Source organism: Rothia gullae, from assembly GCF_024294905.1.
GTDB lineage: Bacteria > Actinomycetota > Actinomycetes > Actinomycetales > Micrococcaceae > Rothia.
This window is the reverse complement of record NZ_JANCOC010000013.1, coordinates 1-57,671: the sequence shown is the minus strand read 5'-3', so window position 1 is coordinate 57,671 and position 57,671 is coordinate 1. Positions and strand designations below refer to the sequence as shown.

At 59.5% G+C, this 57,671-nt stretch carries 43 protein-coding genes and 1 CRISPR repeat array; of the genes, 30 read left to right on the top strand and 13 right to left on the bottom strand.

Going from position 1 to position 57,671, the window contains the following annotated elements; genetic code table 11:
• Positions 1-266 precede the first annotated feature (266 nt).
• The 7 genes from NML54_RS07920 to NML54_RS07890 all read left to right on the top strand — a co-directional run bounded on the left by NML54_RS07920 (position 267) and on the right by NML54_RS07890 (position 14,345).
• Positions 267-2,369, top strand: coding sequence for a DNA gyrase/topoisomerase IV subunit B (locus tag NML54_RS07920; protein WP_254757297.1), 2,103 nt, complete (start codon positions 267-269; stop codon positions 2,367-2,369).
• A 488-nt stretch (positions 2,370-2,857) separates the two neighbouring features.
• A complete protein-coding gene (locus NML54_RS07915) occupies positions 2,858-4,429 on the top strand; it encodes a cytochrome ubiquinol oxidase subunit I (RefSeq protein WP_254757296.1) in 1,572 nt (523 codons plus the stop codon).
• A gap of 21 nt (positions 4,430-4,450) precedes the next feature.
• Positions 4,451-5,521, top strand: a complete 1,071-nt coding sequence (cydB, locus tag NML54_RS07910) for a cytochrome d ubiquinol oxidase subunit II (protein WP_254757294.1) — start codon at positions 4,451-4,453, stop codon at positions 5,519-5,521.
• Positions 5,522-5,752: 231 nt separating this feature from the next.
• Positions 5,753-6,679 (top strand): multidrug transporter, encoded by a 927-nt coding sequence (locus tag NML54_RS07905; RefSeq protein WP_254757292.1) that lies wholly within the window; start codon positions 5,753-5,755, stop codon positions 6,677-6,679.
• 97 nt (positions 6,680-6,776) lie between these two features.
• Positions 6,777-7,904 (top strand): efflux RND transporter periplasmic adaptor subunit, encoded by a 1,128-nt coding sequence (locus NML54_RS07900; RefSeq protein ID WP_254757290.1) that lies wholly within the window; start codon positions 6,777-6,779, stop codon positions 7,902-7,904.
• Positions 7,901-10,159: an ABC transporter ATP-binding protein/permease gene (locus NML54_RS07895; RefSeq protein WP_254757288.1), complete on the top strand. Its 2,259-nt coding sequence runs from the start codon at positions 7,901-7,903 to the stop codon at positions 10,157-10,159. Before NML54_RS07900 ends, NML54_RS07895 begins: the two co-directional genes overlap by 4 nt.
• 178 nt (positions 10,160-10,337) lie before the next feature.
• On the top strand, positions 10,338-14,345 hold the full coding sequence (locus NML54_RS07890; protein WP_254757286.1) for a thiol reductant ABC exporter subunit CydD/CydC: 4,008 nt from the start codon (positions 10,338-10,340) through the stop codon (positions 14,343-14,345).
• A 193-nt stretch (positions 14,346-14,538) separates the two neighbouring features.
• On the opposite strand, the gene NML54_RS07885 is transcribed toward NML54_RS07890, so the two are convergent.
• Positions 14,539-17,064 carry a DNA gyrase/topoisomerase IV subunit A gene (locus tag NML54_RS07885; RefSeq protein ID WP_254757284.1) on the bottom strand — a complete coding sequence of 842 codons (2,526 nt, stop codon included), beginning with the start codon at positions 17,062-17,064 and terminating at the stop codon, positions 14,539-14,541.
• A gap of 286 nt (positions 17,065-17,350) precedes the next feature.
• Here NML54_RS07885 and NML54_RS07880 point away from each other — a divergent pair, with 286 nt between their 5' ends.
• Both NML54_RS07880 and NML54_RS07875 read left to right on the top strand, forming a co-directional pair.
• On the top strand, positions 17,351-17,944 hold the full coding sequence (locus tag NML54_RS07880; protein ID WP_254757282.1) for a DUF5998 family protein: 594 nt from the start codon (positions 17,351-17,353) through the stop codon (positions 17,942-17,944).
• A 143-nt stretch (positions 17,945-18,087) separates the two neighbouring features.
• Positions 18,088-19,368, top strand: a complete 1,281-nt coding sequence (locus NML54_RS07875; RefSeq protein ID WP_254757280.1) for an alkaline phosphatase family protein — start codon at positions 18,088-18,090, stop codon at positions 19,366-19,368.
• Between the two features lie 127 nt (positions 19,369-19,495).
• On the opposite strand, the gene sepH is transcribed toward NML54_RS07875, so the two are convergent.
• The gene (gene sepH / locus NML54_RS07870) at positions 19,496-20,713 is read right to left on the bottom strand and encodes a septation protein SepH (protein ID WP_254757278.1); all 1,218 of its coding nucleotides are present in this window, start codon (positions 20,711-20,713) and stop codon (positions 19,496-19,498) included.
• Positions 20,714-21,039: 326 nt separating this feature from the next.
• On the opposite strand from sepH, the gene NML54_RS07865 reads away from it, so the two are divergent.
• From NML54_RS07865 to NML54_RS07845, 5 genes are all read left to right on the top strand, one after another.
• Positions 21,040-21,339 (top strand): DUF4193 domain-containing protein, encoded by a 300-nt coding sequence (locus NML54_RS07865; RefSeq protein ID WP_254757276.1) that lies wholly within the window; start codon positions 21,040-21,042, stop codon positions 21,337-21,339.
• Positions 21,340-21,580: 241 nt separating this feature from the next.
• Positions 21,581-22,027 (top strand): dUTP diphosphatase, encoded by a 447-nt coding sequence (dut, locus tag NML54_RS07860; RefSeq protein WP_044142235.1) that lies wholly within the window; start codon positions 21,581-21,583, stop codon positions 22,025-22,027.
• 76 nt (positions 22,028-22,103) lie between these two features.
• Positions 22,104-22,913: a DUF3710 domain-containing protein gene (locus NML54_RS07855; protein WP_254757275.1), complete on the top strand. Its 810-nt coding sequence runs from the start codon at positions 22,104-22,106 to the stop codon at positions 22,911-22,913.
• Positions 22,913-23,452, top strand: a complete 540-nt coding sequence (locus NML54_RS07850; RefSeq protein WP_254757273.1) for an asparaginase — start codon at positions 22,913-22,915, stop codon at positions 23,450-23,452. Before NML54_RS07855 ends, NML54_RS07850 begins: the two co-directional genes overlap by 1 nt.
• A complete protein-coding gene (locus tag NML54_RS07845) occupies positions 23,442-24,239 on the top strand; it encodes a DUF3159 domain-containing protein (RefSeq protein ID WP_254757271.1) in 798 nt (265 codons plus the stop codon). Before NML54_RS07850 ends, NML54_RS07845 begins: the two co-directional genes overlap by 11 nt.
• Before the next feature lie 119 nt (positions 24,240-24,358).
• Here NML54_RS07845 and NML54_RS07840 read toward each other — a convergent pair whose 3' ends face one another.
• Together NML54_RS07840 and NML54_RS07835 are read right to left on the bottom strand one after the other, a co-directional pair.
• Complete coding sequence (locus NML54_RS07840) at positions 24,359-25,012, bottom strand: potassium channel family protein (RefSeq protein WP_254757269.1); 654 nt, start codon at positions 25,010-25,012, stop codon at positions 24,359-24,361.
• The gene (locus NML54_RS07835; protein ID WP_254757267.1) at positions 25,013-25,879 is read right to left on the bottom strand and encodes a potassium channel family protein; all 867 of its coding nucleotides are present in this window, start codon (positions 25,877-25,879) and stop codon (positions 25,013-25,015) included.
• Positions 25,880-26,072: 193 nt separating this feature from the next.
• Between NML54_RS07835 and NML54_RS07830 the strand changes: the two genes are divergently transcribed.
• The 3 genes from NML54_RS07830 (at position 26,073) to dxs (ending at position 32,397) form a co-directional block, all read left to right on the top strand.
• Positions 26,073-28,208 (top strand): APC family permease, encoded by a 2,136-nt coding sequence (locus NML54_RS07830; RefSeq protein WP_254757316.1) that lies wholly within the window; start codon positions 26,073-26,075, stop codon positions 28,206-28,208.
• A gap of 241 nt (positions 28,209-28,449) precedes the next feature.
• Positions 28,450-30,099, top strand: coding sequence for a class I SAM-dependent RNA methyltransferase (locus tag NML54_RS09000; RefSeq protein ID WP_254757265.1), 1,650 nt, complete (start codon positions 28,450-28,452; stop codon positions 30,097-30,099).
• A 225-nt stretch (positions 30,100-30,324) separates the two neighbouring features.
• Complete coding sequence (dxs, locus tag NML54_RS07820; protein ID WP_254757263.1) at positions 30,325-32,397, top strand: 1-deoxy-D-xylulose-5-phosphate synthase; 2,073 nt, start codon at positions 30,325-30,327, stop codon at positions 32,395-32,397.
• A 182-nt stretch (positions 32,398-32,579) separates the two neighbouring features.
• Here dxs and NML54_RS07815 read toward each other — a convergent pair whose 3' ends face one another.
• The 7 genes from NML54_RS07815 to NML54_RS07785 form a co-directional block, all read right to left on the bottom strand.
• Entirely contained in the window at positions 32,580-33,119 is a 540-nt protein-coding gene (locus NML54_RS07815) for a Rieske (2Fe-2S) protein (RefSeq protein WP_254757261.1), read from the bottom strand.
• 233 nt (positions 33,120-33,352) lie between these two features.
• A complete protein-coding gene (locus NML54_RS07810; RefSeq protein ID WP_254757259.1) occupies positions 33,353-34,618 on the bottom strand; it encodes an HRDC domain-containing protein in 1,266 nt (421 codons plus the stop codon).
• Positions 34,619-34,834: 216 nt separating this feature from the next.
• On the bottom strand, positions 34,835-35,296 hold the full coding sequence (gene msrB / locus NML54_RS07805) for a peptide-methionine (R)-S-oxide reductase MsrB (protein WP_254757314.1): 462 nt from the start codon (positions 35,294-35,296) through the stop codon (positions 34,835-34,837).
• A gap of 87 nt (positions 35,297-35,383) precedes the next feature.
• Complete coding sequence (gene ybaK, locus NML54_RS07800; protein ID WP_005506356.1) at positions 35,384-35,884, bottom strand: Cys-tRNA(Pro) deacylase; 501 nt, start codon at positions 35,882-35,884, stop codon at positions 35,384-35,386.
• Positions 35,885-36,023: 139 nt separating this feature from the next.
• A complete protein-coding gene (locus tag NML54_RS07795) occupies positions 36,024-36,680 on the bottom strand; it encodes a hypothetical protein (protein ID WP_254757257.1) in 657 nt (218 codons plus the stop codon).
• Entirely contained in the window at positions 36,622-37,197 is a 576-nt protein-coding gene (locus NML54_RS07790; protein WP_254757255.1) for a hypothetical protein, read from the bottom strand. Before NML54_RS07790 ends, NML54_RS07795 begins: the two co-directional genes overlap by 59 nt.
• A complete protein-coding gene (locus NML54_RS07785; RefSeq protein ID WP_254757253.1) occupies positions 37,197-37,925 on the bottom strand; it encodes a DUF6318 family protein in 729 nt (242 codons plus the stop codon). The genes NML54_RS07790 and NML54_RS07785 overlap by 1 nt, the downstream gene beginning before the upstream one ends.
• 740 nt (positions 37,926-38,665) lie before the next feature.
• Here NML54_RS07785 and zapE point away from each other — a divergent pair.
• Positions 38,666-39,706, top strand: a complete 1,041-nt coding sequence (gene zapE / locus NML54_RS07780; RefSeq protein ID WP_254757251.1) for a cell division protein ZapE — start codon at positions 38,666-38,668, stop codon at positions 39,704-39,706.
• Between the two features lie 138 nt (positions 39,707-39,844).
• On the opposite strand, the gene cas3 is transcribed toward zapE, so the two are convergent.
• The gene (cas3, locus tag NML54_RS07775) at positions 39,845-42,994 is read right to left on the bottom strand and encodes a CRISPR-associated helicase Cas3' (protein WP_254757249.1); all 3,150 of its coding nucleotides are present in this window, start codon (positions 42,992-42,994) and stop codon (positions 39,845-39,847) included.
• Positions 42,995-43,377: 383 nt separating this feature from the next.
• Here cas3 and casA point away from each other — a divergent pair, with 383 nt between their 5' ends.
• The 9 genes from casA to NML54_RS07730 all read left to right on the top strand — a co-directional run bounded on the left by casA (position 43,378) and on the right by NML54_RS07730 (position 52,206).
• Positions 43,378-45,054 carry a type I-E CRISPR-associated protein Cse1/CasA gene (gene casA, locus NML54_RS07770; RefSeq protein ID WP_254757247.1) on the top strand — a complete coding sequence of 559 codons (1,677 nt, stop codon included), beginning with the start codon at positions 43,378-43,380 and terminating at the stop codon, positions 45,052-45,054.
• Entirely contained in the window at positions 45,047-45,661 is a 615-nt protein-coding gene (gene casB, locus NML54_RS07765; protein ID WP_254757245.1) for a type I-E CRISPR-associated protein Cse2/CasB, read from the top strand. The genes casA and casB overlap by 8 nt, the downstream gene beginning before the upstream one ends.
• A 28-nt stretch (positions 45,662-45,689) precedes the next feature.
• Positions 45,690-46,811, top strand: a complete 1,122-nt coding sequence (cas7e, locus tag NML54_RS07760; RefSeq protein WP_254757243.1) for a type I-E CRISPR-associated protein Cas7/Cse4/CasC — start codon at positions 45,690-45,692, stop codon at positions 46,809-46,811.
• Positions 46,811-47,560: a type I-E CRISPR-associated protein Cas5/CasD gene (cas5e, locus tag NML54_RS07755; protein ID WP_254757241.1), complete on the top strand. Its 750-nt coding sequence runs from the start codon at positions 46,811-46,813 to the stop codon at positions 47,558-47,560. The genes cas7e and cas5e overlap by 1 nt, the downstream gene beginning before the upstream one ends.
• The gene (gene cas6e / locus NML54_RS07750; RefSeq protein ID WP_254757239.1) at positions 47,557-48,237 is read left to right on the top strand and encodes a type I-E CRISPR-associated protein Cas6/Cse3/CasE; all 681 of its coding nucleotides are present in this window, start codon (positions 47,557-47,559) and stop codon (positions 48,235-48,237) included. Before cas5e ends, cas6e begins: the two co-directional genes overlap by 4 nt.
• Positions 48,238-48,349: 112 nt before the next feature.
• A complete protein-coding gene (gene cas1e, locus NML54_RS07745; RefSeq protein ID WP_254757237.1) occupies positions 48,350-49,294 on the top strand; it encodes a type I-E CRISPR-associated endonuclease Cas1e in 945 nt (314 codons plus the stop codon).
• Entirely contained in the window at positions 49,294-49,632 is a 339-nt protein-coding gene (gene cas2e, locus NML54_RS07740) for a type I-E CRISPR-associated endoribonuclease Cas2e (protein WP_083309163.1), read from the top strand. The genes cas1e and cas2e overlap by 1 nt, the downstream gene beginning before the upstream one ends.
• A 94-nt stretch (positions 49,633-49,726) precedes the next feature.
• Positions 49,727-51,465: direct repeats of the CRISPR family, unit length 29 nt; unit sequence GTGTTCCCCGCGCGAGCGGGGATGAGCCC.
• Positions 51,466-51,507: 42 nt separating this feature from the next.
• Entirely contained in the window at positions 51,508-51,744 is a 237-nt protein-coding gene (locus tag NML54_RS07735; RefSeq protein WP_254757235.1) for a hypothetical protein, read from the top strand.
• Positions 51,745-51,762: 18 nt separating this feature from the next.
• Positions 51,763-52,206, top strand: coding sequence for a helix-turn-helix transcriptional regulator (locus NML54_RS07730; RefSeq protein WP_254757233.1), 444 nt, complete (start codon positions 51,763-51,765; stop codon positions 52,204-52,206).
• 493 nt (positions 52,207-52,699) lie between these two features.
• Here NML54_RS07730 and NML54_RS07725 read toward each other — a convergent pair whose 3' ends face one another.
• The gene (locus NML54_RS07725) at positions 52,700-53,455 is read right to left on the bottom strand and encodes a nicotinamide mononucleotide transporter (protein ID WP_254757231.1); all 756 of its coding nucleotides are present in this window, start codon (positions 53,453-53,455) and stop codon (positions 52,700-52,702) included.
• 248 nt (positions 53,456-53,703) lie between these two features.
• Here NML54_RS07725 and NML54_RS08875 point away from each other — a divergent pair, with 248 nt between their 5' ends.
• The 3 genes from NML54_RS08875 to NML54_RS07715 form a co-directional block, all read left to right on the top strand.
• Entirely contained in the window at positions 53,704-53,832 is a 129-nt protein-coding gene (locus tag NML54_RS08875) for a hypothetical protein (protein WP_256500357.1), read from the top strand.
• A 150-nt stretch (positions 53,833-53,982) separates the two neighbouring features.
• Positions 53,983-54,588, top strand: a complete 606-nt coding sequence (locus NML54_RS07720; protein WP_254757229.1) for an S-layer homology domain-containing protein — start codon at positions 53,983-53,985, stop codon at positions 54,586-54,588.
• Between the two features lie 368 nt (positions 54,589-54,956).
• Positions 54,957-57,671, top strand: a 2,715-nt coding sequence (locus NML54_RS07715; RefSeq protein WP_254757226.1) for a DUF5074 domain-containing protein, incomplete at its 3' end; no start/stop codon positions are given.

Here is a 57,671-nt window from a genome sequence, read left to right as displayed (position 1 = left end):
CTCAGCACCCCCTTCTCAGCGCTCCCAGTTTTTCGGCGGAGCCTAAGACGGATATTGGGCCTCATAGCGGTGCAGAGAGCCTCATGACGGCGCAGGCAGAAGCGGGCAACAAGCCACGATAGAATAGAAACTCAGACCGCTATGAACGCAGGCCCGGGGCATTTTTCTCCTTTCCGCGAGCTTGCCGTGCTGAAAACTTCTGCAGAGCATATTTGCAGAGAACACCTGTAGAGAACACACAGTCATCACTTGCCGAAAGGATTCCCGTGGCGTCTTCGAACTACACCGCCCGTCACCTCTCCGTGCTGGAAGGCCTGGAAGCTGTACGCAAACGCCCGGGCATGTACATTGGCTCCACCGACTCGCGCGGCCTGATGCACTGCCTTTGGGAGATTATCGATAACTCGGTGGACGAGGCGCTCGCCGGTTTCGGCCAGTCAATTCAGGTTATTCTGTACCGTGACGGTTCGGTTGAGGTGCGTGATGATGGCCGCGGTATCCCGACCGACATTGAGCCGCGCACCGGCCTGTCCGGTGTGGAGGTCGTGTTCACTAAGCTGCACGCCGGCGGTAAGTTTGGCGGCGGATCCTATAACGCGTCCGGTGGTTTGCACGGTGTGGGCGCTTCCGTGGTGAACGCACTGTCTTCGCGCCTGGACGTGCAGGTGGACCGTGGCTCGAAGACCTACCAGATGTCCTTCCGCCACGGCATTCCCGGCCACTTTGAGTCCGGCCGCACTCTCAAGCCCGAAGATCCGTTCACACCCGCAACCGAGGGCACTGACGCTCTGCAGATTGTGGGTCGCGCTAAGCGCGGCGTAACCGGCACCCGTGTGCGCTATTGGGCTGACCCGCAGATTTTCACCCCCGACGCTAAGTTCAGCTACGAGGATTTAGCTGCTCGTGCGCGCCAGACTGCGTTCCTTATACCGGGTCTACGTATTTGCATCCGCGATGAGCGCCGACTGCCCGGAACCCCCGGCGAGTTGGATCCCCACGAGGAAGTTTTCCAGTACGACGGCGGCATTAGCGAGTTCGTCGAGTTCCTGGCGCACGATGAGCGTATTACCGACACCTGGCGTTTTAGCGGCAGCGGATCTTTCACTGAGACCGTGCCGGTGTTGGGCGATGACGGCCGCTCGCAGCTGACCGATGTGGAGCGCGATTGTGAAGTGGACGTTGCGCTGCGCTGGGGTATTGGCTATGAGACGACGGTCCGCAGCTTCGTGAATATTATTGCCACCCCCAAGGGCGGTACTCACACTACCGGTTTTGAGCAGGGCCTGCTGCGCGTGATGCGCAAGCACCTTGCCGATAATGCCCGCAAGTACAAGGTGGGTAACGACAAGATTGAGAAAGACGACGTGCTCGCCGGCTTGACCGCCGTGCTGACCGTGCGTCTTGCCGAGCCGCAGTTTGAGGGTCAGACCAAGGAGATTTTGGGTACCCCGGCGGTTCGCCAGATCGTGTCGAAGGTTGTGGGTGATGCACTGAAGGCTCGCCTGGAGTCGACCGCCCGTGCGGAGAAGGCTCAGGCGACTGCTCTGTGCGAGAAGGTCGTCTCTGAGATGAAGACCCGCGTCTCGGCGCGCATCCATAAGGAAACTCAGCGCCGTAAGACCGCGCTGGAGTCTTCGTCCATGCCCACTAAGCTGGTGGATTGCCGTTCGACCAATGTTGAGCATTCTGAGCTGTTCATTGTGGAGGGTGACTCGGCGCTGGGTACTGCGCGTCTGGCGCGTTCTTCTTCGTATCAGGCTCTGCTGCCGATTCGCGGTAAGATCCTGAACACTCAGCGTGCTTCGGTGACTGACGTACTCGCGAATGCTGAGTGTGCGGCGCTGATTCAGGTCATCGGTGCAGGCTCGGGCCGTACTTTTGATCTGGACTCTGCTCGCTACGGCAAGGTCATTATGATGACCGATGCGGACGTGGATGGCGCCCACATTCGTACCCTGCTGCTGACTCTGTTCTACCGTTACATGCGTCCGCTGATTGAGGCGGGTCGCGTGTACGCTGCGGTTCCGCCTCTGCATCGCGTGGAGGTGGTGCGCCGCGGTAAGCCGAATGAGATGGTGTACACCTACTCGGAGAAGCAGCTGCATGAGCTTTTGGATTCTTTGCAGGAGCAGGGTGTGTCCTATAAGGAATCCATTCAGCGTTATAAGGGTCTGGGTGAGATGGACGCTGACCAGCTGGCTGAGACGACGATGGATCCGCGTCATCGTATGTTGCGCCGTATTCGCATTGAGGATGCGGAGGCTGCCGAGCGTGCGTTCTCCTTGTTGATGGGGTCTGAGGTGGCTCCGCGTAAGGAGTTCATCATTGCGGGTGCCCATCAGCTGGATGCGGAGAGCATCGATATGTAGCTTGAGGCACCTTGCGGGGCACGGTGGCTGGCGTGTCGCATTCAATGATTTTTTAGTGATAATAGTCATACTATTTCTTGGAAATTTTGGTAAAATCGGTATAATTTAGGCAAATTTAAGCTTTGAGTACTACTTGAACCACCGTCATATTCTGGGAATCTGTCACCAAAATTTTGCAAAAATAATATAAAAATGCAAAGTTTCACCGTGGTTCCGAAACTACCCCGCAACCCCGCAATGCACCACAGTGTTTCGCCCCTCAATCCACCCGCACACCGGGGGATAATGTTCAACGTACCTTTAGCGAAACGTCAAACAATAAACGTCCATACTATGCACAGCATACTCACAGCTCCTCAGGAAAACCCTGTACCTTAGAAGCATGAGAGACACTGTGTCAGTAACTCTCGTACGCCCTCCATTGGCGGGGGACTACCCGAAATCTGGCACAAATGCACATTAAGTACACACATAGTAAGGACCTATCAATGGATCCCCTTGATTTTGGTAGGTGGCAGTTCGGTATTACCACCGTCTACCACTTCTTCATGGTTCCGCTGACTCTGGGTCTGGGCCTTGTTGTGGCCTACCTGTACATTCGCTACGTTCGTACCAAGAAGGACGAATACAAGCGCATGACGAAGTTCTGGGGCAAGCTGTACCTCATTAACTTCGCAATGGGTGTGGCCACCGGTCTGGTTCAGGAATTCCAGTTTGGCATGGCGTGGAGTGAATACTCCCGCTTCGTCGGCGACGTCTTCGGCGCTCCGCTGGCAATGGAAGGCCTCTTCGCCTTCTTCGTTGAGTCGACCTTCCTGGGTCTGTGGATCTTCGGTTGGGACCGCCTCAAGCCTGCTGTACACGCATTCTCGCTGTTCATGGCAGTCCTCGGCTCCTGGATTTCTGCATTCTTCATTCTGGTTGCAAACTCCTGGATGCAGCACCCCGTTGGCGCAGAAATGATTGACGGTCGTCCCCGTATGACCGATATCGGTGCCGTGCTCATGAACCCCCTCGCATGGGTGACCTTCACTCACGTCATCACCTCCGCTATCCAGGTTGCCGGTGGCTTCCTGGTTGGTATCGCATGGTACAAGCTGTGGCGCCGCCGCAAGGACGGCATCGACAAGGTCGTTGACGGCAAGGTTGTTGTTGGTGAGTCCGACAAGGGCGCACGCGACAAGGCCGACTTCCAGGTCTGGTTCAAGTCCCTGCGCCTGGGTGCTGTTGTGGGCCTCCTCGCCTTCGCAGGTATCGGCGCGTCCGGTCACATTCAGGCACAGATGATGATCCACGAGCAGCCCCTGAAGATGGCTGCTGCAGAAGCTGCGTGCCACGACGGCACCTCCTTCTCCGTTCTGACCGTCGGTGAGCTCGGCGCTCAGAGCTGTGACAAGATCACCCCCGTCATCGAGGTTCCCGGCGTGCTGTCCTTCCTGGCACACGACAACTTCGACACCCCGGTGAAGGGCATCCAGACCCTGCTGCCCGAGTACGAAGCTAAGTTCGGCACCAACCTGCCCAACAACCCGCTCTACGGTCAGCGCGCAGGTCAGAAGATTGACTACCTGCCCTCCCTCGAGGTCTCCTACTGGGGCTTCCGCGGCATGATGGGCCTCGGTGGAATCGTTCTGCCCTTCTACCTCTACGCCCTGTGGGTAACCCGTAAGAAGGGCGTTGGCACCGTCCCCGAGTCCAAGCTGCTCAAGAACGTTGCTGTCTGGTCTATCCTGGCTCCCTTCTTTGGCATCGCACTGGGCTGGATCTTCACCGAAATGGGCCGCCAGCCCTTCGTTGTGGCTCCGAACCTTCAGGGTGATCCCTCGATCCACCTGTTCACCGCAGCAGCTATCTCCCCGGGTGTTTCCGGTGAAGAAATCCTCTTCTCCCTGCTCACCCTGGGCCTGCTCTACGGCGTGCTGATGGTGGTTGAGGTTTACCTGCTCATTAAGTACGTCAAGGCCGGCGTCGTGGCAGCAATGCCCGAGCTGGTTCAGTCGCACCACGAGGACGAGTCCAACGACAAGTCCAAGCGCGATGTGCTGGAGTTCGCCTACTAGGCGGGTAAGGATTGATTCACCATGAACTTTGATTTCAATATCTTTGCCGGTCAGCCGGGCCTGCCCACCCTCTGGTTTGTCGCCATTGGCGTCTTCCTCATCATGTACCTGATTCTCGACGGCTTCGATCTGGGCGTCGGCATGCTGATGGGTTCCAAGTTCACTAAGAACGAGAAGGAACGTCGTCTGCTGCTGAACACCATCGGCCCGGTCTGGGACGGTAACGAGGTGTGGATTGTGTCCGGCGGTGCTGCTATCTTCGCAGCATTCCCCATCTGGTACGCAGCCCTCTTCTCGGCTCTGTACATTCCTCTGACCCTCGCGCTGGTCTTCCTGATTCTGCGCGTGGTCGCAATCGAGTACCGCGGTAAGAAGAACGACGAGAAGTGGATCCGTAACTGGAACATCGCTCTGTCTGTTTCTTCCTTCTTCATCGCGTTGCTCGTCGGCGCTCTGCTCGGTCTGACCTCCATGGGTCTGCCCATCAACGAGAACGGCGACCGCGTCGGCGGCGCCTTCGCTTGGGTCTCCCTGCCGGTTCTGCTCGGCGGTCTGGGTTTCGTTGGCTTCTCCCTGGTTCAGGGTCTTGCCTTCGTTGCGCTGAAGACCGATGGTGACATTCGTGACCGTGCCCGCAACACCCTGGTACGCTGGTCTCCCGTCCTGCTGCTACCGATCGTTGCATGGGTTCTGGCACTGGACTTCACCACCGGTAACGGCGTCTCCTGGCTGTGCACCATCCTGGCTGTGGTTGCTGTTCTGATTGCTTGGATCTCCGCAAAGGGTGGCCGTGAGGGTCGCGCTTTCGCTGGTCTGTCCGTGTTCCTCGCATTCGGCGCACTGGCTATCTTCACCGCAATGTACCCGAACGTTCTGCCCTCCACCCTGGACCCGGCATACTCGCTCACCATTGCGAACGCATCCAGCTCCGAGTACACCCTGGGCGTTATGACCTTCGTGACCTGCCTTGGTCTGCCGGTCGTGTTCGTCTACCAGGCATGGACCTACTGGGTCTTCCGTAAGCGTCTGCACGTGGATCACATCCCCGAGGCTCACGACGCTACCGAACTGGCTGAACTGCCGACCAAGTAGCATGTAGCTGATTGAAAATCCCCCGGATTTCTCTTTCGAGAAGTTCGGGGGATTTTTCTATGCCACCCAGAGGACTATTCCCTCAGAGGATATTCTCGCAGAGGATGCAGCTCGCGGCAGGCGAGTGGGCGCGCAAAAATTTTTGCTGCACGCCTCCCGAAATTCGGGCGCGACAGGGAGTAAAAGGTGTAATGTGGTGTACAACTCACTCTCACGATAAGGAGTTTGACGATGAAGTCCCCCAACCGCCGCACCGGAACCGCCCCTCGTACCGGTACGCGCCGCCGCCTGTTCGCCACGGGTGCCCTGCTGGCCATCGGCGTGCTCCCGCTGAGCGCATGCTCGCTCTTTAACCCGCCGCTGGAACGCGACGAAAGCGTCCACGCCGTCTTTGACGCGGGGCAGGACATTGTGAAGATGCCCCTGGACGAGTATATGTACTTCGAGACCAACAACTACGCGCACACCGCCTTTCAGATTGCCATGAAGCAGTGCTTCGCCGAACACGGGCAGAACTACACCATCCAGGCTCCCTATTCTGAAAGCGCACCCCGCGGTGATTTGGGACGAAAGTACGGTCCCTGGAACGTCGAGTACGCCCAGAAGTACGGTTTTCAGAAGCGTGACCCCAACGCCGCCCCCATCTCCTTTAACTCGGGGGAGAGCATGAGCCCCGAGGACAAGCTTCGCACCGAATGCTACTCCAAGGCCCGCGAGACCCTGGACGCCGCGGTGCCCGAAGGCAAGAGGCCCGAGAATGAAGGGCAGTCCACATCCAGTCGTATCTCCACCGAGGCGGGTAACGCCGTTTACGGTAGCACGCTACACCGCGAGCTCGAAGAGAAGTGGAAGCAGTGCGTCTCAGACCGCGGCCTCACCCCTCGCTCGGCAGGCTCCGTCGCCGAGGAAACCCCGCTGGCTGAGCAGCTGAGCAAGAACGACGGATTCAACAAGCCCGCCTCCGAAGAAGAGATTCGCATCGCCACCATCCAGGCCGAATGTAACCAGCAGGTCGGCATGAGCAAGCAGCTCTACGACCTGGAGGCACAGTATCAGATGCCGCTCATCCGCAAGTACCAGTCGCAGCTTGAACAGGAGCGCCAAGCCGACCGCGACCGCGACGAGAAGTTCAAGCAGTACGTTCAGGAGCACCAGTAAACCGGGGCACTAAAAGACAGCGCACCGAAAGACGGCGCTAAGAAATAGGCAGCGCAGAGAAATAGACAGCGCTGACACAGTTCAGAAAGACACCGCCATGACCACTCACTCACAGAACCAAAACAGCGGGCACCGCTTCAGCGAGCGCATCGCCCGACCCCGCGTGCTCCTGCTGCTGGCTATCCTCGCCATCGGCTCGCTCATGCTGTCCTTCTACCTGGGCACCCGCTACGCCGCCACGGGCCCCGACCCAACCGTGCAGGCGAAAACCGTGATTCCGGTCTGGGCGAAGATTGAAGAACGCACCGTCAGCGAGGGCCTCGCCATTGCCGGAACCACCAAGGCTGGGGAGACCGCCCCGATTAGTGCGCGCTCCAACGGTGAGCCGGTGCTCGTCTACCAGAACCAGAAGCCCGGTAACGTGCTCAAGGCCGGTGACTTCATCGGCATTATTGGTGCCGACCCCGTCTTCGTGCTGGAAGGGCCGCTGCCGCTGTACCGCGACCTCAACCTGGGCGATAACGGCGACGACGTGCTCGCCTTCCAGAAGGCACTGAACTCCGCCGGGTACGCCACCGCTCAGAGCGGCACCGTCACCGAAGACACCCTCGACGCCGTCACGCGCCTACACCGCGCGCACCTGACCGGCGTGCCCAGCGAAGGGGTCACCAGCATTGCCCGCAACAACTACGCGATTCTGCCCGGCGGAAGCCACACCGTCACCGCAGTTGCGGCGGTCGGCCAGCTCATCAGCGACGGCAACCCCATCGCGAGTGTAGAAACCAGCGAACCCTACGTGGAATCCAGCGTTGAGCTCTCCGTTGCCAATAAGCTCAAGGTCGGCGACCGCATCAGCCTGCGCACCTCCACCGGCAGTGTGGAGGGCACCATCACCAGCATTGGTGAGCTGCAGAACGACCCCTCCAAGGGCGCAGCAAAGAGCGTGCGATTCAGCGCCGACGACCCGAGCAAGCTCACTCCGGGGCAGAGCGCATCCATCACCAGTAAGGGCAACACCTCAACCACCCTCGCCGTGCCGACTACCGCGGTACGCCAGGACTCCCAGGGCACCTACGTGCTTGTTGAAAAGGGCGGAAGCTCCACCTCGACCAGCAAGGATGCGCCCGCCACCGAACGAGTCAACGTTGAGGTTCTACGCACCGCCGGCGGGTACGCCGCAATCAACGCGAACCTCAGCGCGGGACAGAAGGTGCTTGTCTCATGAGCCGCCGTAATAGAATCCCCGAGCGAGCCCCCGACGGCATGACAGCCCCGCGAGTCAGGGGAGAAGCCGCCAGGCTCGACGTTGCGCCCGACACGATGTACAACACCGCGCCCGCTATCGAAATGCACGGCATTACCCGTGTTTTCGAGGGGAGCGAACGAGCAGTCCTCGACCACCTCGACCTGGTGGTCGAACGCGGCGAATTCCTCGCCATTATTGGTCCGTCCGGCTCCGGTAAATCCACCCTGCTCAACGCCATTGGCCTGCTCGACACTCCCACCAGTGGAACCTACAGCCTCTTCGGCAAAAACACGGAAGGACTCAGCGACAGAGAACGCGACGAAATGCGCCGAGACCACCTCGGCTTCATCTTCCAATCATCAAACATGCTGCTGGACGAAACCAGCACGACCAACGCCTCCATGGGTCTGCGCGTGCAGGGGGTACCCTACGGCGAGCGCCTGCAACGCACCGAAGAAACCCTAGAATTTCTGGGGTTGAGCGATCGCGCCAGCATCCGCACCCGCTACCTTTCCGGTGGCGAGAAGCAGCGTTGCGCCATTGCTCGTGCCCTCGCCACGCGCCCGCCACTGATTCTTGCCGACGAGCCCACCGGCAACCTGGATAGCCACAATAGCGCGAAGGTCATTGAGATTCTTCAGCGCATTAACGCGACCGGCTGTACCGTGCTGGTGATTACCCACGACCCGGAGGTTGCCGCCGCCGCCCGCCGCGTGATCCGCATTGAGGATGGGCGGCTGCACGAGCAGAGCCGCGCCGACTCGGCTACGGTGCCGGTCGCTGAGGTGCCGAGTACTGAGGTTGCACCGGTTGCAACGAATACCCCGGCGGAAACCACGGTAGAGACTCCCGTAGAAGCTCCCGCCAGCCTCACACCGGGGGAGAAGCCCGCTACGCATCGCCGCGGAAGCTTCCTCACCGACGACAGCATCGAGGCGATCTCCGCGCTCACCTCACGACCGCTACGCACCCTGCTGCTGGGCCTGTCCTTCGCACTGGGCGTGGGCGGACTCATCAGCGCCTCCGGCATGAGCGAATCCGCCAGCTACCAGGTGAACCAGCGCCTGCTCGGATCCGAACAATCCACGCTCTACATCAGCGACAGGGACAATGACCAAAACATGCTCGGAACCTACCGGCAGGGCGAATCCGCGCAGAACGTTGCCGACCGCATTAGCGCGCTGGACTACGTGAAGAACACCGGATTCGTCAGCAGCGTGGCACCCGCCGACGTGCGAATCACCCGGTTCAGCCCCTACGAGGACGAACCCAAAACGGCGATTGGCCTCAGCTCCACCTCGAAGACCCGGCTCGAGCAAATCGGTGCCCGCATGAACCCCGAAACCCTGCGTGCGCTCGAACAGATGAACTCGACCCTCACCCAGCAGAACGTTGCTGACCGTGAACGCTCCGAGCAGCTCTCGGGCGCTATTGTGTCGGTCTCCGCTGCCCGTGCCCTCGGCATTATCCCCGAAGATAAGGCGGCAGATAACGCCACAACCGAGCCCCGCCCCGGCGAGCTACCCGCCGTCGAGTATGGTATTAAGCTCGGCGGGCTGCCGCAGGTGGCACCCGGTGTGAGCATCTGGGTGGACGGCCAGCTGATGCCGGTCGTCGGCCTTTTCGACCCCGGCAATAGCGGCTACGAATTCAGGAACACGGTCATTGTCTCGCCGGGCACACTTCAGCGCACTGGACGCGGCCAGGTGACCTACATTGCCGAAACCGAACGGGGCTACGGCAAGGCGGTCGCCAAGGCCATTCCGCTGACCCTCAAGCCCGCTGAACCCAGCCAGATCAACGTGGAAACCCCCTCCGACCTGCAGAGCCTGCGCGCGTCTATCGCCTCGGATCTGGGGCTGTACGTGGGTGTGCTCTCCGGTATTCTGCTGGTGCTCGCCTCCCTCTCTGCGGCAACCGCCATGTACCTGTCTGTGCAATCGCGCACCGCAGAGATTGCGCTGCGCCGCGCCATCGGATCGAGTAAATGGCTGATTGCCCGCATCTTCCTCATGGAGGGGGTCATGCTCGGTGTGCTCGGTGGTTCCATCGGCGCCTGCTCCGGCATGATTGCGACGATTATTCTTTCGCTTGTGCAGGGCTGGCAGGCGGTTCTCTCACCCGGATTCGTGGTGCTCGGCGTGGGGGTCGGTGCCCTCACGGGCCTGGTATCTTCGGCGTACCCGGCGTGGGTGGCGTCCCGCAAGAGCCCCGCCGATGCGATGCGCGGCTAGAACTAGCGCTGGGTGAGGACCAGCCAATTATCCGAAACTTGACTGGTCAAATAGGTATTGGATAGCCCACCCCTTAAACTGATAGGAGGTAAAAACAGCAGAAGACTAAGGACAACACGTGAGTCGAACGCACACACCGCGTCATGCTGACAAACATCAGAACACTGAGGCACCAGAGGTGACCGAAGGAAAGCGCAATGACCGCGCTGACCGCCACCCGCCCCTAGGCCCTGACGCCCGTAAAACCCTCAGCACGTACGGTGTTATCACCGCCGTGCACACCCTCGCGACGGTGCTTTTCAGTGCCGCCCTGGCTGTGATTATTGCCCGCGCGGCACACGCCGGTTTCGCCGCTGTTGCCGCCGAGCACGCGCGTCTCAAAGAGACCAGCGCCCCGGACGTGTACCGCGCCTACATTGAGTTCTCGGGCTCCGCGCAGGCGCAGCTGGAGGCGCACGGCGGCTGGTTGCTCGGCCTCGGCGGGCTCTTCGGTGACACAGACACCATTACCCCCGGCCTGATTGCGGTCGTCGTGGCTGCCCTGCTTGTCCGCTCGGGTACCGACTACCTGCTGGCTGTGAGCGCGCAGCGTGCCGCCTCCGGGGCGAAGTCTCAGATTCGTTCCTCGCTACTCAAGCGCGTACTCGCCACCGGTGGCGCAGACACCCCCGAAGGTACCGGCGCGACCGCTGTGCTGCTGTCCCGCGGCCTGAACGCCCTGGATGACTACTACACCAAGACCCTGACCGCGTTCGTGTCCACCGCGATTGTGCCGTTCATCCTCTGGGTCGTTGTGATGTCCCTGGACTGGATGAGTGCCATAGTCCTGGCATGTACCCTGCCGCTTATTCCGGTGTTCATGATCCTGATTGGTAAGAACACCCGCGAAGAAACTGCAGAAGCTCAGGCTGAACTGCACCGCCTCTCCGACCATATTCTGGAGCTGGTGCGCGGCCTGCCCGTCATTATCGGTCTGGGCCGTGAACGCGCACAGACCCGCTCCATGAACGCCCTCGGTCAGCGTTACCGTGAACGCACCATGCAGACTTTGCGTAGCGCTTTCATGTCTTCGCTTGCACTGGAGCTCATCACCACCATTTCGGTGGCGTTGATTGCTGTGCTGATTGGTGTGCGCCTGGTCAACGGCACCCTGGGCCTGGACACCGCAATTCTCGTGCTGCTGCTGGCTCCCGAATGCTACCAGCCGCTGCGTGATGTGGGTGCCGCCTACCACCAGTCGGAGGACGGCGTTGCCGCCCTGCGTAGCGCACAGAAGATTATTGATGCGCCCCTGCCCGCCGCCGCTGCAGACTCGAATGTGCAGGATTCATCTGCACAGGATTCGGCAGCGCAGAAGGCTCACCCTTCCACCATCACCGTTGAGGACCTGTCGGTCAGCTACCCGGCGCGTCCTGCCGCGCTGACTAACCTGTCGTTGAACCTGGACCGTCGCGTTGGCAACACCCAGACTGAAACCGCCCAGACTGAAACCGCCCAGGACGCACGCGGCGCGGTCATCGGCGTGATGGGTGAATCCGGTTGCGGTAAGTCCACCCTGCTGAACGTGTTCTCCGGTGCCGTGCGTGAGGGTCTGGTGCCCACCGGCTCGGAGGAGTCTGTGCACTTGACCGGTAGCGTGACCGGTCTGGGAACCACCCTGGTCATTCCGCAGTCGCCGGTCTTCACCGCACCGACCGTGCAGACCGAAATGGCTCTCTACGCACTCAGCGCTACCGAGGCTGAGCGTGAGCGTGCAGCCGCTCTGCTCGGTGAAGCGATGGACTCCAAGAAGCTGTCCGTCACCGATGCCGAGTCCACGCTGCTGGTTGGCCCGCTGGCTCAGCTGGGCATGGAGAAGCTGACCGCCCTTGAGCCGGGTGCCCTCAGTGCAGGTCAGGCGCGCCGCCTCGCCGTGGCACGCACCCTGGCTCGTGCCGAGGCTATCTACCGTGCGGGCGGTGAACAGACTGTGCTGACCGTCCTGGTGGATGAGCCGACCGCGCACCTGGACCCCTACTCGGCATACCTGGTGACCCGTGCCCTGCACCGCCTGGCGGAACTCGGCGCAACCGTGCTGATCGTGACCCACGAGCAGGAGCTCGCCGCTGGTTGCGACACCCTCGTTCGTGCCGTGCAGACCGCCCAGGGCTACACCTGGACCGCCGAAGCGAACACCGCCCGCGTTGCGGTTCCCGCGCAAGCCCCCGCGTATCTGCTCAAGGACCGGGCAGAGTACGAGGCTGAAAGCACCGCCCCGGCGGGCGCCTCCGCAGCAGCCGAGGTCAAGGAAGCCGAGCCTGCCGGCCTGTTCACAAGCCTGCGCACCCTGAAGGAACTGACCGGTATTGGTGTTCGCGCCGCAACCGGCCCGGTAATCATGGCTGCGATTACCTCCCTGATGGCTGCGGCCCTGACCGCGCTGTCCGGCTGGCTGATTGTTCGCGCCGCCGAGGGCCCGGCAATGATGTACCTGATGGTCGCCATTGTGGGTGTGCGTTTCTTCGGCCTGGGTCGTGCCTGCGCCCGCTACGCTGAGCGTCTGATGACCCATTCGAAGGTTCTTGCCGCAGCAAATATTCTGCGTCTGCGCGCCTGGGTTGGCGCATGGCAGAGCGTGAGCAGCGTGCGTGCCCTGCTGCGTGGTGACGCGCTGCTCGAACGCCTCGTGGGCGGTATTGATGAGCTGCGTGACGGCGTGCCGCGCGTTATTATTCCGCCGGCTGCGCACTTGCTGGTTATGACCGCGGCGCTGATTACGACCGCGTGCATTCTGCCGCAGGCTCTGATTCCGGTTCTGCTTGCCGTGCTGGTCAGCACTTTTGTGGCTCCGTGGATTGTGCTCCGCGCCGATGCCCGTGCGGAGGCACTGGCTCGCCGCTCCACCGCGCAGATGCTGCGCCTGGGTACCGGCATGCTCTCGGCGGCTGAGGACCTGCGCGCTAACGGCGTGGCAACCACCGCTGAGAAGGCTAACGGCGCCCTGAACGCCGAGAACCTTTCCGCCCTGCAGAAGGGCTCGACCGCTCAGGGTGTGGGTCGTACCCTCGTGACCCTGAGCTGGTTCGGTGCGGCTCTAGCGAGCGCAGTCATTGCGTACCCGCTGGCTGTTGACGGCACCGTGCGTGCCCCCGAAGCGGCGATTGTGGTGCTACTGTGCACCGGTATGCTGGAAAGCTCCCTGGGCCATGTTGAGGCAGTCCGCTCCTGGCCCGCGTTCAGCCGCCTGCTCGCGACGATTGCCCCGAGCGTGCGTGACGTATCCCTGGAGGGTATTGTTGCGACCTCGACCCTGAAGCGTTCCGTACCGACCGAGGCTGAGGTGGACACCCACGTTCTGCCGCGTCGTGTTGAGCGTTTGCGTGCCCGCGCGGAGGCCGAGATGGAGGAGCTGCTGGAGGCAGACCGTCAGCGTGCCCAGCGTTTTGCTAGTCCCGAATCTGCTGGCGTTAAGGCGGAACCTAAGGCTGTGCGCCCGCCGAAGCCCGGCGAACCTACCCTGGTCAGCTGCGGTACCCCGCAGGAGCTTGGCGTGAAGGTCACCGACCCCGCCCTGAGCCTGCAGGACGCTGCCGCCCGCTGGCCCGGCATGGACCACCCGGTCTTCACCGACCTGAACATGAACGCCCGAGCGGGCTCCTGGACTGCGGTGACCGGCCCCTCCGGTTCCGGTAAGTCTACGGTGCTTGCAACCGTTCTGGGCTTCTTGCCGCTGGAGTCCGGCCGTGTGCTGGCTTCCGGCGAGGTCCTGGAGGGCGAGCAGCTGCGCGGCTACGCGGCGTGGTGCCCGCAGGCGGCTCACATTTTCGAGTCGACCCTTGAAGGTAACCTGATGCTGGCTCGTGACCGTTCGGACCGCCCGAGCGAGGAAGAGCTGGTTGAGGTTCTGCGCCGTGTGGGTCTGGGCGAGTGGTTTGACGCTCTGCCTCAGGGCCTGCGCACCCCGGTGGGTGCTGGCGGTTCCTTCCTGTCGGGTGGTCAGCGTCAGCGTCTGGCGGTGGCTCGTGCCCTGCTGGTGAACTCGCCGGTGCTGCTGCTGGATGAGCCGACCGCGCACCTGGACGCTGAGTCTGCCCGCGCGCTGATGGCTGACTTGGATGCGGCGACCCGCTCCAGCTCCGTGGCTACGGTTCTGGTGTCGCACCGTCCTGAGGATATTGCCCGTTGTGACGAGGTGGTTCGCCTCTAAACGCAGCTGAGTGTAGCCACCACGGACGAGATTGAACGCAAGAAACTGCGAGGAATGCCCCGGTACTTCGTGAAAGTACCGGGGCATTCCTTTGTGCAAAATTTTCTGGGCACTTTGCCCTGCGCGTTATATCTGCGCGGATTCCCCCAGGCTTTGTAAACAACCTGAGATCGAAAGGCCGTGAACGGCGCGTCTAGAAGAGCTTTTCGCCCTCCGGGCTAACTGCCAGCGCAGCAGAAACAGCCGCATAGTTCGGTCCCACAATGCCGATGCTCTGAGTGAGCATCACCCCGGAACCGTCGCGGGCACCGTGCTCGGTCGGCAGGGAACGAGCCACACCGCCGGAGGATGCCGCCTTCGCCGGGCCCACGCCCACCCACGCCAGAGCCAACTGGTTCTCACCGGTAAGGAATCGGTGCGCACGCACACCGCCGGTCGCGCGGCCCTTCTGCGGGTACTCGCTCAGGGCGGTGACCTTGGCGCTCGCCAGGCCATCCTTGCCGTTGGTGACGGTCACGACCTCCGCGGCGTCGCCGGGCGCGGTCACGCCCAGGGCGATGAGGTGGTCGCCGTCGGCAAGCTTGATGCCTGCGATACCGCCGCCGGTGCGTCCCTGCGGGCGGACCTTAGCCGCGTCGAAGGCCAGCAGCTTCGCGTCGCGGGTGACGAAGGTGAGTACCGCATCGTCGGTGGGGCAGGGGGCGGCGGCTACGATTTCGTCGCCGTCCTTGAGCTTCATGATGTCCCATTCGGTCTGGTTCAGCGGGTAATCCGGGTTCAGGCGCTTGATCACGCCGCCCGCGGTTGCCAGCGCCAGCACCGTGTTCAACGGTACGAGGGCGATCAGCTTCTCACCCTTGGCGAGCTGAACCAGCTCGGCGGCCTTCACCGCCAACGCCATGGAGGGGGTGCCGCCGTTCTCGTCCAGCACCGCAATGTCCATGACGGACAGGCGCACCATGCGTCCTGCGGAGGTCACGGCACCGATCTCGCCGCGCGCGGTGGTCGGCACAATCGAGGTGAACACGTCGTGCTTGAAACGCTTGCCGGGATCCACTAGCGCCTCGCGGATGGGCTTGCCGGGGGTGCGTCCCATCATTCCGGAGGCTGAAAGCAGCACCCAGCAGGGATCGTCCGCGATTTCGAGGGCGAGGCCCAGGCTCTTCTTCGCCTTGGACTGCGCGGTGACTGCCTCAATGGCGACCTGCATCTCGTCCTTGGTTTTGAGCTGGGTGCGGCGGTCGGTGCCGTAGCGTTCGGCGACCTCGGCGAGCTCCTCGGAGACCAGCTCGCGCAGCGCCGCATCGGAGCCGAGGATACGCTGCAGCTCCGCGATTTCCTGCTGCAGGGTGTCGCGTTCTGCTTCCAACTCCAGGCGGGAGTACTTGGTGAGTTGGCGCAGGCGCAGCTCCAGAATATGGTTCGCCTGGGTGTCGGTCAGGTCGAAGACGGCCTTCAGCTTTTCGCGTGCCTGAGCGGTCTCGTCAGACTCACGGATAATCTGGATAACCTCGTCAATGTCGAGAATAGCCACGAGCAGGCCCTCCACCAGGTGCAGGCGGTCGGTGCGCTTGCCCAGGCGGAATTCGGTGCGGCGGCGGACCACGTTCAGGCGGTGGTCAATGTACACGCGCATCAGGTCGAGCAGGCCGAGGGTCTGCGGCTGACCGTCCACGAGCGCCACGTTGTTGATACCGAAGGAATCCTCAAGCGGAGTGTGCTTGTAGAGGGCGGCGAGCACCGCCTCCGGGTTGAAGCCGTTCTTAATTTCGATGACGAGGCGCAGACCGTTGGTGCGGTCGGTCAGGTCGACCACGTCGGAGATGCCGGTGAGCTTCTTGGAGTTGACGCCGTCCTTGATCTTTTCGATGACCTTTTCGGGGCCGACCATGTACGGCAGTTCGGTGACGACAATGCCCTGCTTGCGGGGGCTGACCTGCTCAATGGAGACCTTCGCACGGGTCTTGAAGGTGCCGCGGCCGGTTTCGTAAGCGTCACGGATGCCTCCCAGACCCACGATGGTGCCGCCGGTGGGCAGGTCGGGGCCGGGGATGAACTTCATGATGTCTTTGAGGGTCGCCTCGGGGTGGGCGATGAGGTGGCGGGTACCGGCGATGACCTCGCGCAGGTTGTGCGGCGCCATGTTGGTTGCCATGCCGACCGCGATGCCGGTGGTGCCGTTGACGAGCAGATTCGGGAACGCAGCGGGCAGCACGGAGGGCTGCATGAACTGGTTGTCGTAGTTCGGTACGAAGTCAACCACATCTTCTTCGAGGTCCGCGGTGAGTGCCTGCGCGGCTGGCGCCATGCGTGCTTCGGTGTATCGGGCGGCTGCCGGGCCGTCGTCGAGGGAGCCGAAGTTACCGTGACCGTCAACGAGGGGCAGACGCAGAGCAAAAGGCTGGGCGAGGCGCACCATCGCATCGTAGATGGCGGCGTCGCCGTGCGGGTGGAGCTTACCCATGACCTCGCCGGTCACGCGGGCGCTCTTGACGTGGCCCTTGTCGGGGCGCAGACCCATCTGCTGCATCATGTAGAGGATGCGGCGCTGCACTGGCTTGAGGCCGTCGCGAGCGTCGGGGAGGGCACGCGAATAAATCACCGAGTAGGAGTATTCCAGGAAGCTGGTTTCCATCTCGGCGGATACATCGATGTCGACGATATTCTCTACCACATCCACCGGGTAGTCGCTGACGGCGGATTTGGATCGGCGAGCCATATATCTCCTCGTGTCGGTGTGTTTTCGCTCCTCCTATTTTAGCGGGTGGTAGAGGATGAGACGGGCTGGTTGGTCAACGTCATCTGTGGGGTGTGTCAAGGCGGTTGCGGGGCAGTAACCGAAGCGTACCGGGGGAGCGCATGCCGTCATATGAGCCTGTATTAGTGTGGTCAAGTAGCACAGCCCGGCTGGAACCCTCTAAGGTAGAGGGTAGTAACACCTAACCGCCTTCATCGTGTGCGCCGACCGACGTCGCCTCATGAGGGCACCGCACGAAAGAGGTACGATGTACGCCACCACCCCCGAACGCGAGCAACTGGTCGCAGACATTAAGCATGCCGGTTTCTACCCCGACCTCGTGCTGGAAGTGGTGGATGACGCGCTGGCGGGCATGAACCCGGACGCGCACTTCGTACAGCATGAAACTCACTTCTCACGCGATGATTTCCACCGCCACATCACCGTGATGGTGCTCTGCGGTGAGCACGTCATCTTTGCGCACCTGGACGACCAGCACCTTGAAGGTGACGCGCAGGGCACCGTGGCGCATGTGAGCGTGGAGGCGGTGCATCTGAGTGCCCTGAACGCGGTCACCATCAGCTACGGTTTCAGCCAGCCGCAGGCATATAACGCCGGTAGCACCGCCCCGACTGAGATTTCCTTCCAGATTGCCTGGACTGGTTCGCTGCACATGGAGCTGGCTCCTGCCGGCTGCCAGGATCCGCAGTGCAACGCCGACCACGGCTTCACCGGTGATGCGCGCCGTGAGGACATTGCGGTGCGTGTTTCTGCGACCGCTGACGGCCCGGAGTCGGTTCAGCGTGCGCAGCATTTTGCGCGTGCTCTGCACCGTACCCGCATGTATGTAACCCGCCGATAAGCACCGGCGGTAGCGCTCGCACAGCATCAACCCCGCCCGGCAACAGCCTGCGCGGCATAAATCCTGCGCGGGCCCTGTACTTTCACGTCCCCCACACTCCATGAGAGAAACACCCCGAGAGAGCCCCCCCCCGAGAGGAACCTATGACGGCCCCGTCCCGCACTGAACAGCCCACTCTGCACGATGTTCTGGGTGCGCCGTTGCCTCCTGCACCCGCCTACGGCAACAATAGCATCGCCGATGTGCTGGAGTCCGCCTCCTCTCTAGTGGCTCAGCGAAGCCTAGCGCGCCCCGCGCACGCCCTGGATTCCGACCCTGCGTTCTACGCTGTTGCCGACCCGCTGAACCTTGCCGGCCGCCTCGCGGAGCAGGACGTTGACCCGGCGTCGTTCCGCCACGCCTGCGTGATCATGGTGGACGGCCTGGGCGAGCAGCTGCTCAACAGCTACGGCGGCTACACGCCCGCCCTGCGTAAGACCCTGAACCTGGGCCCGCTGGACGCCGCGTTCCCCACCACGACTGCCGCCTCCTTGACCTCGCTGGGTACCGGTACTGCACCCGGCGCGCACGGCATTGCCGGCTACGAGGTGCGCAACCCGGCAGGTAATGGGGGAGCAGGGTCGGTCATGAACCACCTATCCGGCTGGGATCAGTCAGTGGACCCGCACGCCTGGCAGCCGCTGCCGACCGTGCTGGAACGCCACCATACGAACCGCCGCGTGCTCACCATTTCGCTGGGTAAATACCGCGGTACCGGTCTGACGGAGGCGGCGCTGCGCGGCGGCGACTTCGTGGACGCCGTCGGCTATAACGCCCGCGTCACCTACGCCCTGGAGGCGCTCGCCAGCCGCACCCCGACTACCGTGTACCTGTACTGGGGAGAGATTGACGCGGCGGGCCACCGCTACGGCGTGGGCAGTGACGAATGGCTGCAGCAGCTGGAGGAGCTGAACTCGGCGCTGAAGCGTCTGGCGGAGCGCGCCCCGGCGTGGGCGGCACTCTTCGTGACCGCCGATCACGGCATGGTGAACGTGCCCGAACACCAGCGCATCGACTACTCTGCTGTGGAGGAGCTGACCCACAATATCGCAATGACCGCCGGTGAACCGCGCGCCGTGCACCTGTACCTGGAAGACACCTCGGATGCGGCACGTACCGCCACCGCTCAGCGTTGGGCGCAGTACTGGGGCGAGCGCGCCTGGGTGATTGACTCTCGCGAGCTGATACGTGCCGGCTACTTTGGCCCGGTCATCACGGATGCGGCCCGCGGCCGCATTGGTGACTTGATAGTGTGCGCTCGCGACGATTGGGCGCTGTACGATATGCGCCACTATCAGGAGCGTGCCCTGCATATGGTTGGTCAGCACGGTTCGCTGACGGACGCTGAGCGTCTGGTGCCGTTGCGCATGCTCAAGACTTTTTAAAGCGCTGGAGGATAAACGAAAACCGCTGGTTATTCGGGTGAATAACCAGCGGTTTTCGTATGTCTAGAGGCCCTCGACTAAAACGCTCGTCTAGATGCCCTTGATCGGGCGGGGCGAGGGCGGTCGCTTACTTGCGGCTACCGAAGATGATGTCATCCCATGCCGGAACGCTCACGCGCTGCTTCTTCGAGGAGGAAGGCTTGGGCTTCTCTTCGGAGGCGGGCTCAGCTTGTGCTTCAGCTGCGGGTGCCTGAACTGCTTCTGCGGGTTCAGTCTGTGCTTCAGCTACGGGCGCCTCAGAAGCCGCTGCGTCCTCAATGGGTGCCGGCAGGGCGAAGGACTCAACCGGAACGGATTCAACGGGTGCTTCCGAATCCACAGCCAGCGGGTCGGTGGTTTCTACGGTGGTCTCTGCGGTGGGCTCGGGTGCTGCCGGGGCAACAGGTGCAACAGGTGCCGCGGGCGCAGCCGGCGCTACAGGCTCAGCGGGCTGAGCGGACTCGCGGTGCACGAACACCTCGGGCTCCTCAACCTGCGCCGGGCGCACCGAGCGGGCGCGCTCCAGAAGCTCCTTGAGCTTACGCTCATCAGCGCTCTCAGAGGAAGTAAGGGGTGCCGGTGCGGGCTCGGGTGCCTTCGGCGGGCGGGCGGGAGGAACCTCCACGGGTGCCTTCGGCAGGCGGGCGGGAGGAACCTCCACGGGAGCCTTCTTCGCGGCGACGGCAACAGCGTCCTCACTATTGCCCATCAGGAAGTACGCCGCCTCATTCGAAGCGTACAAGCCCTGGTTCGCCGGGTTGTACACCCAACGTGCGGGGAAGACCACCTGCGCGGGCAGGTTCTGACGCACCGAATCCTTCAGCGCAATATCAACCTCAACGCGCCACTGACCGCTCTCCTGCTGGCGGGTAGTCCAGTCCTGAGTTGCCTCTTCAAAACCGTAACGCTCGGAGACTTCCTCAATGCGGGCGCTCAGGGTCACGGGAATCTGTGCGGTACCCGAAGCGGAGCTGCGGCGACCAATCTTCACGCTCTGAGCGGCACGAATAATGTGGGCACGCTCAGCAACGATCGGCCACTCGTAGCGGCGAACACGCTCCGGCTCCCAACCGGACTCTTCAGCGATTTCCTCAACGGAGGCACCCTGACGGAAACGGGTCTGAATATCGCGCGGACCATAGGTTCCCTTAGCGCCCAGACCGCGAGCGGGCTGAATACGGCGAGCCTTGGTGATGCTCGTGCGCAGGTTTGCGTCAATCGGCAGCAAGAAGCGGGTGCCGTCAGCAGACTCAAGCACCAGATTTTCGCCGTCATCGTGAACGCCAATCAGACGCAGTTCAAGCATGAGAACCTCCATAGGTGAACCGGACGCGTTCGTGAATGTGTTGCACGGAACGCAAACTACCTACCAGGGTACCGTGAAAGCGCGGTAAAACAGTAGCGGAGGCGGGATTTTCACCAAAAAAAGATGTACTTTTCGCACTGAAAAAGCTAGAATGTGACGCCTAAAGAGTCCAAAGCCTACCCAGGATTAGACAAATAGGGTGCCAATGGTGAACAATACCTGGCATGCCGTCGGGGTTAATTACACACCAGCGGCACCTAGAGCACTCATTAAACCAGTGTGGCCTAGTCCAACACACAGCCACAGAACCAACGGAGCGTGAAAGTTTGGCAACTGATTACGATGCACCTCGCAAGCAGGACGAAGAGCAGAACGAAGAGTCCTACGAGGAGCTGAACGCCCGCCGTTCCGAGATGCAGTCCGGTGCGGTGGACGAAGACGAAAACAGCGCAGCAGAAAGCTTCGAGCTGCCCGGTGCTGACCTCTCCAACGAGGAGCTGAACGTTGTTGTTCTGCCCGCTCAGGACGACGAATTCACCTGCGCATCCTGCTTCCTGGTGCGTCACCGCTCGCAGATTGTACGCGAAGAGGACGGCCTGTCCTACTGCATCGAGTGCGAGGGCTAAAACTTTAGGGAAGGGCTAACACCCACCCGACAATACACCTCATGACGGGGCGAGTGCCGAGTGCACCCGCCCCGTTGAGTATGAGAAAGCCGCGCAGGCAAGAACAGCGCCGTGTCGCACCCAACACTGCACGCCGCCGCATGTGCTGAGCGCGAACACGCAACGAAAACACCCCGCAGTAGAGTCTCAACACAGCGCGAGGTGATGGCGCAGACACCCGCGAAAGGTTAGAGTATTGACCATGATGACCCCCGTAAACGTCCACATTAAGCTGCTCGACCCCGAGCTGCCCGCACCCGCCTACGCAAAGCCCGGCGATGCCGGCGCTGACCTGCGCTCCCGCATCGACTTCGAACTGGAGCCGGGCGAACGCGCCCTCGTCCCCACCGGTGTGGCAATCGCCCTGCCCGAAGGTTACGTTGGTCTGGTGCATCCGCGCTCCGGCCTGGCAACCAAGAACGGTATCACCATTGTGAACGCACCCGGCACCGTTGATTCCGGCTACCGCGGCGAGCTGATGGTCACCCTGCTCAACACTGACAAGACCAAGTCCTTCCACGTGCAGCGCGGCGACCGCATTGCCCAGCTGGTCATTCAGAAGTACGAGCACGCAACCTTTACCGTGGTGGATGAACTGGAACAGACCGAACGCGGCTCCAGCGGCTTCGGCTCTAGCGGAATCCACTAGTCTGCTCTCGCCGCGATTGTCGCACGAGAGAAGAGAAGAAACCCCGCACCCTGCGTGCGGTGAAAGTAGGAATACCATGTTCGGATTTGGTAAGAAGAAGCGCGCCGCCGAGGTTGAAGAGGCAAAGATCGAAGAGGCAGCCAAGGCGACCGAAGAAACCACTGAAGCTGAAGACAGCGCGGCTGAGGGCACTGAAACTGAAGGCACTGAAGCTGACGCTCCCGAGGTCATCAAGTACGACCGCGTCAACGGCCCGCACGACATTGAAGAAGTCACCGCCGAAGACCTCGAAGACTACGTCGACTTGGGGGCGTTGCGCATCAAGCTGCTCGACGGCATGAACCTGCGCCTCGAAACTGATGACGCAACCGGTGCGGTTATCGCCGCGACCATCACCCGCGACGGCGCAACCCTGCAGGTGCAGGCATTCGCCGCACCGCGCACCACCGGTATCTGGGACGACATTCGTCACGACCTGACCGAGTCCGTCGCATCCCAGGGCGGCAACGTCGAAATCTACGCCGGGGTATTCGGTGCCGAGATGCTGACCCGCCTGCCCGCACTCACCCCGGACGGTCAGCGTGGCGAGCGCATCGCCCGCTTCGTGGGTGTGGACGGCCCCCGCTGGTTCCTGCGCGGCGTCATCTCCGGTGCGGCTGTGCTGGGTGACGATAAGGCTGCCGCCTCCGTGGAGGAAGTCTTCCGCACCGTCGTGGTGGACCGTGGCGACGACCCGCGCCCGCCGCGCGAACTGCTGCCCATGACTCTGCCCGCCGACCTGGTTGTGGCTGAGGAAGAGCCCGCCGTTGAGGAAGAAACCGAGACCGAGCACAGCAAGCTGCGCCCGATGCCTCGCCGCGGCCCTGAGATTACCGAGATTGGCTAATGCCTGAGTTCTCGAACTACCCGAGTGCGCTCACGGTTCCTGAGGAGCAGATTCTTGCTCCCGGGTACCCCGAGCGCTTTCGCGTACGCCTTGCCGGACGCGTGGAGCAGGTATGGTTGCCTGCGCTGCATGATAAGCCGATGTACCGTGCCGAACTGGTGGTGGCTAAGTCGAAGCCCCTGCAGTGGTCGAGCCCGCTGGCGCTGATTGGTATGCCGATTGTGGAGCCGCCCGGTGAGGATTTCGAGGAGGATTCCGAGGACCTCAAAAAGCAGCACCATTTGAACACGGCGTCTTTGGCGACTGTGGCGGTGCAGGAGCCTCATGAGGTGTCTTTCCCGCCCTATGCGCCGTTCAATCCGGGGGATAGGGTGCTGCTGAAGTGGCAGGGGCAACGGATGGTGCCCGGTGTGCTTGCCGGTGCGTTGTTGCGCTGTTCCGGTGTGGTGTCGGTGAGGGCTCATCAGCCGGTGATTTATAACCCGCGCTATGAGATCGTGCCGCAATTCTTTGCTGAGAAGGGAAAATATGAGCGCTGAGCAGTCTTCGACCCAGCCCGATTCGAACGCTAACCCCGCAACTAGCCCGGCTGCTGACCCGGTGCGGGAGGAGAATCAGCTGGCGCAGAGCCTGAGCGCCTCCATGGGTGCGAATATGCGCCGCACCGCCAACGGCGATGTGGATATTCTGCACGCTATCGGCGGCTGGCGCGGCCTGGTGGAATCCTCCCTGCCCGCTGTGGCGTTCCTGGTGCTGTTCACCGTGACGAAGGAACTGAACCTGTCCCTGATTGCGGCACTGGCTGCGGCGGGTATGTTCACGCTGATTTGTCTGGTGCAGGGCTCTAAGCTGGTGAGCGCGCTGACCGGTCTGGTGGGCGTGGCGATTTGTGCGTTTGCCGCGTACCGTACCGGTAATGCGAGCGACTACTTTGTGGTGGGCTTCTGGACGAACGGCGTGTACATTCTGGCGTATCTGCTGTCGATGTTGGTGCGTTGGCCGCTGATGGGTCTGATTTTTGCGGTTATTCGCGGTGAGGCGCTGAGCTGGCGCCAGAACCCGGTGCGCCTGCGCCAGTACATGCTGGCAACCTGGATTATTACCGTGCTGATGATGCTGCGACTTGCCGTGCAGGTGCCCCTGTATTTTGCCAATAATGTGGAGGCGCTGGGCGCCACCCGCCTGATTATGGGTCTGCCGCTGTACGCTTTGGGCGTGTGGCTGGCGTGGCGTGTGTCGGCTCCCGAGGAGGCACCGGTGAGCGAGGACCCCGAGGCTGGCAAAGCTACCGACACTGCCGAAGTTGACGGTTCAGAAAGCCGCTAATCCCACAACTTCATACATTGAAGAACTTCGTAGAAGTATGAGAAAGCCCCGGCACACGTAAAGGTGACCGGAGCTTTCGCCTCCTCAAAAACTTACGTATAAACGCTATGCGAACAGCGCTATGCGAACAGCGCGCGGATCTGATCCTCACCGGCAATGGTCGTGATGAAGAACAGCTCGTCGCCGCCCTCAATCGCCACGTCGGCGCTGGGCGGGATTGGAGCGCCGTCACGCAGGATTGCGGTGAGCACCGTATCGACGGGCCACTGCACGTGATCCACGCGGTAACCGATGACGGGGTGGTCATGCGGTACGGTGTACTCGGCGAGGGTCGCGCCGCCAGCCTGCAGGGTCAGCAGGCGCACCACGTCGCCGACTTCCACGGCTTCCTCGACGAGGGCGGTCATCAGACGCGGGGTAGACACGGCAACATCCACGCCCCAGGAGTCGTCAAAGAGCCACTCATTACGAGGGTTGTTCACGCGCGCCACGGTGCGCGGCACACCAAACTCACTGCGCGCCAGCAGGGAGACCATCAGGTTTGCCTTGTCGTCACCGGTTGCGGCAACAACCACGTCCGCCTTGTTTGGGTGTACCTGGCGCAGTACGGACAGTTCGCAGGCGTCACCAATATGCCAACGCACACCGGGCAGATCGGCGCGCTTCTTAGCTTCCGGTTTGGAATCGATGATGGTCACGTCGTGGCCGTTCATCATGAGTTCTTTAGCGATGGAGGCACCCACGGAGCCAGCACCAACAATGAGGACCTTCACTTACTTCTTACCTTTCGAGGAATCACGATAGCGGCCGATGAGCTCGAGGGGGTCGGGCAACTCCGGGGGAGTATCACCGAGGTGGAACTCATGCTCGGCAACGGGTGCGTCGTTGTGCTTCTGTTCGGCGGGTTTCTTCGGGGCGTGGGGGTGCTTGCGGTGGCCCGAGGCGGGGGCGTAGTCCGCCTCCACTTCTTGGTCTTCAACGCGCGGCGGGCGGGAAAGAATAAGGGTTACGTCCGCAACGTCGTCGGTGCGCATCATGACGTGTACACTATCGCCCTGCTGGTAGGCGGTGTCGGGGCGGGGGAGCATGCCCTCACCGAATCGGGTGATGTAGGCGATACGCACCCCGGCGGCACGTTCGATGCTGGTCAGGGCGTGGCCCGCCCAACCGTCGTTGAGAGGAATTTCGGTGAGCATGAGGCGGCCCGAGGGTTCGCGGAAATCACCCTTGAGCGCCTGCTCGGGCAGTAGGCGTCGCAGCACCTGGTCGGTGGACCAACGCACCGATGCCACCGTAGGAATGCCCATGCGCTGGAAGAACTCGGCGCGGTTCGGGTCGTACACACGCGCCACAACGTTCTTCACCTTGAACATTTCGCGTGCCACACGGGCGGCAATAATATTCGAGTTATCGCCCGAAGAGACGGCGGCAAAAGCGTATGCCTCGGTAATGCCGGCACGCTTGAGGGTGTCTTCATCAAAGCCGACACCGGTCACCAGACGGCCCTCAAAGCCTTTACGCAGCGGCTGGAAAGCACGTTCGTCCTGATCAATGACGGCGACTGTATGCCCTGAAGCTTCCAGAGTGCGCGCCAGCATGACGCCCACGCGTCCGGCACCCATAATGACGAAGTGAGGCATACATCCCTCCGAGTGTTGATGATTTACGGTGATAAGGCGTTACCGCCTACCTCTACCAGTGTAATGGGCGGGTGAGCCTCCACGCCGATACTCCGTGATATTCCGCTCGCAATGCCCACTATTCGGCTGAATAAAATTGAGCTTTGAAGCCGTGACCGATAGCCTTAACAGCGTGAGGAATCGTTGGGATAGGATGCGCATCGCCCTGACCGGTCAGCCGGTCAGCACGCGAAATCTTTCGGCAGTCGCACTGCCGAAGCGCTACGCCCTGCCTCTTTTCGGTGCCGACGGCATCTCTTCGGTCGCCTACGCAGCCGACCAGATGATCCTGACCCTTGCCGCTGCGGGTGCCTCTGCGCTCGCTTTTTCACCCTGGATTGGTTTGGGTGTGGCGATGGTCGGTCTGCTGGTGATTGGCACGTACCGGTACAACATCAACCAAATCGCTTCCGAAGGCGATATTCAGCTGGTGCACCGCAAACTGGGTGCGTTGCCCTCGATCGTGATGGGTGCATCCTCGCTGATGGACTATATGCTCACGGTGGCGGTGTCTATGTCTTCGGCCTCCTCGTTTTTGGTGGCGCTGTACCCGCAGATTCAGGATTGGCGCACCCTCATTGCGGTGCTGCTCATCGTTGCCCTGACCCTGTTTGCGTTGCGTGGCGTGCAGCTGCTGGGAAAGATCGCGTACTGGCCGATGTACGTTTTCTTGGCGCTGTTGGGGGTCACCCTCATTGTGGGTTGGGTTCGTATCGCCACGGGTACTCTGCCGCTGGCGGAATCGGCGACCTACGTGATTGCCCCCGAATACCACGATTATGCTCTGGAAGGCTTGGCGCTGGTGCTACTTCTAGCACGTTCGTTCTCTGCCGGCTTGGTGGCGTTCTCGGGTGTTTCTACAATCTCTAATTCGGTGAAGTATTTCCGCCGCCCGAAGAAATATAATGCGGCGGTCACCATGATGCTGATGGGCCTGATTACCTCGGTCCTGCTGGTGAGCCTGCTCGGTTTTGCGGCGGCAACCCGCGTGCACATGGTGCATGATACGACCCGTTTCTTGTTCATTGACGGGCACACGCCGGGGGAGTATTTCCACCAGAAGCCGGCGCTGTACCAGGTTGCTTTGGCGATTTATCAGGGTGTGCCGTTCTTCGCGCAGCTGCTGGTGTTTGCCACGGTGGGCGTGCTAATTATCGCCTCGCTGACTGCGTTTACGGGCTTCCCGGTGATTGCCTCGTCGCTGGCTGATTACCAGTACCTGCCTGTGTTCTTCCGTAGCGTGGAATCACGCGGCCTGTACGCAAACGGTGTGCTGGCGCTGTCGGCATCCTCAATTTTCCTCACCACCGTTTTCGGTTCGGACGTGTACTCGCTGATTCAGCTGTACATTGTGGGCATGTGCCTGTCCATGGCGCTGGTGCAACTGGCGGTGGTGCGCTACCGCATGCGCCTGCTACGTATTACTCTCGCGCAGATGCCGCGCCGCGCCCTGATTCGTGATATTGCTGTCTCTGCGGTGGGTGTGGTCATAACCGCCGCAGTGCTGGTCATCGTCGTGGTGACGAAGTTCGCCGCCGGTGCGTGGCTCTCCCTTGGAATGATTGCCCTGATGGTTGGAGGTATGGTTGTGACTCGCCGCCACTACGATGCGGTGGATGCCGCCCTGGACATCCCCCTGAACGCCGAATCCGTTGCGGATGTGGCGGCCCTGCCTTCGCGTGTACACGCCATCGTGTACGTGGAGCGTGTGCGCCGCCCGGCGGTTCGTGCCCTCTCCTATGCGCGTGCCGGCCGCCCCTCCACGATTGAGGCGCTAACGGTCAACAATGACCGCGCCGCCCTGGAGATTGTGAAGAAACGCTGGTACGCCCTCGGTATTCCGGTGCCACTGTCGGTCATTGATTCGCCGTATCGTGACACGGTGGATGCTGTCGTCTCGTATATTCGCCGCCGCCGCAAGAAGTCACCGCGCGATATTTTGGTGGTGTACCTGCCGGAGTTTGTGGTGGAGCACTGGTGGCAGCGTCTTCTGCACCGCCGCACGGTGCGCCGCCTCAAGCAGGCGCTTCTGCACGAGCCTGGCGTCATGACGGCGACCGTACCCTGGGCGATGCACGAGGATGAGGTGTATGATGAGATTTTTGATCAGCGTTTACAAAGCGAAGAATCAACGGTAGAAGCAGAAGGCCCAACGGCAGCTGTCGCCCCGAAGATTACTCGTTCAGCCGGTGGCGGCCGTGAATTGACTCAAAGCAACCGCCACGCGGTGTACCGCGGCCGCCTGCACGAGGTGGACGCTGTGGCGCGCGAGAAGAAACGCCAGCCGTAGTAACTGCCCAGCGCCCAGCATGACTGCCCAGCGCCCAGCATGGCTGCCCAGCACCCAGAAATATTTACCCGGCGCCGAGCTCGTCAATTGCCCCGCAACTTAGCTTGAGCACCCCGCGTAGCGCCTGGACTTTGCCTTTTGCAATGGATGAGGCGCCCCATGCGGGGGCGTCGGAACCGGAGCAAAGGCACAATCCGGTATAAAATAGTTCACATTAAGTGATTCCTTAGGAGACAATGCTGTGACCCACACTGCTACCACGCCTGCCGCCTCCAAAAAAGTAGACGGATACAGCGTCGGGCAGACCCTCACCGTCACCTGCGAGGCACCCGCACACGGCGGCGCCTTCGTAGCGCGCACCGAACAGGGCGTCATCTTCGTGCGTCACGGCATCGTCGGCGAACAGGCAGAAGTACGCATCACCGCAATCGGCCCCAAACGCCGCTTCTACTTCGCAGATGTTGTCTCCGTACCCGTACCCTCCCTGGCACGCCGCCCCCACCCCTGGATCCAGGCGGATGCGCTCGCAACTGAAGAGGAACGCGCCGTAGCAACCGGCGTACCCGAACTGCTCGGCGGCATGGAATACGGCCACATCAGCCTGGCTGAGCAGCGACGCTACAAGACCGATATCGTCCGCACCCAAATCAACCGACTGGGCGGTCTGCCCCTCGAATCGCCCCTGCTAACCAACCTCATCGTTGAAGAGCTTCCCCTGCGCGGTAACAACGAGGGCCTGTCCTGGCGTACCCGAGTGCGCTACAACGTGACCAAGGTCCGCACCCAGCCCGACAACGAGCCCGACAACCAGAAGAACGGCGGTAAGAAGAGCCCCGCCGTCACCTGGCGCGTCGGTATGCACCCCTACCGCGCCTCCCAACCTGTACCGGTCGTAGACTTTCCCCTCGCCGCACCCGAACTGCGCAACCTAGAGCTTGAGAAACTGAACCTGCGCGGTGTACGCGAAGTCGAAGCAACCGTCTCCTCCCGCGGCAGGGTCCTACTGCAGTTCATCGTTGACCCGCGTTTCTCCATCGAAGAGGTCGCCAAGGACATCGAACAGCAGGCAGCCGACGCCTGGGGACTGCTCGCCAAGCGCAAAATCTCCCTCTTCTTCACCCCGCAGTCCACCTCCAACGGCAAGCCCAAGCGCCGCCGCCCCGGCTCCTCCCACACCCCCTACCGCCGCGTACCCGAAGGCGACCAGCTGCTCGGCGCGGGCTTGCGCTCCGTCACCGAAGAAGTCACCTTCGGCTCCCGCCGATTCAGCTACCAGGTATCCGCCGGCGGTTTCTGGCAGATTCACCGCGCCGCCCCCTCCACCATGGTCGGAACCATGCTCACCATGCTCCGCCCGCAGGAAGGCGAATGCACCCTCGACCTGTACGCCGGCGCGGGCCTGTTCACCGCCGCGCTCGCGGACGCGGTGGGCGCATCGGGTACCGTCGTCAGCATTGAGGGCTCCCCTGTGACCCATAAGGATGCGCTCTCGAACTTTGCGCCGGATGGTTGCTCCCGCACCGATAACTCTGAGGATACCCGTATTGAGGTGATTCGCGGCGACGTGGCACGCCACCTGGTGGACTTGAAGACCGCCCTTGAGTTTGGTGAAATCCCCGTTATTGATGCGGTGGTCCTTGACCCGTCCCGTGAGGGCGCGAACCGAACCACCCTGGAACGCCTGGATGCGCTGGACCCCAAGCGTATTCTGTACGTGGCGTGCGACCCGGCATCCCTGGGTCGTGACACCGGTATTTTGCGTGAGCTGGGTTGGGACATGGTGCAGCTTCGGGCGTTTGATATGTACCCGAATACGCATCATGTGGAGTCGGTGGCGCTTTTTGAGCGTGCCCCGGCGAAGCCTCGTCCGCGCCGCCGCCGCACCAAGTAGCGCGCAGCTAGTAGCCGTAACAAAGAAGCAAATAATCGCAGCGTTGGGCGGGTTGGGCTGTTTACCAGCCTGCCCACTAGGGGTTATTTCAGGCCGTTTTCGCTCAACCCGGTGCGTCTTGTTCTGCGTGCGCATAAACCTGCTTTTTGGCACCGTAAACGGTAGAATCATTGAAGAACCAACGCACGGAATGAGCCGTGCCCCGACCTTGAGGAGTGTGGGTGTATGTCCGCTGAAAATGCATTGCCGCAGGAGGAGACCCCGAATAGCGCCGCCGGTAGCGCACCCACCGCCGACTACAGCATTGGCGATGGTGCCACTGCCAAGTTGCTCCCGGGTATTCAGTCCCCGGCGGACTTGCAGAACCTCAGCTACAAGCAGCTGGAGGAGCTCTCTAAGGAAATCCGCCAGTTCATCGTGACGAACGTGTCGGCGACCGGCGGTCACCTGGGTCCGAACCTGGGCGTTGTGGAGCTGACCCTCGGTATTCACCGGGTCTTCGAATCTCCCAAGGATAATATTCTTTTCGACACCGGCCACCAGTCCTATGTGCATAAGCTTGTGACTGGTCGTCACGCGTTTAAGACTCTGCGTCAGAAGGGCGGCCTGTCGGGTTACCCGGATCGTGGCGAGTCTGAGCATGACATTATTGCATCTTCGCACGCCTCCAGCTCGATTTCGTGGGCTGACGGTATTTCTCGCGCGCACAAGCTCAACGGTGAAGATGACCGCTACACCGTGGTTCTTATTGGTGACGGCGCGCTGACCGGCGGCATGGCGTGGGAGGCTGTGAATAATATTGCTGCCGACCGCACCCGCAAGGTCGTGATCGTGGTCAACGATAACGGCCGCTCCTATGCGCCGACCATTGGTGGTTTCGCGAACCAGCTCTCCGAGCTCAAGCACGGTGTGCAGCAGCAGGTGGATCGTGTGCGCCTCGATCACCGCTACGACCACGCGCTGGATGCGGTGCGCATCGGTCTGCAGCGTGGCGGCCCCGTCGGTCAGATGGTGTACCGCGGCCTGCACGGCATGAAGGCGGGCATTAAGGACGTCGTCGTACCCAAGGGCATTTTTGAAGACCTGGGTATGAAGTACGTGGGCCCGATTGACGGCCACGACCAGCAGGCTGTGGAGAACGCACTGACCGCGGCGAAGAACTACGCCGGCCCGGTGATTGTGCACGCCATTACCGAGAAGGGCCACGGTTACGCGCCCGCCCGCGCGAATGAGGACGACCAGTTCCACGCGGTGGGCCAGATTGACCCGCTGACCGGTGAGGATGTTTCGACCAGCACCTCCGAGTCGTGGACGAGCGTCTTTGGCCGTGAAATCGCAGATATTGCGGATGAGCAGGAGAATGTCGTCGGTATTACCGGTGCGATGCTCATTCCCGTGGGTCTGCGTGAATTCCAGAAGCGCCACCCCGAGCGCGTTATTGACGTAGGTATCGCTGAGCAGCACGCCGTGGCGATGAGCGCCGGCCTGGCGTACGGCGGCATGCACCCGGTGGTTGCCCTCTACGCAACCTTCCTGAACCGCGGCTTTGACCAGCTGCTCATGGACGTTGCCCTGCACAAGGCGGGCGTGACCGTGGTGCTGGACCGCTCCGGCATTACCGGCCCGGACGGTGCAAGCCACCACGGCATGTGGGATTTGGCGATGTTGCAGTTCATTCCGGGTCTGCACCTGGCGGCTCCGCGTGATGGCGCGACTCTGCGCGAAGAGTTGCGTGAGGCTGTAGCTATTAACGACGCACCGACCGTGATTCGCTACCCGAAGGGCTCTGTGGGCGAGGACATTCCCGCCCTGGAGCGCCGCAGCGACGGTGTGGACGTGCTGGCACGCACCGGTGAACCCCACCCGGAAACCGGTCAGCGTGACGTACTGTTCGTTGCCGTGGGCGCTATGGCTCGCGTGGCTCTGGAAGCGTCCAAGGTGCTTGCCGCCGAGGGTATTCAGTCCACCGTGGTTGACCCGCGCTGGGTGATGCCGGTGCCGTCTTCGGTCGTTGAGCTGGCTCGTGACCACCGCATTGTGGTGACCATTGAGGACGGCGTGCGTTCCGGCGGCGTGGGTTCGCGCATCCGCCAGGAAATGCGTGCGGCTGGCGTGGATACCGCGCTGAGCGAGCTGGGTCTTCCGGCGGAGTTCATTCCGCATGCTTCTCGCGAGCAGATTCTGGAGGAGGTTGGCCTGACCGCCGAAACCATTATCGCGGATTTGCGTGCGCAGCTGGCAGGCGATAAGGTTCCGTTCGCTCGTGAAGAGGGCCAGAAGCCGCGCCACACCCGCTAAGCGGTCGTACCTGAGTGCCCGCCCTGCGTTCCGCTCTGAGCGCCGCAATAGCAAGCATTAGTAGCATCGGGCACCATAAGACAGCAAGAAGCTCCGCCTATCGATTGTGATGGGCGGAGCTTTGCTTCACGTAGGTTTTACTGTACGTAGGTTTTACTGTATGTAGGGTCTGAGCCGCCGGTTTAGGAATCGTTGGAGGTGTGGGTGACGAAAATTTTGCCGCCCTTCACCTGCACCGGGTAGCTGGTCAGCGCCTCCTCTGCAGGGCCGTGCACGACCGAGCCGTCAGCTACGGCGTACTCGGAGCCGTGGCAGGGGCACACGATGCGGTTGGAATCCTGCACCTGTACCTGGCAGCCCTGGTGGGTGCAGACGGTGCTGAATGCCTTGTACTCTCCAGAAGACGGCTGAGAGACGATAACGGTCGTGGAACCGTGGGTCAGCTTAGCTGCCTTGCCCACGCCCACTGCGGAGGCGGCACCCATCTCTACGCTACCTTCGGGCGGGGTGACGTCGGAGTCACCTTCAGCGCAGGAGGCGAGCAACGCACCGGATGCGACGGCACCGGTGATGAGGGTTGCACGGCGGGAGAAGAGGCGAGCAGAAGATTCAGTTGCTACGGTAGCTGCCGCGGCGTCGACGGCGTTAGAATCGACTGCGGCGGGGGAGTCGGGGGAGGCGCATGCCTTCTGAGAGCGGCAGCATCCGTTGGGGGCGGGCATGGTGGTTCCTTTCGTGTACTTTCTCCACCCTATGCCGGTTTGGGATAAAAATCGAATGAGAGCAGGCTAAGCTTGGTTCGCGTTTGCACCGGAGACAAACTGCTGAGGCAAAATACCGAGACAAACTACCGTGTCAAACTCCCGAGGTACACAAAATGCCGGTCGGGGGGTCGCATCAGCAACACACCCAACCGGCACACACATCTATTCAGCGTTAGAGAAATCTACCCAATCTACCCCAGGTGGCGGGCAAAAATCGGCGCAATCACGGGGGCAACCAGACCCGTCTGCCACGAACGCGCACCGTACTCGGCGAGTGCATCCAGCAGGGTCTGCTCATCAAAACGAGCCGGCGGCTCCCAGCAGAGACGGCGAACATAATCGGTCGTGATCAGGTTCTGCGCCGGAATATTCAGCTCCTCAGATAGGTCATCAATTGCCTGACGAACCTCGGTGAACAGCGCCAAGTTCTCTGGGCGCTTAGACTCCCACGCCTTCAACGGCGGTGGGGCAGTCGACGGTAAAGTGAACGGTACGGCGTTCTCACCGCGTGCTGCCGCGGCAATAGCACGCACCCAACGCGGGCCCTCACGACGCAAACTGCGCGTCTGAAAACCGGGAATTGACATAATCGTGGGCACGTTACGCGGCATGGTGCGTGCCGCCTCCACAATCGCAGAGTCGGGCAGCAGACGCTTCGCGTCAACGTCCTTCTTACGCGCCAGCGAGTCACGCTCAAACCACAGGTTACGCAACGCCGTCAGCTGCTTGACCGAACGCAGCATCGTGCGGCCCTTCGTCTTACGCCAACGCTCCGGCTGATCTGCAGGATCCTTCACCGGGGTCTTGCACAGGTACTCAAACTCCTCCAGAGCGTACTGTAGCTTACCCTGCTGGCGGAGCAAATCCTCCAACGCGTCACGCAAATCAATGAGCACGTCAACGTCCAGCAGTGCATAGTTCAGCCAGGACTCCGGCAGGGGGCGGCGCGACCAGTCTTCCTTCGAGTGCTTCTTCGCCAGCTTATAGCCGAGCAGCTCCTCAACGGTCGCACCCAGGTTCACGCGCTCCAGACCGGCAAGACGCGCACCAAGCTCCGTATCAAACAGACGGTTCGGGCGCATACCGAGCATATCCAGGCTCGGGAAGTCCTGAATTGCGGCGTGAATAACCCACTCAGCATCCGCCAGGGCATCGTTAATAATGCGCAAATCCTTAAACGCCTCAGGGTCAATCAAGTACAGCTGATCTTCACGCTTAAGCTGCACCAAAAAAGCACGTGAACCGTAGCGGATGCCCTGGGCACGCTCCGTATCAACAGCCACCGGGCCGGACGCCGCCGCCAACTGTTCAGCGGCACGACGCAGGCCGCTCTCAGTGGTGATGAGAGTCGGAATCGGTAAGGAAGGGGCCTCCAGAGGAACAACGTCAGGGACTTCGATACCGTGAAGGGTCAGCTGAGGGGTGCCTGCGGCATTCTGTTCAGCTGCGGTACTCATGCACTCAATCCTTTTCCTCTGTCTGTTCGACGCGCCCATACGATGCGCCAGATGCCCGGGTAGGCGCACGCCCGAGCAAATACGAGCCCGGGCGGGGTGATGTGCCCGCGAAGGCACTACGCCATTCTACCCGCCCGAGCTGAAAGCCTCGAATTTAGAGAGACTCACAATAAGGGGTTCACCGGCGTGCCCGTGAGGGGGGGGCATTGCCTGGGTTTATTCGGCGGATTCCGCCTCGTCAGCTGGCGCCTCGTCAACCGGAGTGTCACCAGCCGGGGTCAGCGTCAGACACACCGAATTAATGCAATACCGCAAATCCGTGGGAGTCGGGTAGCCCTCACCCTCAAACACGTGACCCAGGTGCGAATCGCAGGCGGCGCAACGCACCTCCACGCGGCGCATACCGAACGTCGTATCCTCCAGGTAACGTACACGGTTCTCAGCCAGCGGCGCGAAAAACGACGGCCAACCACAATGCGAATCGAACTTCTGATCGGAACGGAACAGCTCCGTACCGCAGGCACGGCAAGAATACACACCCTCCGTGTGGGTGTTCCAGTACTCGCCGGTGAATGCGCGCTCGGTGCCGCCCTCACGTAGAACAGCGTACTCTTCAGGCTTGAGCACTTCACGCCAGTTCTTGGCGATAGCACCCACGCCGGGTAGCGAATTGCCCATCATGACTCCTTCAGTTTGCTCTCATGCTCAGGCTCTTACGACATATGTAACGCCGCGGCCGGGCGGATTATTCCCGCTGAGCGCGGACTAAGCGCGGATGTCAGCGTACTTGCCGTTGGTGAGCTTCAGCAGATCGTCCGGGGCGAGCTCAACGTCCAGGCCGCGCTTACCGCCAGAGACCATAATCGTGTCAAAAAGCTGCGCAGACTCATCGAGCAGGGTGGGGGAGGGGGTCTTCTGACCCAGCGGAGAAATACCGCCCACCACGTAGCCGGTGCGGCGCTCAGCGACCTTCGGGTCGCACATGGAGGCGCTTTTCCAACCTAGTGCCGCCGCGGCAGCCTTAATGTTCAGCTTGCCAGAGACCGGCACGATCGCGACCGCGAAATCCTTCTCGTGTACAATCAGCAGGGTCTTGAACACTTGCTCCTCGGAGGCGCCGAGGTTCTTCGCGGCCTCTTCACCGAAGGAGGTGACGCCCTCAACGTGCTCGTATTCACGCATCTGGAAGGGGGTGTTCGTCTCGGTCAGCAGTGCTACGGCGGCGGTTGCTGCGCCGCTCTTCTTACCTTTAGTTTTCTTAGCCATAGACACCATTTTACGGAAGTCACCATGCGCCGATACCTATGCGCCGAGAAGCCACATGTGTTTCGAAAGGCCACGAACAAAGTGACTTCTCGGCGAACATGTGGCTTCTCAACGTAAGACCCACGGCAGGAGAACGACCTTACATGTCAGGCCAGTTACGGTGCAACGAATACTCCGTGTCCCCGTCACCGTTATCGTTCAGATGCCAACGCTGGCCGGTGCGAATATCGGCCTTGCGCAATCTGGGGTTCGGGTTATCCTTCTTACCCATCGTGGGATCATTCTTGCAACCCCAACGAGTGTCGTCTTCATCGCAGGTGCCGCCGACGCGTCCCACATCAACCCACCACACACGCACCAGCAACGGTTCAGCAGTGTCCTTCTTGACGACAGTACGCATCGCCTGCCACGGGCCGCCATTGACGCGGTACCGGCCAGCATAAGAAACCGTTGCGTAGGCATGAAAATTACCTGAGCGTTTGTATACATAACTGGTCGCGATCGGTCGTGCTTTCGAGCCTGACTTCGGGTAGATGGGCTCGCCGATGGTGTAAAAGCTATCTTCATCGTCGTTGCCGTACTGGACGGTCATCTGCACCGGATAAGACTCGATTTCAACGTGACCGGCCGAAAGCTCACCTTCCCAATAAGCGGTGGGGGCTTCAGCGTAGAAATTGACGTTGTCGCCCTTGTAAATATTCGGGTCGCCCTTAGCTCTGCCGGTGCCGTTACCGGAGTTATAGGATTGCTTGAGGATAGGGGGGGCGGATATCGGTGTTGGCGAATTTGTCTTCAATTTCTTGAAGCATTTCAGCGGGGCTCGGTTTACGAGGTTCTCCGGGGTTATTGGCGGTTAGAGTGCGGGATTCTACTGGGGTGCAGTAGGTTCCAATGCCGGAGGTATTGTAGTAACCGGTGTAGTCGTTGCCGTCGTCAGGCATCATCCAGGTACGGAAGTACTGTCCTGGTTGACCGTCAGCGGTGACGCAGGAGTCTTTATCTTCGATTGAAGCATAGAATTGGTTTCCTTGACCATCATGCATGAGATGATGGCTTTCTTCAAAAGATTTCTGTTTGCTCTCCGCTCGAGCTACGAGTTCGGATTCCGCCTGCTGAGGTGGTAAATTGACCTGCTCTTCGGAATCTAGTCCTTCATTTCCAATCTCTGTAGCTGGTGGAGCGGCACTATGGTCTGTGATGCTGTGATTGCTGTTATTCGAAGTATCTTCTAACGCACCAGCTGATGTACCAAAAGGTAGTATGAGTGCAGAAATAACAGCTATTCCTAGAAACCCTGAAAATTTATTGGCCATTATTTGATAATTCCTTGCTCACGTAGCTCCTTATTCGAGCGATGCTCCGAGAGCTGCCAATAGCCGTTCTGGTACTTATAGCGGAACATAAATGTTTCATTTTCATTGCTGGTGTTAGTACGCTCATACACCTTGCCATTGGGGTTTACGTACATGCCATAAGTCCACAAACGTCGGATGAGAACCCAATATTCTTTAGACTCTTCGTCATACATGAGGTCGCTTTCGGCCTGGTATTCCGAGGTTCCTTCAATAACCCAGCCGCCGCTTTTGTAAAGATCCTCGATATAGTGGAGAAATTTAATGTCCTCATCGAAAGTGTCCAACATATAGGGCCATGCATATTGCATATCCCCAGTCTGAATGCCATAGTTGCGTGCTGTAATCCAATCGCGCATCATCTCACGCAGACCAGCGAAGGTTTCGGGGTACTGCTGCGGCTCGGCTTTCGGAAGAGGAACATTTTGCGCGGGACCATGACCGTCAGCTTTGCGGTATTCGCCGTCGGGTGCCTTCGAGCCGCCCGAGTAGCCGCGGGTAATGACCGGGCTCGGAGTAGCTGATGTAGAAGCGGCATCGGAAGCCGAAGCCGACTCGCTCGGCGCCGCGGTTGCGGTGGCTGCTGCCTCGTTATTTGCCTGCTGGCCACACGCCGCAAGCAGGGCCCCCAGGCCCACAAGTGCGCCGCTGCCCAGTAGGGTACGGCGGTTGAAAATGGTCGAATCCATAGAAGATACGCTCCTATCATCGGTGATGGTGTGATGCATATGTGCCTGTCGGGTCGTTATTCACAGGTCAAGCTGACTGCCGGAAGGAAAACAGCCCCGTAGTGCACCCATTAAGCGCATCGGTGCGCTATTGAGTACTACAGTTACCACCCTACCGCATGTTTGCCGTCGTTTGCATTCTTTTGAGGGTTGTGGCGGTGGTTGGTCATTATTCAGGCATTCTCAATGCTTTATGTATCAAATATCTTTGTGCCCGCGGAGGTGCCGCCCCTGCAGAAATTGGACCATAGGTTAGTGTCTTCGACCATGGTTTTTAACTACGACTAAAGACGCTAACCTATGGCACAAATCCGCAACTCATGACCGAATCTCCGGCTGCGCCAGGTAGGTGAGAGCTGGTTATGGGTTATGACTTAGCCTTTCGCCGATAGGTTAGTGTCTTCACTGCGGGTTAAAGACCCACGGCGAAGGCACTAACCTATCGAACACTGCACCCGCCCAAGACAGGCCCTACCCAAAACACACTCCACCTCAACCTCCGCACCTGAACGCCGATACCCTCGGATTCCCACCCTCTGCGTCCCAGTCCAGCAGCCCCTCCCGTATATCCCACCCCACTCTCTCCTCATACCCGTAATGTGGCGGGCAACTCATGCGGCTCACGCGGGGTGTTAGACAGTACTACACTTAAAGCGGAAGTCACATCGCCGTCACTGAAGAAAAGAGTTTTTGTGCCCACCATGACCGTACACTTGACCGACCGCATTCCTCATGTTTCTGCTGATGAGTTGCTGGCGGGTTTCCGCCCCTCTGAGCGTTTTGGTGAAGTGTCTTTTGATAGCTACATTCCTGATCCAAATCAGCCGTCGCAGGCAGAGGCTGTGCAGAAGCTGAAGGATTTTGGCGACAAGATTAATGGGGGCGGCGCTGGTGCCGGTTTCTTTGGTCGCCTGTTTGGGGGCAAGAAGAAGGATTCGACGAAGTCTGGCCTGTACCTTGACGGCGGTTTTGGTGTGGGTAAGACTCACCTGTTGGCGTCGCTGTGGCATTATGTGGACGGCCCGAAGGCGTTCGGTACTTTTGTGGAGTACACGAACCTGGTGGGTGCGTTGACGTTCCGTAAGACGGTTGAGGCGTTGAGCAGCTACAAGCTGGTATGTATTGACGAGTTTGAGCTGGATGATCCGGGTGATACTGTGCTCATGTCTCGTCTGATGCGTGAGCTGGCGGATGCTGGCGTGAAGCTTGTGGCGACCTCGAACACGCTGCCTGGTGCGCTGGGTGAGGGCCGTTTCGCGGCTGAGGATTTTAAGCGTGAGATTCAGGTGCTTGCTTCGCAGTTTGAGGTGCATCGTGTGGATGGTGAGGATTTCCGTCACCGTGGCCTGCCTGCCGCACCGGAGCCTGTTGCTGATGATGCGTTTGATGCGAAGGTTGAGGAAGTGTTCGGCGGCCAGACTGTTGGTGTTGATAACTTCGCTGACCTGGTGGAGCATCTGGCGAAGGTACACCCGTCGCGTTACCGCCAGCTGATTGATGGTCTGGATGGTATTGCGTGGCGTAATGTTCACCCGATTACTGAGCAGTCGGTGGCGTTGCGTTTTGTGGTGTTGGCTGACCGCCTGTATGACAAGGATCTGCCGATTGTTTCTTCGGGTGTGCCTTTTGACAAGGTATTTACTGAGGAGATGCTGGCTGGTGGTTATCAGAAGAAGTATTTCCGTGCGGTGTCTCGTTTGACTGCGTTGGCTCGTGAGGGCATGCTCGGCGAATCTGAGTAGCCGCCGCCTGACGCTGCGAGATTCTGCAGCGTGAATGCGTGAACTGCGTAGCGTGAACTGCGACGAAAAGTTTATATAGTGAAGACCCCCGCCGGATGCTCCACGAGAGGATCCGGAGGGGGTCTTTGTTTACCTTGGCTAGTTTTTATTCTTGGGGTCGATGCTCTGCAAGCCTAGCTGGGTGGTGTACACCAGTTCGTAATCGCAGAGCCTGTACGAGTACACGCCTGCTTCGACCTCTTCGAAGGGCAGGATGAGCTGCCCCTCCAGCATGAATGACTTCTGCCAGTTCTCGATGCGTTCCTTTTCTAGCTGGTCGAGCGCGGCGTCGAATCGGAGTTTCCCACCCTTGATACGGTGGTTGGGTGCATCTGAGTATTGGTAGGGGAGCCGAATTGATGAAGCCGCAATTTGCATGCTCTGCCAGTAAGTCGGCGGGTCATCGGCTGAAGCATCAAAGCGGAGCGAATCAGCCTCGTCTGTGCTGTTGATGGAAGGTAAGAGACGGTAGCTTTTAATCGCGCTCTTGGGATTGCCCGGTTGGTTCCGTTCCACAACGATTGCGATAACTTCCAGGGATGCGTCGGTGTCGCGAACTTTTGCCTCGCCGATTTGCTCGTCAGAGAAGCGCAAGTCGTCAGGCTTAAGGAGGCGATTCATGCAGTCCGCCATGGTGTACTGTGTACGCTGAGGTGCACAGAGCAGATAGCCTTCAGCTCGGACTTTGGCTAGTTCCTTACCTTTATCGCACTCCTGCTTGGAGCTCTCGTAGACTTCTACCCAGGCACTAGGAATCTCAGTAGACGTATTTTCCTGGTAGGTCTTCTGCACCAGTGGACTGATGTCCGCAGGAATTCGAATAGGTTCACCGTCGAAGTGGGGGAGTAGCTGTGCGTAGCTGCTGAGCAGAATCATCGGCTCATAGACTGCCTTGGATCCACGCGGGAAGTCGGGTGCCCCAACGTGTGAGCCGAACGTTTCAACTCCTCGTACGTAGCACACCGGCATACGGTATGCGGGGGTGCGTTCTGAGCTGCTGCGGCTATCGTGACGGTGCAGACGTCCCATACGCTGAAGCACCAGATCAACCGGCGCGAAGTCGGTAATCATTACGTCAAAGTCCAGGTCAAGCGACTGTTCGATGACCTGCGTACCCACCACAATGAGGCGGTGCGGGCGCGAAGAATCCTCCCCGTCAGCTTTGCTGTAGTGCGCCTTCTTGCCGAGCTTTGAGACAAGGAGTTCCTCTTGCTCGGCGCGGTGCGTGGCGGTAAAGCGAGAGTGCGTGAGGATTACGTGCTCTTCACCGAACCGTTCACCCAGGAATGCGTGCATTTCCTGGGCTCGTCCAACGGTGTTGCAGATGACTGCGGCGCATCCGTGGTCGTTGGCGAGCGGTTCGAGTACGTTCAGGACGCTTTCGGGACTGTCGTCAATGAGCTTCAATTCGATTTCGGTTTGGTCTACGGGCTGTTCAACCTTCCATTTCTTAGGGCTCCCGTTGTCTTCGGTGGTGAGCGTGTGAATGACGGGGTAATCCAAATCAAGAGAAGAATTTTCAGTCACGGCAGGTGCTGAAGGCGCTTGGCCCTTTGCAAGATTCGCCATCATTCGAGCCAGAATGTCATTATTCTGCGGTGCAGAAACAGAATCAGTTACCTTGTTCGGTTCTGTTCCAACCTTTAGACCCTTGGCATAGCTCTCCATAAGATCATCACGAGTAGCTGACGGCAGGGTTGCCGACATGAGAATGACGGGCGCATTCATCTGACCCAGCCAGTAGAGCGCAGCAGAAAGATACCGGCTCATATACGCATCGTAGGCGTGAACCTCATCAATGATGATGACCTTAGATGCAAGCCCTAGGTATCGGAGCATCACATGCCGTGCTTGCAGAGCGGTCATGAGAACCTGGTCGATGGTGCACACAACGAAGCTGGAGAGAAGCCCCTTCTTCGTACCGCTGAGCCAGCTGTGCCGAGCGAGAGACGTTCCAGGACGCAGCGTTTTTCGATTGTTTTCTTGTTTAGAGGCAGAAGACTCATCGAAAATATCTGCTTTAGAGAGCGCCTCATAGGACTTGTTGAAACGGTTCTTGGAGTGGCCCAGAAACATGGAGTGCGGCTCAAGAGGCCCGCCGTGTTCTTGCGCCACGTTATTTGTTTGGTATTCCACCCATTCGATAACACGGTCAAAGAGGGCATTAGAAGTCGCCTGGGTCGGTGCCGCGAAGGCTACGCCGGTGCGACCGGTTGCCTGTGCGAGGAACTCGGCAGCGATGAGACCGGCTTCGGTCTTACCCTGACCCATGGGTGCTTCGATGCACATCATGCCACCGTTTTGCATGGAGCGTGCCGCTTCGACTACGACTTCCTGCATGGGGCGTAGGGTCGGGTTGCTCCACCCAAAACGGGATGCGTAGAGGTCAGCTGCAGGGGTGCCGGGGTCAGTATCCAGTGCTGCGATCCAGCGCTGTTCGAGCCCGAGCGCCTGCCAGCCGATGCGCGCTCGCTGTTCCTGTTCGGCTGAGCCGAAGGTGCCCATGGGGAAGAAATCAGGGTTTGAGGCAATCCAGTCTGACATGATGACGAAACCGGTAATGCAGAACTGCACGGAGACGGGGATAGTCTGTCCGTGCTGTGCTAACTGATGCAATGCCGAGGATGCGCCAAAGCGTTCCAGGGTGATGGTGTAGAGTTCCTGCCAGGCGGCATGCCATTTGGGGGAGAGACGCTCCAAAATGACGTTGCTTAGGTCTGCTGAATTGGCGAGGTATTCTGCGGGTGCGCCGTGGTGCGCGCCGGAGATACTCGCGAGAGTTTCAGCAACTTCACTCGGCATGCCCTCAATGTTGCTGGTGAGCAGGTGAATGAGGATGCTCTGGCTGTACTTGCTGTGGGGGCATCGCAAGCCGCTAGTAGGCGTGACAAGGTCTTCGGGGAACTCAAAGTCCTGCTGCTCGATACGCTGACGGTACACGGCGAGGTTTTCGTCGCGTCGTGCATCGAGCTGTCCTGAGAATTCGGGGGTTGCCTTACCCATGTCGTGGGTGGCGGCGAGCCAGCATACGAGCGCGCGCGTATCTTCCATGGAAAGATGGAGATGCTCACTGAATCGTTTCTGTAGACCGGGCGCGAGCCATGTGTCCCAGAGCCGGGTGGCAACAGAACCGGCATCGAGCATATGCTGAACGAGGGGGAGACCGTGGGTGGGGGAGTCCTTGTCTCCTGTCTTTGCCCAGAATGATGCCGTTTCAGGTGTTGAAAGATACTCAGGGGCGGGTGCCATGATTCTCCTTAGACGGTAGACTAGTGGGTACCTCGCTGTGGTGCGAGGCGTATGTTCCCCGAAGCAGACGGGGATGAGCCAGTACAGTTTTTGATAGTTGGTTTGAGGTGTTCCCTGCGTGAGCGGGGATTCTGCTTCTTTTGTATTGGTCGTATTAAAAATATATCAAACGTACACTTTTTATAGTTGTTTTTCTTGACTTAACCTTCTTGATGGTCCTATGATGAACTCAACAAGCCAATGAAGGCTCTTCAGAGAACCTCCTGACAAGGCTTAATTACCTGGTCTACTCTCATTGTGGACCAGAGTCCGATATTCTGCTCGCTTGTTCGTCATTTGACAGGGAGCTGATTTCAAAGAAGAAAGGAGTGGGAATGGTTGTCATGGGAGAACCTAGGTTCAATCTTGTAGATGAAGCATGGATTCTTGCCCGGCTCAAGTCGGGCGAAGTGGTCGAGCTGTCTCTGCGCGATTATTTCAAACGGGTGTATGAGATTGACCGAATTCAATCGGATAACCCGCTGACGGATACTGCAATTTTTGGTGTCGTGCTCGTGATTTTTGCTCGTGCATCCTTCCTTGCAGACAGTATCGATACCTCTAACGGTCCGGCCCAATGGATTCGCCAGATGCGTGAGCCTGACGCTAATAACCTGGCTGCTGTTCTGGGATACCTTGAAATTTTCAAGGATCGTTTCTGGTTGGTAGGCGGCGAGCGCCCCTTTATGCAGGTGCATGATTTGCATACGGCAAAGGGGGACACGAAGCCTGTTAGTCGCTTGGTTTTGGATTCTGAAAGCGAGTACTTCTCGCAGCGGGCTGAGGTGGCATTGAAGTCTCTGAGCTTTGCTGAAGCGGCTCGGTATCTCGTAACGCTTCATGCCTACGACTACTCAGGTATTAAATCTGGTGCTGTAGGTGACCCCCGTGTTAAGGGTGGCAAGGGCTATCCTCTGGGCGTTGGCTGGTACGGCGCCACTGGTAAGGTGATTGTTCACGGCGCCAACATGATGGAAACCTTGCTGTACAGCCTGGACTACGAGCAGTTGACCGATAAAGAGTCATTCGAACAAGACGTTCCAGTTTGGGAACGTGCTGAGCCTGATACCGCAGCACCGCGTGCATACACTGGTGGTCCTGCGGCTCAGTACAAGGACCAGCCGGTGCCCGCGAGCGGTATGTGCGAGATTTTGACTTGGCAGTCACGTCGCATCCGTCTGCATCATGACGGCAATCGTGTGACTTCGGTACTTATCTCCAACGGTGATAAGTGGCTCGATCGCAATACCTATACTGACCCTTTGACGGGGTATCGGTACAGCAAGAATCAGTCGTCAAAGACCGAACAGGTATGGATGCCGCAGACTCACGCGGCTGAACGTACCCTGTGGCGTGGTGCTGATGCTCTGCTGACTCGTCTTACCCCGGAATCTGAGAAGCAGAATAAGCCTGCTCCCGTGATTCGTCAGCTGGGTTCGGGAAGGTACTTCCCGACCGATGCGGAGGTACAGGTTCAGCTGGTGGGTGTCGAATACGGTACCCAGAGCTCCATCATCGAGAACATTATTTCTGACTCTATGACTCTTGAGCTTTCTCTGCTGACTGATGAAGGCGTGAGTGCGTCCCAGATGGTTCGCGAGAACATCCAAACCACCATGGACGCGGCAATCGCTCTTGGGCAGTTTGCTGGACAGCTTCTACAAGCGGCGGGCCGAGAATACGAGTTCCGTGCGGATGCTACTGAAGCTCTCCTGAACCGTATGGAAGATGCTTTCCGCCTCTGGCTTGCAGATCAGCGAGCATCGGAAGATATCGCTGAGAAAAAGAAGGAGTGGCAAAGCCGTGTACGTGCCGTAATCACGCAAGAATCAGACCTTCTTAAATACAACGCTGGCCCCAAAGCCATGCTGGGTACCTTCGGTAAGGACCCTGCTGGTAATGAAGTTCTCTACAATGTTGCGCGTGCGGAGCGCCTGCTACATGCTCGCCTGCGTAAGATTATTCCCCTGGCTTACCAGGACTCTATATCTCACTCTGACAAGGAGGAAACCAATGAGTGATTACACCGCGCAGGATGAGCTACAACGTTTCGTCGTGGCAAAAGTGATGCGCCTGTACCACCAGAAAAGTAACGGTGTCTCAGCAGCCACGGCTCAGCTTGCTCAGCTTCGCCGAGGTGTGGGGGCATCGCCCTTTCAGTACCCGGAACTCTTAGGAATCATCCTGGAAAAGGAAGATGGCACTGAAGGTATTCCTGAACAGTACCGAGGGAGGGGAGAGCAGCCGAGTAATGCGGAGAGCGCTGCGTACACTGCTTTGACTCTTTTTGCTCTGCATCAGCAGTCGCAGAACCAGCCCATGCACGATGCAGAGGTTTCTTTTGGCAACGCGGTAGGCAAGTTGGTTGGCGACACCACAACGTCAATGAAGAAGCGTTTTGATTCTCTGCTGACCGCTCAGACGGAGAATGCTCGCCAGCATTACCTGCGTAGCCTGATTACTCTGCTTCGTTCCGAAGGTATTGCCTTCGATTACGGTCGATTTGCGGTGGATTACATGCGTCTTCTGAATCCTGCGACGCGTCAAAAGGTTATGTACCGCTGGAACCGCGACTTCTCCTACGGGCTCATCCCTGTTCGCGCTGCTACGAGCAAAATCACTAAGTAACTATTACTCCTGAAAGAAGGAAAACCTCATGACTATTTTCGTCGACATCCACGCCCTGCAGACCCTGCCCCCGTCGAACATTAACCGTGACGATACCGGCAGCCCCAAGTCCGCTTTCTTTGGCGGCGTTCAGCGTCAGCGTGTTTCCAGCCAGGCTTGGAAGTCCGTTATTCGCCGCGATTTTGAATCGCATCTTGACCGCTCGCAGCTGGGCGTACGTACCCGCCTGGTTGCTGACAAGGTAGTGGCGCGTATCCTGGAGCTTGCGCCCGAATTTGAAGCTGAGAAGGCTGAAACGGCTGTTGTTGCAGCTTTCAAGGCCGCAGGTATTACGCTCAAGGAACCCAAGGCGAAGGAAGGCGAAGAAGCAGGACGTCCTGTTTCTGGCTACCTGCTCTTGCTGAGCAACCAGCAGATTGACAAGTTGGTGCAGGCAATCATCGAAGCTAACGGCGAGAAGCTTCCCGCGAAGCAGGTTAAGGAAATCCTTGATACCAACCATAGCGTTGATATTGCTCTCTTCGGTCGCATGCTGGCGGATGCTCCCGATTTCAACGTTGATGCGGCTTGCCAGGTAGCACACGCCCTGAGCGTTCACGGTTCCGAACCCGATTTTGACTACTACACTGCAGTGGATGACGTGGTTCGTTCTTCTGATGACTCTACCGGTGCGGGCATGATTGGCACCATTGAGATGGCGGCAAGCACCTTCTACCGCTACGCCAACATCAACCTGGATGCACTGAACGCTAACCTGGGTGATGCTTCTGCAAGTGTTGAGGCAACTTTGGCGTTTGTCCGTTCCTTCATCAATTCCATGCCTACCGGTAAGCAGAATTCTTTCGCTGCACGCACCCTGCCTGACGCGGTTATCGTAACCGTTCGTAACGACCGCCCCATCTCTTACGTGAACGCCTTCGAGAAGGCTATCACCGAGGTTGAGGGCCGCCGCGTAGTCGCAGCTCGTGCGCTCGCATCTGAGGCGAAGAACATTGAAGAAGCGTACGGTTACGAGCCGGTCGCTTCGTATGTTCTGGCTTTGGGCGACCTCAAGGAAGAACTGGCTGGTCTTGGCGAGTCTGTTTCTCTGAAGGGGCTGCTGGAGTCCCTGGAATCTCAGCTGACTGCTCTCACCTCTCAGGAGTCCTAATGCCTACCCTGCTCTTGAAGATGAGCGGGCCGTTGCAGTCATGGGGCACTCAGAGCCGTTTCCGTCGCCGTGATGCCGGACATGAGCCGAGCAAATCTGGCGTGATTGGAATGGTTGCTGCAGCCTTGGGGCGTTCGCGTAACGAGCCGGTTGATGACTTGGTTTCGTTGAAGTTTGCGGTGCGTACGGATGCCTCGGGTACCCTGATTCGTGACTATCAGACCGCTAAGAACTGGGCTAAGAGCCCGAAGGGTGCGGCTTCTCTTTCGACTCGTATGTACCTTTCGGATGCTGTATTTGTGGTGGCTCTCGAAGGGGAACGCGAACAGTTGGAGACTATCGAGTCTGCGCTGAAGAAGCCTGTATACCCTCTGTATCTTGGGCGGCGTGCATGCCCCGCTGGTTACAACCTTGTCCTGGGTATCCGTGAGGAGTTCGCTGAGGAGGCTCTGCGTTTGTTGGAGTGGCAGGTGCCTGAGTATCGTCGTAAGGATTTTCCGAGCCCGGTAGCATTGCGTATCTTGCGTGATGCGTTGCCTGGTGAGCGCGGTGATTTGGTACCGGATATTCCGGTGAGTTTCAGCCCGGAGTACCGTCAGTATGCTGCCCGTGAGGTGGTGACTGTGGAGCCTCTGGTATTGGAGAACCCTCATGGGCGGAAGCTTCACGCTACAGCCTCCTTGATTGAGGAAGAATCTTCCGAGAATCCTGCCGAACCTGATTTTTTGAATGTGGTGGTGGAAGCATGACGTATTTTTCTCGTTTCATGATTAATCCGCAGCGTCGTGGCGCGTGGAAGTTGTTGCGTAGCCCGCAGGCTATGCATGCTGCTGTGATGGCAACTTTGCCGCCGGATACGGATTATTCTGAGGGTCGTATTCTGTGGCGTTTGGATGAGTCTATGCATGCTCCGGTTCTGTACATGTTGAGTCCTGAGGAGCCTGATTTTTCGGCTCTTGTGGAGCAGGCTGGATGGCATAATCGCCGTGGTGAGAGCGCTCATTATGGTCGTTTGCTGGCGAAGCTGGAGAACGGTCAGGAGTGGGCTTTCCGCCTTGCCGCGAACCCGGTGAAGCGTCATACGAATCAGCAGACGGGTAAGCGTGAGGTGTTCCCGCACGTGACTGTTGCCCAGCAGCAAGCGTGGATTCGTAAGCGTGCTCCGCAGTGGGGATTTGAAGTAATTCCTAGTGTTGAAGGTCAGGATGTTGAGGAGTGTCCGATGGTTTCTTCTCGTCAGGATCTTGCGTTTGCCCGTCGTAACGCTGAGGGCAAGGTTGGTAAAGTGACTCACCGTAAGGCTCAGTTTGATGGTGCTCTTCGCATCACTGATGTTGAGCTGTTCCGTCAGTCTTTGCTCTCTGGTATGGGCAGGGGTAAGGCGTACGGCATGGGCCTTCTAACGTTGGCGCCTCTGTCCCGCTAGGTAATGCGGGTGAAGGGCGGGGGACTGTTCTGTGTGATGGTGCCCCGCCCTTTCTTTATTCACTCATATTTTTGTGCCGATGCTGGCACGCTGATGTTAATAGGAGAAGATCATGCAGGGGGCTGTTCCTCCGAGCTCGTCTGAGCTGTTTCGTAGTTCTGACCGTTTGAGTTTTGTGTATGTGGAGCATGCGACGATTTCCCGTGCTGATAGTGCGGTGACGTTTGTGAAGGAAGAGGGCGTGGTTCATTGCCCTGCTGCGAGCTTGAGCGCTTTGCTGTTGGGGCCGGGTACTCGTATTACTCATCAGGCGATGGCTTTGTTGGGGGAGTGCGGTACTACGGTGGTGTGGGTTGGCGAGCAGGGGGTTCGTTATTATGCGAGCGGTAAGTCTGTGGCGCGTTCTTCGCGTCTGTTGATTGCTCAGGCGAAGTTGGTATCGAATACGCGGAGCCGTTTGGCTGTGGCTCGCATGATGTATCAGTGGCGTTTTCCTGGTGAGGATACGAGTGAGCTGACGATGCAGCAGTTGCGTGGCAGGGAGGGCGCTAGGGTGCGTTCTGTGTATAGGCAGTGGTCTGAGCGGACTGGTGTTCCGTGGGAGCGCCGTGAGTATGATCCGAATAATTTTGGTGATGGGTCACCGATTAATCAGGCGTTGTCGGCTGCTCATGCTGCGTTGTATGGGATTGTTCATGCGGCGATTGTGTCTTTGGGATGTGCGCCTGGGCTGGGTTTTGTGCATACCGGGAATTCTTGGTCTTTTGTCTACGACGTTGCTGATTTGTATAAGGCGGAGATTACGATTCCTGCTGCGTTTGAGGTGGTTGCTGGCTATACGGAGGGGATGGATATTGGGTCTGTGACGCGTAGGGCGGTGCGTGACCGTATTCGCTCTGAGAAGGTGATGGAGCGAGTTGTGCGGGATATTCAGCGTTTGTTGGTGCCAGAAGAGCTTCCTGAGGAGATGCTTGAACTGGATGTTGTGGGTTTGTGGAATGAGCAGGGTGAGGCCCAACGCGGTGGTATGAACTATAGCAATGGAGGGGCGGGCTGATGATTGTTATTGTTTTGTCTGCTTGTCCGGTGAGTCTTCGTGGTGATTTGACGAAGTGGCTTTTGGAGATTAATCCTGGGGTGTTTGTGGGGCGTGTAAGCGCTAGAATTCGTGAGAAGTTGTGGGCGCGTGTGTTGGAGTCGGGTGGCACTGGTCGTGCGACTATGGTGTTTCCGGCGGATAATGAGCAGCGGCTTGAGTTTCGGGTAAATAATGCGGATTGGGAGCCTGTCGATTTTGAGGGGGTGAAGCTGATTTATCGTCCGGTGGTTCGTAAAGTTGTGCCGAAGTCTGGGTGGAGTAAGGCGAGTAGGTATCGCCGTGCTCGTCGGGGTTAGGCGCAATTGGTTATCGTGTATTCTGGAGTCAGGCTCTGGCTCCAAAGTGATTCTATTTTGCTGATGTAGGGGGTAAATCCCCATATCAGCAAGTGTGTTCCCCGCGCGAGCGGGGATGAGCCCCGGAAAACACCGGCTCGAAATAATTTCAGAATGTGTTCCCCGCGCGAGCGGGGATGAGCCCGCACGTTTCGTTTACGTGGAGAATCCGAAGCCGTGTTCCCCGCGCGAGCGGGGATGAGCCCTGCTGACAGCTGCCGAGATGCAGCAGCGCGTGGGTGTTCCCCGCGCGAGCGGGGATGAGCCCTAAATAAAGTTCGTCGCCGGGGCGAAAAGCCCGTGTTCCCCGCGCGAGCGGGGATGAGCCCCATGAGTAACTACGTAGACATCACCCACTGGAGTGTTCCCCGCGCGAGCGGGGATGAGCCCATTAGTGTTAGCAAGCGACGGATAGCGCATTAGTGTTCCCCGCGCGAGCGGGGATGAGCCCGGAGAAATTGAAGACGTAAAGCCAGGTCGTGAGTGTTCCCCGCGCGAGCGGGGATGAGCCCCCCTGTCGAGATAATTCAGATTGAAGGACTTGGTGTTCCCCGCGCGAGCGGGGATGAGCCCGTTGAGAATTACCTCAAGTGGGCGGCGAAGTGGTGTTCCCCGCGCGAGCGGGGATGAGCCCGTTAGTGAAAGCTGTGACTATTGGGTCAAGGCGTGTTCCCCGCGCGAGCGGGGATGAGCCTGAGCCGTCTTGCGGTCTGCTTCGTTGTCAATCGTGTTCCCCGCGCGAGCGGGGATGAGCCCTCGGGCAGATCAACTACAGGCTCTGCAACCTTGTGTTCCCCGCGCGAGCGGGGATGAGCCCGAATGAGTTACGGCTTCGATGACGGGCTACCCGTGTTCCCCGCGCGAGCGGGGATGAGCCCTTGTCAAGTCTCAGCTAGATATTTTTTCTTAGGTGTTCCCCGCGCGAGCGGGGATGAGCCCAATAGCCATGAGACGAACCTGCGTGATGACCTGTGTTCCCCGCGCGAGCGGGGATGAGCCCAGCCTGCGCTTCCTCGATGCGGCGCTTCCTACGTGTTCCCCGCGCGAGCGGGGATGAGCCCTGGTCGGGGCGGGCTGAGCAGCAGAGGCTGGCGTGTTCCCCGCGCGAGCGGGGATGAGCCCGTCTCCACGTCAACGATGAACGTGTCATTCACGTGTTCCCCGCGCGAGCGGGGATGAGCCCGAGGCAGAGCGTGAAGCTCTTGTAGATTACCTGTGTTCCCCGCGCGAGCGGGGATGAGCGGTATCTCCGCCGGTATCAATACCGTAGTCGGCTGTGTTCCCCGCGCGAGCAGGGATGAGCCCGGTGAGCTATGGGACCGGCTCACCGATACATCGTGTTCCCCGCGCGAGCGGGGATGAGCCCCAGTCGCAACACTCTTCGACGGGGCAGCCGATGTGTTCCCCGCGCGAGCGGGGATGAGCCCCATATTGTTCTACCGTGGCGCCCCGTAGACGAGTGTTCCCCGCGCGAGCGGGGATGAGCCCGCTACGGTAGCGGCCACCGTCCAGGACGCGCGGTGTTCCCCGCGCGAGCGGGGATGAGCCCCCGACCCGATTAACCCCGACGTGCTGGAAGCTGGTGTTCCCCTCGCGAGCGGGGATGAGCCCCATCGCCGCGATGAGGCGGGGACCGTAGCGAGGTGTTCCCCGCGCGAGCGGAGATGAGCGCTGTTGATGCCCCTACCCCTACCCATAGCCCAGGTGTTCCCCGCGTGAGCGGGGATGAGCCCGAATCGGGAGTGAGGTTCTTGCGCATGCGTTCGTGTTCCCCGCGCGAGCGGGAATGAGCTTAGCTGGGGGGGGCACCCGTGAGAAACGTGCAACGCGTTACATATGCAACCAACTGGTAACGTGGACGAAGTAGCAGCCGCTGACCGGGCGCTGCGCATCTACAACCGATCTGGGGTGGAGCTGCCCGACACGCTTACCTGGGGCTCCCGCTCCATCAACCGCGACTCGGCCTACTACGAGACGCGCAAACGAATCACCATCACAGGGCTCACCCCCGTTGAGGGGGGGGCTGAGGACCTCTACCGAGCCGAGCTGACTATCCGGCCAGCCGGTAGCTAACGAAAGGATTTTGAACACATGACCACCCGCACCACGAAGCCTGGACAGCACGGCAAGCTCTACGACATCCCGGCAGTAGCCGCGGCTACCGGGTACACCCGAGCCAACATCTACCACGCACTCAACGCAGGGAACTTCCCGGCTCCGGCGGTGACCTACAACCGCGGCAAGGACTTCGAGGAGGGCCGCCTCTGGCGCGAGGAAGACATCTTGGCGTGGGCGGGGCTCTCCTTGTCGCAGAAGAGCCGAGGTGAGGGTGCGAACGTGCCGGGAGTAGCCCACATTGAGGACTACGCTACCGGCGAGGGCTCCGGTCTTATCGTGTGCTCCATCTCGGGAGGCGCTGACGGCTTCCTGAGCGCCGTGAAGTCCGCCGAGTACTCACAGGGTGGTCTTACCCGCGAGGAGGCCACAGAGGTAGCTTTAAAAACCGTGCAGAGGGCATACCGTGGTGATGCGTAGCAAGAAGCGCACCGGGTGGGATGCTAAGAACGGCCTCATCTAATAAGCAGTCACCCCATTGGAGGAAGAATCGGCTAGAAGTTCTCAAAGGTTGCCGGGCACCGGCGCATGTGTTCTGTTCCCCGCACAGGCGGGGATGAGCCTGGGAACCATGATGCGGCGGATCACAGAAGACGGTGCTCCCCGCACAGGGGCGGGGATGAGTCCCAGGGCACTGGCGATGGCTTGCTGGTTGATGAGTGCTCCCCGCACAGGCGGGGATGAGCCCTACTGGAAGATGCGGACGCTATCGACACGGAAGTGTTCCCTGCGTGAGTGGGGATGAGCCCTATATTAAGGGCAATAATGAAAGAGGCTCAACGTATTCCCCGCACTCGCGGGGCATAGGTAAAGCCCCTCGACCCGCAGCAGTAAACTGCAGGTCGAGGGGCCTCCTCATGTATTAGCGTTAGCTGGTAGAAAGGTTAGCCCTAGAAAACTAGGGAACCGCCCCTTACGCCACCGCCACGGTGCCCTTGGGCGCGGTACCATTTCGGGTCCACAGCAGCAGTGCTGCCACGCTGTTGATGATGTAGAAGATGTACTTGCCGACGTTCGCGAAGTTGCCCTGGGTCAGCGCCTTTATGCACTGTACGGTGTTGTACAGGAACCAGAATTGCCACTGCATCGTGAGCTTGAGCGCGTTCAGAATGTTTGCTGACAGGGACAGGCCAAACACTACGGTCGTAATCCAGAACAGGAACGAGGTCTTGCCGCCGTAACCGACATAGTTCGCAATCAGGGAGAACGCGAACGAACCGGCCACAATACCGCCAATAATCAGCTGCCCCTTCGTGCCGGTCGGCGGTTCCAACGCCTTGCCGCGTTCGGAGTTCTGCCACCTACGAATCGCGAAAGTGTACACGATAAAGGTCACCGGGTAGGTGATGATTGCTGCCTTATTGCCCAGAATGTAGTCAATCGCGCCAGACAGCGCCGTGTTAATAATGCCGAGCACGTTGCCGATGTTTGAGAGGCGGCCGGTCAGGCGGGTAGACATCATTGAAATACCCACGTTAATCACGGAAATCACGCCGAGGGGAATGAAGTTCGTGATCGGGCCCCAGTCGACGTATTTGGCGAGGTTGGTGCTCAGGTATCCTGAGGCGATTGCGATGGCGATAACCAGTGCTACGCCGAAAAGGTCGGCGTACTTAGACTTGGCGAAAAAGAGGAGAGCCTTCTCGTATGAGAATTCCTTGGCCTCCATGGGTAACTCCTTTGTTGAGGATATAGGAACAGTGATAGGGTACCAATAACTATAACTCTTTGAAAAGGATTTGAAACGGCGTGTCACATATAAAACATAAGAAACCCACAGACTCCGCATCTTGATACAAAGAAAACCCTGTGCCCCTCTAGATCCCATACCAACTTCCGGCAAACCTTGTCCCGGCAACCGAGGAAACTAAAGGCCCGCGCCTCGTTATTGAGTGTGCCACCATCACTGAAACCGGTATGACCGTGAACTACACTGCACAAGGTCTGCGTGAATTCCTCAGCGTAGGCACCCCTCTGACCGTACGCCACGGCTACATTCGTAACGACTCTTTCGAAACCCTGCGCTCCTGGCCGCTCACCCCCTAATTTGACGGTGATGCTGACAGCTTCAGCGGTAGCTACCAGTTCCCCATCGAGCTGATGCAGGGTGAGGGTGTTGATCAGGCCCTGCTGCTGGATATTCGCTCCGACCCGTAGGGTCAGGAGATTACCCACCAGATTGCTGCGCGAATCCCCATGACTGAGACTAAGATCCTGAAAACTTCTTTCAAGGATATTCCGGATAGCCACCCGTTCGCTGAGGATATCCGCATGGCAAACCAGAAGAAGTGGCTGATGCCGAACCCGCAGTCTGGCGCGTTTGAGCCGGAGCGCCCTGTGACCCGTGAGGAGCTTATTGCTCTGCTAAACCACACTGCTAGTCACACTAGCGTAAGCAAAAACTCAGATATTGCGCCCTTTGCGGATGCGGCAGACCGCCCGACCGTGAACGGGCTGCACTGGGCTCGTGACCGCAAGATTACCGAGCCGCTCACTGGTGGCGACAAGATTGACCCGACCGCACCGGTTTCTCACGAGGAGCTGGCGGCTGTGCTGTTCCAGTACAACGCGGAGGTTCAGCTGACTGGAATGAACGAGGCTGCTGGTTCTCGTTTCCGCGACGTGCTCGGTGCCGGTACTCTGCACCGTTACGTTGCGTGGGCTGGTGCGAACGATATCGTGCTGGATGCCTCGGGTGTTTTCAATCCGACCGCACCGACTATTTGCATGGAGCTGACTCGTTTCATTTGCCGCTACAAGCTGCAGAACCTGCTGTTCGCTGATTTCTCGTATGTCTCCTAATTTTTATTCCCCCCCCGGCACCGTGTGTTGGGGTGTATGGAACCCCGTCTTCTGGCTTTTGCTGGAGGCGGGGGTTTTGTCACGTCCCGTATTGCCGCACCTCCGGGAGTTTTAGTGACAGGCTGTGCCTGGCATATGAAATTTTGCATCATATATACCTGAAATCTTGCAAAATCCTGTGCGCTAAGTAAATATTACCTAGAAGGTAAGTTAATGGTTGCCTTACTCAATACTGTGTGAAGACTAGTTTCCTTCCTCGTGGGCCCACGAAACCCAGACCAAAGAGCAGGGAAAGCGCGGCACCTCACCACCCGTCGGTGTTGGGGAGACGCACCTTTACACACCACCCACGAAAAAAGGACATACATATGAAGCTCGCATCAAGCAAGGCATTCAAGGGCCTCGCCGTTGGATCGCTGGCACTGGCAATTTCCGGCGTTGCCACCATCCCCGCATCGTTCGCGGCAGAATCCACCCGGGCAGCAAGCCAGAGCACTGACGCTCGCACCATCACCGACAAGGTGATGGCAAAGATCACCCAGGGCCTGCCCGGTCAGTACCAGGTCGCATACTCCAAGAAGACCAACAAGATTTGGGTTGCTGGCACTGCAGACCGCAACGAGCACGTTTCTACGATTGCTCGCATTGACGCAAACTCCCTGAAGATTGAGGCAGTTGCCGAGCTGCCCATTATCAAGGAGGACTCGGGCTACTCCTACGAGGGTGCGTACGGCATCACCGTCGATGACGAGGAAGGTACCGTGTGGGTGACCAGCACCCGCGATAACTCCGTTGCCGTATACGATCAGGCGACCATGAAGCAGCTGTGGACTAATGCGGGTCTGAGCAAGGACGACCCGAACTGGATCGAGCACCCCCGCGAGGTGCGTGTCGATCACGAGTCGGGTAAGGCTTTCGTGACCGGTCGCTTCTTTGTCTCGGCTATCGATCTGAAGACCAAGAAGGTCGAGAAGATTCAGCTTGAGGGCGCACCCGATGGCGGTACCCGCTACATCAGCATGAACATTCTGGTGGACGGCGGCAAGCTGTACGTGCCCGAACGCACCGGCGGCAAGCTCTTCGTAATCGACACCAAGACCTTCAAGGTCGAGAAGACCATCTCTGTGAAGGGCGATAAGGACGGCGAGGTTCGCCCCTCCGACGTGGCTATTGACCACTCGCAGAACGAAATTTACGTCTCTTCGCAGGGCGTGAAGGGCGCGAACTCCGGTGTATCCGTGTACGATGCGACCACCCACGAGTTCAAGAAGTTCATCCCCTTCGGCACCCAGGCGCTCTCGCTCGATAACGATGAGGCCAACGACCTGGTGTACGTGACCGACTTCGGCACCGGCAAGGTCGGCGTGATTGACGGCGGCGCAGCAGACAAGCTGATTGCCGAGGTCGCCATGAACGGCGGCAAGGCAAACGACCTGGTCGTACTGCCCAACGGCTCCGTTATCGCTGTGGACAAGCAGGCTGGCGCAACCGCAACCGTGCCCTACGTCCTCGACGGCACCACCGGCGCTGTCAGCACCTCCAGCCAGGTCACCAGCAAGCCTTCTAAGGACAAGCAGGGCAACGACGTGCCCGCCAAGACCTCCGAGATTCAGGCGAACTCCATCCTGAAGTTCAAGGTCACCGCAACCGCAGGTAACAACTCCGAGGTCAAGCAGGTCACCCCCGAAACCCGCGAGTTCCAGGGATACCCGGCAACCGCCACCAAGACCAAGGCAACCGACACCACCGCCCCCTCCACCGAGGCACACCGCACCGTGGATGCAAATGGTAGCGTTGCAAAGATGATTCAGGGTCTGCCTGGCCAGTTCCAGGTTGGCTACTCCAAGAAGAATCACAAGCTGTTCGTACCCACCGTGGGTGCACGCGGCGGCCTCGCTTCCTCCCTGGCACGCGTGGATGCAGACACCCTGCAGACCGAGGCTTTCGCCGAGCTGCCCGTGAAGAAGAACGACAAGGGCCAGTACGGTTACACCTCCGCGTACGGCGTCACCGTTGATGACGTGGACGGCACTGTCTGGGTTACCAACACCATCGACAACTCCGTGGCAGTGTACGACCAGCAGACCCTCAAGCTCATCTGGACTAACGAGGGTGTGAAGAAAGACGATCCGAACTGGATTGAGCACCCCCGCTCCGTTCTGGTTGACCACGAGTCCGGTAAGGCGTTCGTGACCGGTCGCTTCTTCGTATCCGCTATCGACCTGAAGACCAAGCAGGTTGAGAAGATTCAGCTCGAAGGCGCACCCGACGGCGGCACCCGCTACGTGAGCATGAACCTGTTCCTCGATAACGGCAAGCTGTACGTGCCCGAGCGCACCGGCGGCAAGCTCTTCGTTGTGGATACTAAGACCTTCAAGGTTGAGAAGACCATCCAGACTCAGGGTGAGGATTCCACCGTTGAGGTTCGCCCCTCCGACGTTGCCGTGGACCACTCGCTGAATGAGATTTACGTCTCTTCCCAGGGTGTGAAGGGTGTCAACTCCGGTATCTCCGTGTACGACCTGACTACCGGCAAGTTCAAGAAGTTCGTCAAGTTCGGCACCCAGGCACTCGCTCTGGAGCACGATGAGGACCGCGACCTGGTGTACGTAACCGACTTCGGTACCGGCAAGGTGGCTGTCTTCGACGGCCGCGCTGACGAGGTCATCGGCGAGGTCGAGATGAACGGCGCAGCCGCGAACGACGTGACCCTGCTCAAGGACGGCTCCGTGCTCGTCCTCGATAAGAAGGACCGCGACGAGAAGGTGACCCTGCCCTACGTGCTCAACGGCACCACCGGCGAAATCACCACCGCCAGCGAGTACACCACCCTGCCCACCAAGGACCGCCAGGGTAACGACGTTCCCGCATCGGTTCAGCAGCTGAAGGCTAACTCGATTCTGAAGTTCAAGGTTGGCGTGAAGGACACCGACGCGAGCGCAGCTCCTGTGGGTATCACCCCGACTTCGCTGGACTTTGCGGGTTACCCGACGGTGACCGGTGTGAAGCCTGCTGACCCGAAGCCGGTTGACCCGAAGCCTGCTGACCCGAAGCCTGCTGACCCGAAGCCTGCTGACCCGAAG

Bases quoted from the DNA above. Each gene is read 5' to 3' on its own strand.
- NML54_RS07810 (WP_254757259.1), bottom strand. From the start codon at position 34,618: ATGAGTACCGCAGCTGAACAGAATGCCGCAGGCACCCCTCAGCTGACC.
- NML54_RS07725 (WP_254757231.1), bottom strand. From the start codon at position 53,455: ATGGAGGCCAAGGAATTCTCATACGAGAAGGCTCTCCTCTTTTTCGCC.
- NML54_RS07830 (WP_254757316.1), top strand. From the start codon at position 26,073: ATGCGCATCGCCCTGACCGGTCAGCCGGTCAGCACGCGAAATCTTTCG.
- cas6e (WP_254757239.1), top strand. From the start codon at position 47,557: ATGACGTATTTTTCTCGTTTCATGATTAATCCGCAGCGTCGTGGCGCG.
- NML54_RS08875 (WP_256500357.1), top strand. From the start codon at position 53,704: ATGACCGTGAACTACACTGCACAAGGTCTGCGTGAATTCCTCAGCGTA.
- NML54_RS07905 (WP_254757292.1), top strand. From the start codon at position 5,753: ATGAAGTCCCCCAACCGCCGCACCGGAACCGCCCCTCGTACCGGTACG.
- cas2e (WP_083309163.1), top strand. From the start codon at position 49,294: ATGATTGTTATTGTTTTGTCTGCTTGTCCGGTGAGTCTTCGTGGTGAT.
- NML54_RS07885 (WP_254757284.1), bottom strand. From the start codon at position 17,064: ATGGCTCGCCGATCCAAATCCGCCGTCAGCGACTACCCGGTGGATGTG.
- NML54_RS07815 (WP_254757261.1), bottom strand. From the start codon at position 33,119: ATGCCCGCCCCCAACGGATGCTGCCGCTCTCAGAAGGCATGCGCCTCC.
- NML54_RS07720 (WP_254757229.1), top strand. From the start codon at position 53,983: ATGACTGAGACTAAGATCCTGAAAACTTCTTTCAAGGATATTCCGGAT.
- casB (WP_254757245.1), top strand. From the start codon at position 45,047: ATGAGTGATTACACCGCGCAGGATGAGCTACAACGTTTCGTCGTGGCA.
- cas3 (WP_254757249.1), bottom strand. From the start codon at position 42,994: ATGGCACCCGCCCCTGAGTATCTTTCAACACCTGAAACGGCATCATTC.
- dxs (WP_254757263.1), top strand. From the start codon at position 30,325: ATGTCCGCTGAAAATGCATTGCCGCAGGAGGAGACCCCGAATAGCGCC.
- NML54_RS07915 (WP_254757296.1), top strand. From the start codon at position 2,858: ATGGATCCCCTTGATTTTGGTAGGTGGCAGTTCGGTATTACCACCGTC.
- NML54_RS07730 (WP_254757233.1), top strand. From the start codon at position 51,763: ATGACCACCCGCACCACGAAGCCTGGACAGCACGGCAAGCTCTACGAC.
- cas5e (WP_254757241.1), top strand. From the start codon at position 46,811: ATGCCTACCCTGCTCTTGAAGATGAGCGGGCCGTTGCAGTCATGGGGC.
- NML54_RS07835 (WP_254757267.1), bottom strand. From the start codon at position 25,879: ATGCCTCACTTCGTCATTATGGGTGCCGGACGCGTGGGCGTCATGCTG.
- ybaK (WP_005506356.1), bottom strand. From the start codon at position 35,884: ATGGCTAAGAAAACTAAAGGTAAGAAGAGCGGCGCAGCAACCGCCGCC.
- NML54_RS07735 (WP_254757235.1), top strand. From the start codon at position 51,508: ATGCAACCAACTGGTAACGTGGACGAAGTAGCAGCCGCTGACCGGGCG.
- NML54_RS07785 (WP_254757253.1), bottom strand. From the start codon at position 37,925: ATGGATTCGACCATTTTCAACCGCCGTACCCTACTGGGCAGCGGCGCA.
- msrB (WP_254757314.1), bottom strand. From the start codon at position 35,296: ATGGGCAATTCGCTACCCGGCGTGGGTGCTATCGCCAAGAACTGGCGT.
- NML54_RS07845 (WP_254757271.1), top strand. From the start codon at position 23,442: ATGAGCGCTGAGCAGTCTTCGACCCAGCCCGATTCGAACGCTAACCCC.
- NML54_RS07895 (WP_254757288.1), top strand. From the start codon at position 7,901: ATGAGCCGCCGTAATAGAATCCCCGAGCGAGCCCCCGACGGCATGACA.
- cydB (WP_254757294.1), top strand. From the start codon at position 4,451: ATGAACTTTGATTTCAATATCTTTGCCGGTCAGCCGGGCCTGCCCACC.
- NML54_RS07790 (WP_254757255.1), bottom strand. From the start codon at position 37,197: ATGGCCAATAAATTTTCAGGGTTTCTAGGAATAGCTGTTATTTCTGCA.
- cas7e (WP_254757243.1), top strand. From the start codon at position 45,690: ATGACTATTTTCGTCGACATCCACGCCCTGCAGACCCTGCCCCCGTCG.
- NML54_RS07880 (WP_254757282.1), top strand. From the start codon at position 17,351: ATGTACGCCACCACCCCCGAACGCGAGCAACTGGTCGCAGACATTAAG.
- NML54_RS07900 (WP_254757290.1), top strand. From the start codon at position 6,777: ATGACCACTCACTCACAGAACCAAAACAGCGGGCACCGCTTCAGCGAG.
- zapE (WP_254757251.1), top strand. From the start codon at position 38,666: ATGACCGTACACTTGACCGACCGCATTCCTCATGTTTCTGCTGATGAG.
- NML54_RS07850 (WP_254757273.1), top strand. From the start codon at position 22,913: ATGCCTGAGTTCTCGAACTACCCGAGTGCGCTCACGGTTCCTGAGGAG.
- casA (WP_254757247.1), top strand. From the start codon at position 43,378: ATGGGAGAACCTAGGTTCAATCTTGTAGATGAAGCATGGATTCTTGCC.
- NML54_RS07855 (WP_254757275.1), top strand. From the start codon at position 22,104: ATGTTCGGATTTGGTAAGAAGAAGCGCGCCGCCGAGGTTGAAGAGGCA.
- NML54_RS07875 (WP_254757280.1), top strand. From the start codon at position 18,088: ATGACGGCCCCGTCCCGCACTGAACAGCCCACTCTGCACGATGTTCTG.
- dut (WP_044142235.1), top strand. From the start codon at position 21,581: ATGATGACCCCCGTAAACGTCCACATTAAGCTGCTCGACCCCGAGCTG.
- cas1e (WP_254757237.1), top strand. From the start codon at position 48,350: ATGCAGGGGGCTGTTCCTCCGAGCTCGTCTGAGCTGTTTCGTAGTTCT.
- sepH (WP_254757278.1), bottom strand. From the start codon at position 20,713: ATGCTTGAACTGCGTCTGATTGGCGTTCACGATGACGGCGAAAATCTG.